Source organism: Bradyrhizobium sp. CSA207 (assembly GCF_029051685.1).
In the GTDB taxonomy this organism is placed as follows: domain Bacteria; phylum Pseudomonadota; class Alphaproteobacteria; order Rhizobiales; family Xanthobacteraceae; genus Bradyrhizobium.
Map to the genome: position 1 here is coordinate 57,101 of NZ_JAACFT010000030.1, position 50,506 is coordinate 107,606.

Below are 50,506 nucleotides of genomic sequence, written 5' to 3' on the forward strand. Positions count from 1 at the left end.
CGTCGCCTCCGCCGCGGCAAAGTCGCTGTTTTAGGATGGGATTCGCGCTAGGTCCTCGCGCAGCGTCGGCGGGCTACAAGCTCGCAGCCTTCGAGCGGACCGGCTCGACCAACACCGAGGCGATCGCAAGCGCTCGCGCCGGCGAACGAAGCCCGACCTGGTTCGTGACATCCGAGCAGACCGCCGGGCGCGGCCGGCGCCAGCGCCCCTGGATCGCGCCGCGCGGCAATCTGGCGGCCAGCGTGCTCGAGATCGTCGACGTCGCCCCTGCGGTCGCCGCCACGATCGGTTTTGCGGCGGGGCTCGCGGAAGAAGCCGCCCTTGAGAAGGTCAGCCTCGAGGCCGCGCTGCGGCTCGGTCCTGACAGGCCGAGATACGCCCTGAAATGGCCGAACGACGTTCTTGCGAACGGCAAGAAGCTGGTCGGCATCGGGCTCGAAGCCGAAGCCGTCGGCGACCGCCTTGCCGTGGTCGTCGGCATCGGCACCAATGTCGTGGCGGCGCCGGAGGGCACGCCCACGCCGGCCGTGTCTCTGGCCGCCCTGGGCGTCCAGATCAGCGCGGAAGAGCTGTTTTCAGCGCTGTCGGACGCCTGGGTGGAGCTCCGCGGCATCTGGGACAATGGCCGGGGCTTTGCGGAGATTCGCAAACTGTGGCTGGAGCGTGCCGCCGGGCTTGGCGAGCGGGTCGCGATCAATACGGGAGCGACGACGCTGGAAGGCATTTTTGACACCATCGACGACACCGGTTGCCTGATCGTCCGCACCGCTGACGGCCGACGCCTGCCGGTGGCGGCCGGCGAGGTGTTCTTCGGCTCGGCCGCCTCCGTGGGAGCTGCGTGATGGCGAAACCTGACGAACTGGTATTTGCGCCGCTCGGCGGCGTCGGCGAAATCGGCATGAACCTGTCGATCTACGGCCTCGGCAGCCGCCAGCAGCGTGCCTGGCTGGCGATCGATCTCGGCGTCTCCTTCGGCGACGAGGAGCATCTGCCGGGCATCGACCTGATCATGCCCGACATCAGCTTCCTGGAGAAGGAGCGCAAGAACCTGATGGGGCTGGTGCTGACCCATGCCCATGAGGACCATTTTGGCGCCATCATCGACCTCTGGCCGAAGCTGAAATGCCCGATCTACGCGACGCAGTTCAGCGCCGCGCTGTTCGAGGCCAAATGCGCCGCCGAGCGCAACGCGCCGAAGATCCCGGTGACGGTTGTGCCGTCGGGCGGGCGCGTCGATATCGGCCCGTTCAACGTCGAGTTCATCCCGGTCGCGCATTCGATCCCGGAATCGCACGCGCTGGCGATCCACACCGAGGTCGGCACGGTGCTGCACACCGGTGACTGGAAGATCGACCCGACCCCGATCATCGGCCGCCCGACTGACGAAAAGCGGCTGCGCGAGCTCGGCGATCAGGGCGTGCTCGCCCTGATCGGCGATTCCACCAACGCGGTCCGCGACGGCCGCTCGCCCTCGGAAGCCGAGGTCGCCAAGACCATCATCGAGCTGGTCAAGGCCGCCAAGGGCCGCGTCGCGGTCACGACCTTCGCCTCCAACGTCGCTCGCATCAAAGCCGTGGCCGATGCCGCCAAGGCCGCCGACCGCGAGGTCGTCGTGGTCGGGCGCGCCATGGAGCGCGTGTCGCAGGTCGCGCGCGAGACCGGCTATCTCGACGGCGTGCAGAATTTCCGCTCGACCGACATTTACGGCCATCTGCCGCAGGACAAGGTGCTGGCGCTCTGCACCGGCAGCCAGGGCGAGGCCCGCGCGGCACTGGCGCGCATCGCCAATGACGACCATCCGGAGATCACGCTCAACAGGGGCGACAGCGTGATCTTCTCCTCGCGCACCATTCCCGGCAACGAGAAGGCCGTCGGCTCGATCATCAACAATCTGATCCTCCAGGGCGTCGAGGTCATCACCGACCGAACCCATCTGGTCCACGTCTCCGGCCATCCGCGCCGCGACGAGTTGCGCGACATGATCGCCTGGGTGCGCCCGCAGCTCCTGATCCCGGTCCATGGCGAGGCCCTGCACCTGCATGAGCACGCAAAACTCGCGCGGGCGGCCGGTGTGCCGCGCGTGCTGGTGGTCCGCAATGGCGACCTGATCAAGCTCGGCCCCGGCGATCCCGGCATCATCGGCGAAGTGCCCTCGGGCCGCCTCTACAAGGACGGCGCGATCCTGGAGGATTCCAAATCGCGCGCGGTGGTCGAGCGGCGCCGGTTGGGATTCTCGGGCTGCGCCTTTGTCGCCATCGCCATGACCGAGCAGGGCGAGTTGGCCGACGATCCCGAGGTCGATCTCGTCGGCGTCCCCGAGAAGAACAGGGCGGGCGAGCTTTTTGACGAACTCGTCTTCGATGCCGTGATGTCGACCATCGAGGGTCTGCCAAAGGCACGCCGCCGCGATGCGGATGCGCTGGCGGAATCCGTCCGCCGCACGGTGCGGGCCGTCATCAACGAACATTGGGGCAAAAAGCCCCCCTGTCTGGTACATGTCCTGACAGTCTAATTTAGGCATGATCTTTTCGGAAAACCGCTTCACACTTTTCCGGATCATGCTCTGAGGGAGAGAAACATGCTGGGTCGGCTCAACCATGTCGCGATCGCGACCAAGGATGCCGTCAAGGCCGCAAAGATTTACGGTGCGGCGTTCGGGGCACAGATCTCGGAGGCCGTCGCGCTGCCCGAGCATGGCGTCACCACCGTGTTCGCGACGCTGCCCAACACCAAGATCGAGTTCATCGAGCCGCTCGGCGACGGCTCGCCGATCGCAAAGTTCCTGGAGCGCAATGCCGACGGCGGCATCCACCATGTCTGCTACGAGGTCATCGACATCATCGCCTCGCGCGACACGCTGGTGAAGGAGGGCGCAAGGGTGCTCGGTGACGGCGTGCCGAAGATCGGCGCGCACGGCAAGCCGGTGCTGTTCCTGCATCCGAAGGATTTTTCGGGCGCCCTCGTCGAAATCGAGCAGGCGTAGGGCCGAACCATGGCCGTCCAGATATCAACCGCGCTCGCGATCTACTTCGTCATCTGGTGGGTCGCGCTGTTCCTGACGCTGCCGTTCGGCGTGCGCAGCCAGCACGAGGACGGCGTCGGCGCGCCCGGCACCGATCCCGGCGCGCCGATCCTGACCGGCATGCGGCGCAAGTTGATCTGGACCACGATCATCTCGGCGGTCATCTACGGAATCGGCATGGCCGCCTATCAGGCCGGCTATCTCTCAGTCGAACGCTTGTCGAAATTGATGGGAATGCCGTTCTAGCTTCACCTCTCCCGAAGGGAGAGGTCGGATCGCATCGAAAGATGCGATCCGGGTGAGGGGTTCTTGTTTCGCTTTGCGCTGCGGCCCCTCACCCGGATTGCTGCGCAATCCGACCTCTCCCCGCTGGGGAGAGGTGTACCGCCTCGGCGACAGACCTTGCTTAGTCTCATCACTCGCTTAGAATTTTGCACTTGGTTTATTGCTTTTGGGGGAAAACGAATGACTTTTCAGAGGATCGTCATTGCGCTTCTGGTGCTGATCGTCGCCGGCATCGGTGCCATCGGCTACGTCGAGTGGCGAATGGCCGGGCAGGTGCGGACGCTGAAGGCGTTCGTGGAGGGCTACGTCTTCAACGAGGCGGTGATGGCCTGCGAGCAGGCGAAGAGCTCGACGCCGTTCAAATGGAACGGCGGCAAGAGCACCTCGGTGATCGGGCTGAACTCGGTCAAGCCAGATAAATACCACGTCAGCGCCAGCTACACGCTGGTGGCGGACAGCGTTTATTGTGATTACGATCCGATCAAAAGAAAGGCCGGGATCGGCTCGAGCTTCCTGGAGCGGGAGTAACGGTCCGGCCATGCCAGGCATGGGATGGGATCGTCATGGCCGAGGAGCGGGGAGACTACCGGATTCTGCATGAAGCGGCCTTGCGGGATTATCTCGCGGGCGTCCTGGGGCTGGCGGCAACGCTCGGCGGTGAGCCGCCGTCCTGGTCGATCACCGAGGTCGGCGACGGCAATCTCAACCTCGTCTTCATCGTCAAGGGCGCAAGCGGCGGCGTCGCCGTGAAGCAGGCGCTGCCCTATGTCCGTCTGGTCGGCGAGAGCTGGCCGCTGCCGCTGTCGCGCGCCCATTACGAATATCTGGCTCTGTCCAAGCAGGCCCAGCTCGCACCCGGCCTCGTGCCGGTCCTGCTGCATCACAACGAGGCGCTGGCACTGACGGTGATGGAGCTGCTCGAGCCCCACATCATCATGCGCAAGGGGCTGGTCGCGGGCACGCAATATCCGCGCTTCGCCAGTGACATCACCACCTTCATGGCGCGGACGCTATTCTTCACCTCCGATCACGCGCTCGCTGCTGCCGAGAAGAAGGACGCCATAGCCGCCTTCGCAGGCAACCATGCGCTGTGCAAGATCACCGAGGATTTGATCTTCACCGATCCCTATCGCATCGCCGAGCAGAACCGCTGGACCGCGCCGTACCTCGACGCGCTCGCCGCAAGCCTGCGCGAGGACATGGAGCTGCACGTCGCGGTCTCCCGGCTGAAGCTGAAATTCATGGCGAGTCCCGAGGCGCTGATCCATGGCGATCTCCACACCGGCTCGGTCATGGTGACGGAAAACCAGACGCGGGTGATCGATCCCGAATTCGCATTCTACGGCCCGATGGGATTCGACGTCGGCGCAGTGCTGGCCAATCTGCTGATGGCCTATTTTGCCTCCTCCGGCCACGAGCGCTCGCTGGGCGAGCGCCGCGCGTTCGAGGGCTGGGTGCTGGAGATCGTGGAAACGGTATGGAACGAGTTCGCGCGCAAGTTCCTCGATCTGTGGCGTGCTGGAGCCGCCGGTGACGCCTATCCTGCCGCGCTCTTCGCCGCCGAGAAGGGCGCCGCGCGGCTGGAGGCCGAACGCCACGCCTACATGCAGCGCCTGTTCGCCGACACCGTCGGCTTCGCCGCCGCCAAGACCATCCGCCGCATCTTCGGCCTCGCCCACAACATCGATTTCGAGCTGATCGAGGACCCGCGGAGGCGGGCGGCCTGCGAGACGCGGGCCCTGCGGCTGGCAAGGGCGATGATGGTGGAGACGGGATCGTTCCCGAATATCGCGGATGTCACCGCGGCGGCGCGAAAACTGCGCGACTGGCAGCCGGAGTTCGCGACTGGCTAGGGGGCATACGCACAATGCGCGAGCTCGCGAGCGCTACGCTCGCATACGTCACCCCATTCAAGGTGCTTGCATTCGACACACTACGAATGTTCAACTCGCTGATCGGAGCACGTCTGTATGGTCGGAGGGAACATGACGTTCAGGATGATGGCGATCGTCGCTGGTCTGGGGCTGGCACTTGCCGCCACGGCGGAGGCCCAGACGCCGCGCAAGGGCGGAACCATCCGCATGACGGCGCCTTATGGCTCGAGTTTCACCAGCCTGGACATTCATACGACCCAGCGCGCCCAGGACGAGATCTACGCCAAGGGTCTGCATCGGTCGCTCTACATTTGGGACTCCGCTGCGGGCAAGCCGGTCCTGGAGCTGGCCAAGGAGGACGCGGTTTCGGGCGGAGGTCTCGTTCACACCTTCAAGCTGCGCGACGACGCTTATTTCCACCATGGCCGCCAGATGACGGCCGACGACGTCATCTGGTCCTACAACCGCATCATGGACGGCACCAAGGCCTATCCCGGCGCGCGCTTTGTCCGCGTGATCGAGGGGGCGGCCGCGGTCGAAAAGGGCCAGGCCAAGGAAATCTCCGGCCTGAAGAAGATCGACGACTTCACGCTCGAGATGAAGCTGACCGAGAAGGTCGATCCGGGCTTCTACTTCTTCAACGCGCTGACGTCGATCTATCCCGCCGACGAGGCCGCAAAAGAGAGCTTCATCCAGAAGCCGATTGGCCTCGGACCCTTCAAATTCGTCGAGCACGTGCCGGGATCGCGCATTGTTCTGGAGCGCTGGGACCGGTTCTACAAGCCCGGCAAGCCTTACGCCGACAAGCTCATCGTGTCGGTCATGGGCGAGGCCGCGGCGCGCGATGTCGCCTTCCGCAACAAGGAAATCGACACCTCGGTGCTGGGACCGGCACAGTATGTCGCCTATCAGGCCGACGCCGACCTCAAGGGCACCATTGTCGAAGTCGCCGAGGTCTTCACGCGTTACATGGGAATGAATCCCGCCTTCAAGCCGTTCGCCGACAAGCGCGTCCGGCAGGCGATCAACTATGCCATCGATACCGACCTGATCATCAACAAATTGGTCAAGGGCAAGGCCTATCGGGCCACCAGCTGGCTGCCGCTGACCTCTCCGCTCTACGACAAGACCATGAAGCCCTATGCCTTCGATCCCGCCAAGGCCAAGCAGTTGCTCGCTGACGCCGGATATCCCACCGGCTTCGAGTTCGAATGGACCACAAGTCAGAATGAAAGCTGGGGCCTGCCGATCGTCACCGCCGTGATCCCGATGCTGGACAGGGTGGGCATCAAGGCGAAGGTCAAGCAGGTCGAGACCGCGGTGCTGGCGGAGGTGGTTCGCAGCGGCGACTACCAGGCCTTCGTCTATTCCCAGGCGACCGGCCCGGATCCCCAGGCGGCGCTGAAATGCTTCCACTCGTCGACGCCGCAATCGGCCTGCAACTACATGAACTTCAAAAATGCCGAGTTCGACAAGCTGCTCGATGAGGCCGGGCAGGCCGACGACGTCGCCAAGCGCGGCCAGCTGCTGCAAAAGGCCAATGCGCTGCTTTACGAAGAGGCGCCGGTCTGGTTCTTCAACTACAACAAGGCGGTCATGGCGGTGCAGCCGTGGCTCAAGGGGATTCAGTTGAACGCGACGGAACTGACCCACCAGAACGTCGAAAACCTCTGGGTCGACGAGACCTCGCCCGCGAAGTGACACGCGCTCTCGCGCTCCCTCCATCGCGGCAAACGATGGAGGGAGAGAGGAACGATGCCGATGCTCTCCTTCCTGATCCGTCGAATCCTGCAAACCATTCCGACCGTGCTCGCTGTCGTGCTGCTGGTGTTCGTGCTGTTCAGCATCGTTCCCGGCAGCATCGCCTCGACCATGAGCGACGACGTCGATCCGCAGGTCGAGGCGCGCATGAAGAAGCAGCTCGGCCTCGACGAACCCGTCTACGTCCGCTTCGGCGCCTACATCGCCAAGCTCGCGACCGGTGATTTCGGAACGTCATTCCGGACGCGCGAGCCGGTCACGGCGATGATCGCCAAGCGGACCTGGCCGACGCTGCAACTGATATTCGCAGCCATGGCGTTTGCGGTTGTCGTCGGCGTGCCGCTCGGCTTCATCGCTGCATTGCGGCCGGGCAGCATCGTCGATACGGCCACGATGGTCGTTGCGGTCTCGGGCCTTTCAATGGCCAAATTCTGGCTTGGACTGCTGCTGATGTACCTGTTCGCGTTGAAGCTCGGCTGGCTGCCGAGTTTTGGCTATGGGGATGGCGGAGGCAAATATCTGATCCTGCCGGCCGTGACCCTCGGCGTCTCGCCGATGGCGCTGCTGGCCCGAACGACGCGCGCCGCGGTCCTCGAGATCATGACCGCCGATTTTGTCCGCACTGCACGCTCGAAGGGCATGAGCGAGACCCGGGTCGTGCAGTGGCACGTGATGCGCAACGCGGCTGTGCTGATTCTCACGACAATCGGCCTGCAATTCGGCGCGTTGATGGGACAGGCGGTCGTCGTCGAGAAATTGTTCTCGTGGCCGGGCATCGGCTCGCTGCTCGTCGACAGTGTCCTGCAGCGCGACATTCCGGCCGTCCAGGGCTCCATTCTCGTGGTGGTGATGTTCTTTCTCGCGATCAACCTGCTGATTGACCTGCTCTACGGCGTGATCGATCCCAGGATCAGATACGCATGAAGCTGAGAGCCAATCTCATCATCGGCGGGGCCTTGTTCGCGCTTGCGATTGTCGTCGGGCTGCTCGCGCCCTGGCTGGCGCACACCGATCCCGTCCTGGACGCCAACCTGATGAATGCAGAGGAGGCCCCGAGCTGGACCTGGTGGTTCGGCACCGACGCGCAGGGCCGTGACATCTATTCCCGCGTCGTCTACGGCGCGCGCATCTCGCTGACGGTCGGCATCGTCTCGCAGCTCATCAACAGCGTCATCGGCGTAGGGTTGGGCCTGAGCGCCGGCTATTGGGGCGGCTGGTGGGACGATTTCGTGAACGGGCTGACCAATCTCATGCTCGCGATCCCCTCACTGATCTTCGCGCTCGCAATTATGGCGGTGCTTGGACCGGGCCTGACCAGCCTTCTGATCGCGCTCGGATTGACCAACTGGTCCTTCACCTGCCGGCTCGCGCGGGCATCGGCGCTGTCGCTTAGGAGCCAAGGCTATGTGCAGGCTGCAAGAGTGCTTGGCTACGGTGATTTGCGCATCATGATCACGCAGCTGCTGCCGAACATGCTCGGCCCCATTATCGTCATCGGCACGCTCGGCATGGGCAGCGCGGTCTTGTCCGAAGCGGCGCTTTCGTTCCTCGGCCTCGGCGTTCGCCCGCCTTTTCCAAGCTGGGGCAGCATGCTGTCGGAGGCGCGCGAGCAGATCACGACGGCGCCGTGGCTCTCGGTTTTTCCCGGCCTCGCCATCTTCCTGACGGTGCTCGGTCTCAATTTGCTCGGCGATGGCCTGCGCGACATTCTCGATCCACAATCGCGGAGCCGGCGTATATGACGGGCTCGCCGCTGATCGAAGTCGAGGACCTGCGCATCGACCTCAACCACGGTTCCAGCCGGGTTGCCGCCGTCGAGGGTGTTTCGTTCCGCATCGATCGCGGCGAGACATTCGGCCTGGTCGGCGAATCCGGCTGCGGCAAGAGCATTACGGCGCTCGCTTTGATAGGCCTGTTGCGGCCGCCGTTGTCGATCAGTGGCGGCACCATCCGATTTGACGGGCGGGAGATCCAGAGTCTTTCAGCCGCCAGGCAGCGGGCGCTGCGCGGCAATCGCATCGCCATGATCTTCCAGGAGCCGATGACGGCGCTGAACCCGGTTTCACCCGTGGGCCGGCAGATCGCCGAGATGTTCGTGCTGCACAAGGGAAAAAGCTGGCGGGAAGCCGACCAGCTGGCGGTCGAGGCGCTGGCGAGCGTCCGCGTCCCCGCACCGGAGCGGCGCGTCAAGGATTACCCGCATCAGCTGTCGGGCGGCATGCGTCAACGCGTGATGATTGCGATTGCACTGGCATGCGGTCCGGATCTTCTGATCGCTGACGAGCCGACGACGGCGCTCGATGTGACCGTGCAGGCCGAAATCATCGAACTGATGCGGAATTTATGCGCCGAGCGAGGAACAGCTGTTCTGATGATCAGCCACGATCTCGGCCTGGTCGCCAACGTCTGCCGCCGCGTTGCCGTGATGTATGCTGGCCGCATTGTCGAGGAGCGCGGCTCGGCCGATATCTTCCGGGCGCCCTCGCACCCCTATACGCAAGGCCTCGTCAATTCGCTGCCGCGGCTGGGGAGCAGGGCGGCACTTGGACGGACCCGGCTCACGGAGATCGCGGGCGTGGTGCCGGCGATCACGGATTTCCCGGCCGGTTGCCGGTTCAATCCGCGTTGCGCGCATGCGACCGAGATTTGCCGGACCGCCGCGCCGGAGACGACATGGCTGGGAGCCGGCGGTCTGGTCAGGTGTCATCACCATGCATGAACCCCAGAACATGCCGGGTGAGGACAGGGCGGGTAAGGGGAGGCCGGGCGACGATGTCATTCTCAGCGTCGAGGATCTCGCGGTTCATTTTCCCGTGGGTGGCAGCTTGCTGGGCCGCGGCCGGCGGCTGCTCCGTGCCGTCGACGGCGTCGATCTCGAGCTCAAGCGCGGCGAGTGCCTCGGCCTCGTCGGCGAATCCGGCTCCGGCAAGTCGACGGTCGCACTGTCGCTGCTTGGCCTGCTGACGCCGACGCGCGGCCGCATCGTGCTGGACGGGCAGGTGGTGACGAGCGGGCCATCCGGCGATCGAAAGGCATTGGCGCGCATCGTGCAGATGGTGTTTCAGGATCCCTACGCCTCGCTCAATCCACGCCAGACCGTTCGTCGCACGCTTGAAGATCCCCTGCGTGTGCATGGCGTCACCGCCGCAAGCGAGATCGAGGACCGCGTTGCGACGATGCTGCGGCACGTGGGCCTGCGGCCCGAACAGTCGGGCCGCTACCCGCATGAATTCTCGGGCGGCCAGCGCCAGCGCATCGGCATCGCGCGCGCGTTGATCCTCAATCCCAAAATCGTCATCTGCGACGAGCCGGTATCGGCGCTCGACGTGTCGATTCGCGCCCAGATCATCAATCTGCTGCTGGAATTGAAGGAAACCCTCGGCCTCTCCTACATCATGATCAGCCACGACCTCGGCGTCGTCGAACACATGAGCGACAGGGTCGCCGTCATGTATCTCGGCCGCATCGTGGAGGCCGGCCACTGGCGCGAAATCTTCGAACGGCCGGCGCACCCGTACACCCAGACCCTGATCGCCGCCATCCCCGATCCGCTGCGCCGCGCACCGCTGGCTACGACCGGGGGCGACCTTCCCAACCCGCTCAACCCGCCGAGCGGATGTGCGTTCAGCCCACGCTGTCGTTACGCCGAGGCGGTGTGTCGTCGCGAGCCGGGGCCATCGCTGGAGACGCGAGCCGATGGGCACGCGGTGAGGTGCTGGCGCGCTGATGAGATTGCGGGGCAGGCGGAGAGGGGATTGGCCTTGACGGAGGGCGGACACCTCTAGGGACGAGAGCAGAGTAGTGCATATGGCCCTTTGAGCGGTTGAGCGCGCGCCTCGCCCTTCGAGACGACCGCTTCGCGGTCTCCTCAGGATGAGGCTAAGCACTATCGGCGCCCGTTGAAACTCCCGCCGCGCACTCCATCCTCGTCCTGAGGAGCCCGCCATAGCGGGCGTCTCGAAGGATGGCCACAGATACAGCCTGCATATGCGATAGTGCCGCCTCGTCCGGGGGGGCATGACCATCGTCAATCTCACCGCCGCAGCGGGGCCATCTTGGGCGTTCCAGCTTTGGGCCTGTCTCGGTGCCGCCGTCGAACCGGCAATGTTCAACGAGGGCCCTCTCTCATCAGCCGATCGACACAGGGCGACGGAGCGGGATGGTCGGTTAGAGCGGGCAGAAGGACTTCATTGACGAAGTGGACGCTTCCACCTGGAATGCTGGAGAGCGAGGTCACCGCGACGACAAGATCAAGCTTGGGTAAAACATAGATGATTTGGCTACCCTTGCCTGCGGCGAAAAAGGCATCCAACCCCGTACTGGTGTGCGTAACCCACCAAAGATAACCGTAGGCCGCGCCAACCGGCGCGCCGCCGTCATTGTGCCTTGACGTGGAGTCGGCCACGTATTCGCTCGACACGAGCTGATCATGTCCCCAGCGGCCATGCTGGAGATAGAGCAGACCGAGTTTGGCCATGTCCCTGGCGCTGAGTGACAACGTAGATGCGCCAATCAGATGTCCTTCGGCATCGGCTTTCCAATCGAAATTCGCTATGTCGAGCGGGCCGAACAGATTTTGCTCCGCGAAGCTCTTGGAGTTCTGCCGGATCGCCCTTGCCAGAGCCACCGACAGCAGGTTGACGCTGTCATCGTCGTATTCGAACCGGGTGCCGGGCTCGTGGCGGATTGGTCGACTGAGTGTCCACTGCCACATCTCGTTCGGTGGAATGACAGCATTGGCACCGAACGGCGCCGCCGAATCGAAGCCGGAGGTCATCGTCAGAAAATCGCGAACCGTGATGTCGCGGACGTGTGCATCGAAAGTCGGGTCCAACGCTTCAGGCAAGAGCTCAGAAAGCTTTTGATCGACGCGCAGGTAGCCCTTGTCGAGTGCGATGCCGACCAGGATCGAAAGTACGCTCTTCGTGACCGAGTGCACGGGCAACAATGTCCGGGAATTCACGCCGGCCTTGTAGTACTCGAATTCCACGCAATCGCGCCGCGCGAGCACTACGCTTCGAACGGTGCGGTACTGGTCGGCGAGCAGGATCGGAAGTTTGGCCAACGCACTTTGCGCTTGTGCGAGGTTGCCAGCAGCCGCGGCTGAGAACAACAGCATTGCAGCAAGGCCGGTGCACCACTTTCTCTGCAATTGCCTCGCCCTCAGCTTGAGCCTACCGCTGACCGGATGCGCTATCGGTGCCACCGTGAAATTCTGCCCCGGTTTTGTCCGACGAGTCAAACCTGGTCGTGGCGGAGGGCTCAAGTCACTCGGCGCCAAATTCCTCAATCATTTCTACTTTGCCTTGGGGGAGTTTTCGCGGTTTTTTCTCGATGTCTCGATCCGCGCCCAGATCATCAATCTGCTGCTGGAATTGAAGGAAACCCTCGGCCTCTCCTACATCATGATCAGCCACGACCTCGGCGTCGTCGAACACATGAGCGACAGGGTGGCCGTCATGTATCTCGGCCGCATCGTGGAGGCCGGCCACTGGCGCGAAATCTTCGAACGGCCGGCGCACCCGTACACCCAGACCCTGATCGCCGCCATCCCCGATCCGCTGCGCCGCGCACCGCTGGCTACGACCGGGGGCGACCTTCCCAACCCGCTCAACCCGCCGAGCGGATGCGCGTTCAGCCCACGATGTCGTTATGCCGAAGACAGGTGTCGTCGCGAGCCGGGGCCATCGCTGGAAACGCGTCCTGACGGACATGCGGTGAGGTGCTGGCGAAGTGAGAAGATTGCGGGGCAGGTGATCTTGGCCGCGACCGGGGGCGGATAGCTACGCACCGTTTTTGGGACGTATGGTGCGATTGTCCAGCCCGCCTCTCCATCGTGTCATGATTTTTTCTTCGTAGCGCGAGCGATCAAATACGACGCGGTTGCTGTCCTCGATCCGGAAAATGTCGTCTTGGGCCGCGACAGAATCCACGAAGCGGGGCGATCGAATAGCCAGATCGACGAGGTCCCCGGCATATCTGAAAGGGTCGTGCAGATTCAAAGGAGAACATTGCCACGCAATAATTGTCAAAGGTCTCGAAATTTGAGAAGTCGGCTGCGCCGCATTCGGCCAAGGTCATGGCGGGGTAAAAGAAATCATTCCGTGGCCTCGATGTTGGCTGGGCCCATGGAGGTGGAGTTGGTTGTTGGAGAGCCCTCAGAACGCCAACTTGTTTCAACGCCCCGCCGATCCACTCCCATTGCCCCAGGCAATCGTGGTAGAAGGCCTCGCGCTGCGCGCCATTTTCATCGGGTAGGGATTGGATAAACCCGGTCGTTCGATCGTGATCCATCTTCCGATAAACCTCGAAGAGGAATTCGTAAGTGAGCGCGCCGACTGTCGCGTTTCGCATTCATTGACCTCAATCGTACCGACCCCAGGCCTTTGGCTGTTCGGCTAGGCAATAATCGCAAGTTTCCTCTGCGCCTGAGCGCGACGGAAACCTATAAAATTTGCAACGAGCGCGGGCACAAAAAAGAACAGCCCCGTGAATATCAGCGCGAAGTCCTTGTTTGTGTTGACGTGGGGCAAAGAGGGAAATCTGGCGAGCCCGATCGCGATGCAGGCCACAAAGAGCTTCGTGAATGCAAGGCAGAAGAAGGATGCCGAAAAAGGTGTTGGGACTGGACTTGGCAATCCAATTCCCGAGCCACCGGCCTGGAACCAGGACAAGGAACGTGACCACCCAGACGGCTGCAATCACACCCGAAAGCTCGAGTTCACTCATGCACGCTCCCCGCCATGAGATAACATTTTCCCGAGGGTCAACGCTGTCGGCGCAAGCGGTCTGCGCGGCTCCTCTTGTCGGGTTGCTGCGACCGCAAACCAGAGTCCGATCATGATGATCAACGTGCGGACACCTGCGACCAGGTTCCTGTTGAGCTTGAAGAAGTGGCCGGCAGCCTCGATCATGGTAGCGCCCGCGAAGGCCAGCGCGAAGGCAGAGAGCATTGCGTCCCCCAGTTGTGCGCGGGATAATGCTTTGCATGTCCTAAAGGACGCTTAGCCGGATCGATAAAAGCCAAGCGCGGCCCCGCCCGAGGCCAATGGGAACGATGGCAGCAGTCGCTAATGGCCAGACGGGAGGTCAGCGAGCTAGTCACAATCCGCCGCCCAGGATTTGGAGAAATGCGAGAGGTGACGCGGCCAGCATCGCTCCTGCGCAAAATCCGACGGTCCCGAGTGCGATGGCACCCAACCACTCGTGGTGTGCCCAACCGTAGGCGCCGCCAATGGCCGTGAAGATGCCAACGATCGAAACCGCCCATACGATTTGCACAGCGATTTTAGCCATTCTGATCATCGGTTCTTAACCTATCGCAGTACGCATCGGTCCAGTCTGAAGGCGTGCGTTTTGCGATCGCCCATTGCGTTACTGGCCTGCAATGGACAGGTAATGGGCATCGGGTTGAACGGAAGCCTATGCCACGTAACGTAAGCAATATTCCGACGGGGCGGACCTACTTGGGGTTCGCGTTGGTTTGGACCATCGTGACGTTTCTCATCTACTCGCTTTGCATTGCAGTATTTGCTGCCGGTCATTGGATAGCTGGCCTGTTTATCGTCCTTCTCACCGTTTATCTTTATGTTCGGCACAGCATTTCGATCGGCAAACGCGCGAGGCGAGGGCTTGTTCGTAGGCGGTAAGGTCAGCAATAGGCTATCGCCTTAACTCCCGACGCTGCCGACTAGATGAGGGCGGCGGTGGCTTGCGAGCGGGTTCTCGGCCGGCAGGGCGCGCAGCCATTTGCGGAAGCTGACGATTTCGGGACAATCCGCGGTGCCTTCAGGCGCAATCAGCCAATCACCCAAACCGGATCCCTCATTGATCCGGTCGCAGCGATAGCCCGGATGGTGGCCAAGACCGCGGGCTATCAGCAGGTCGACCTTGCCCTCAATCAACTCGTGCAAGCCCGCGGGCTGCAGCACCCGCAAACCGATCTCCGCATGCGCGCCGCGAAACGCCGCCAGCTCGAGGCGGCGCAGGTCGAAGCTGCCATGGACTCCCAGCTGCAGCAGCACCGCACCTGCCGGTTTCAATTGCGAGGTCGCATCCGCAATGTGGCGAAAGCCATCGGATATCCCGGGCAGATAGGCCTGACCGGCTGCGGTGAGGATGAGCTGCTTATGCAGCCGCTCGAACAGCTGCACACCGAGCCGCGCCTCCAGCGCTTTCACCTGTTGCCCTACGGCGGCGGGCGTCACGTGCAGCTCGTGCGCGGCCTGCTTGAAGCTGAGATGCCGCGCGGCCGCTTCGAATGCGCGAAGCGCGTTGAGTGGTGGAAGGGTGTAGGTCATCGCTGGCCAGTTTGTCACCGAATGGCTGCGTGCTTGCAATAGATTTTCTTGCGCTGAACCGCAGCAACTCTGCTTTGCGCCGGCGCGATGTCGCCGGATACGGTCAGCCCGCAATCCGGAGAAACCCTATGCCTCCAGCTCACATCGTCAGCCACAATCCCGCAACGGTCCACGCTCCCGCCGGCGGTTACTGCATGGGACTGGAATTGAAGCAGCATCGCCGCCTGTTGTTCATCAGCGGCCAGGTGCCGCAGACGTCCGACGGCGCCGTGCCGGAAGGTTTCGAGGCGCAATGCGAGCAGGCTTGGCGCAATGTCATGGAGGTGCTCGCCGCCGCCGGCCTTGGCGTCGAGCATCTGGTCAAGGTCACCACGTTCCTGACCGACCGGAACCAGGTCGTGACCAACCGTACCATTCGTCGCACGATGCTCGGGGAACACCAGCCCCCGCTAACGGTCATGATCGCTGAGACCGTCGACAGCAAATGGCTGTTGGAGATCGAGGCGATCGCCGCGGAGTGAGACCGGCCGACTTTGCAATGAGCCAATTATGTCAGGTGCCCAATGGCTGCGATCATCCATCCCTTTTACGAGTCGCATCGCGACGCAATGGAGGCGGCCATGCATCATCGCCTCGACCTCGCCGAAGCGATGTTGCGCGAGCGCGCGTATCTCACCGACATCGACGGGATCAGGCAGGAGGTGATGGACGAATTCGAAATCGTGCTCACCCAAATGCCCTATGTCGGAGGCACGGCAAGTCGTATGAGCGAGGTCTTCATGCGTCTGATCGGGTTTATCGCCATCAGCCGGGTGCTCCTGCGACGTGGCGTGTCGGTGCCTGTGATCGGCGACATCGAACGGGAAACCTACAAGGCGCAATTGATCGCCGTGCCCGAAGCGGAACGTCTCGCCTCGGGGCGTCAATTCATGTCGCGAGAGAGCCAGGCTCTGCTGCGCGAGCAGGCGGCAGAAAGCGTTACAGCAAGCCATCAAAAGGAGTTTCCGGAAGATTTCGTCTACGATTTCGTCGAGCCGACGCCGGCTGACGACTTTGAATTCGGCATCAACTACAAGGCCTGCGGCTTTTGCAAATTCGCGGCTCGCCATGGAGACAAGGAAATCCTGCCGAACATTTGTGGCCTCGATTTCGATGCCTATGCAACGCGAGGCATCCGCCTGGAAAGGACACAAACGTTGGCTGGCGGCGCCAGCCACTGCAATTTCCGGTTCTCGCGGCTCGCGCCCGATGCGACGTCGGAGAGTTAAGCTGCGTTCCCATATTCCGCGATAGAGGTGGCCCTGGATTGCGCCTGCCGCCGCATCGTCATTGCGAGCGCAGCGAAGCAATCCAGAATCTTTCCGCGGCTGCAGTCTGGATTGCTTCACTGCGCTCGCAATGACTGGGTTGATGCAGCATGAACGTCAGAGCATTTTGGGGGGCGCTACACACCGGCCGCCATGATGACATCGTGCTCCTGTTTTGCCCGACGGGTCAAACGTCGCTGTTGTGGGCTCGAACTTTCCGAGGCTGTGGGCTCCGAATTCCGAGCAAAATTCCTCAACGATTCCATGCGAGTTCTACTGTGCATGGGGTTGTTTTCGCGCTTTTTGTTTTGAGGCTTGTCTACTCCACCGCCTTCTCGCGCAGCCGCTGGGCGTAGACATTGATCACCAGCGCCGCCAGCAGGATCAGGCCGCGGATCAGGATCTTCAGGAAGCTGTCGATGTTGACGTGGTCGAGGCCGTTGTTGAGGACGCCCAGTACGAACAGGCCGACGATGGTGTTGCCGATGCCGCCGCGGCCGCCGAACAGGCTGGTGCCGCCGACCACGACGGCGGCGATGGAGTCGAGCAGATAGGTGTCGAACTCGTTCTGCTGCGCGCTGCCGAAATGGGCGACGCCGAGCATGCCGCCGATGCCGGAGCAGACCGCCGAAATCACCATCACCGCGCCGAGGATCAGCTTGACGTTGAGGCCGGAATACTCGGCCGCCTCGCGGTTGCCGCCGACCATGTAGACGTAGCGGCCGAAGCGCGTGTAGGTCAGCACCAGATGGCCGCCGAGCAGCATGATGGCTGCGACGATGACGATCCAGGGAATGCCACTGACTGAGCCGGAGCCGAGCGTGGTGATCACATCCGGCACCTTGTAGGCGATCTGGCCGCGCACCAGCAGCGCCGAGATGCCGGCTGCGATCTGCATCATCGCCAGCGTCATGATGAAGGAGGGGATGCCGATCACGGTCAGCCCCAGCGCATTGACGAGCCCGAGAGCTGCGCAGAGCAGGATGGCCAGCAGGATCGCAGCAGCACCGGGCAGGGGAATGTTGGGAATGTTGACGTAGGATTCCTGCAGCGTGAAGTAGGCGACGGCGATGCCGGTGACATTGGCGATGCTGGCGATCGACAGATCGATCTCGGCGCAGAGGATCACGAAGGTGAGGCCGACGGCGATGATGCCTGTCACCGACACTTGCGTGAGGATGTTGCCGAGATTGTCCAGCGTCGCGAAGGACGGGCTGGCGAACGCGAAGAAGCCGGAGAGGAAGATCAGCGTCAGGAACGGGGCGATGTTGCGCATCTGCGAACGCAGGAAGGGCGCGAGCCCCCGCGCTCGCTTCCCTGCCGCCAAAGCCGTCTCACTGCTCGCCATTGTGCTTCTCCGTCACGCCGCTTCCAGCAGGCGGTCCTTGCTGACCGGCTCATTGGCAAATTCCCGCACCAATGCGCCGCGCTTGAGCACGAGGATGCGGTCGGCCAGCGACAGCACCGTCTCCGGCTCGGTCGACAGCACGATGATGGCAAGCCCCTTGGCGCGGAGGTCGCGGACGATGTTGATGACGTCGTTCTTGGCGCCGACATCCATGCCGCGGGTCGGTTCGCACAGCACCAGGAGCTTCGGCGGGTAGGTCAGCCACTTTGCCAGCGCGACCTTCTGCTGATTGCCGCCGGAGAGCATGCCGAGGTCGAGGCCGACCACCGGCGGCCTGATCTGCAACTGCTGGACCTGCCGCTTGGCGATGTCGCGCTCCTGCGCCGGCTTGAGCAGCAGGGACGAGATGCGATCGAGAATGCTGATCGAGATGTTCTTGTAGACCGGCTCCTGGTGGAACAGCATGGCGCGCCGGCTTTCTGGCACCAGCGCCACACCGGCGCGCCGTGCGGCGGCCGTGCTGGCGAAGGTTCTGGCCTTGCCGTCGACGGCGAGCGTGCCGCCGTCCGGCCTCAGCTTGCCGAACAGGATGCGCGACAATTCCTGCTGGCCGCAGCCCATGAAGCCGTAGATGCCAAGCACCTCGCCGGCGCGCGCCTCGAAGGAGACGTCCTTTAGGCTGCGGGCCAATGAAAGCTGGTCGACTTTCAGCACCACCGAGCTGTTGCTGGGGCGCGGCAGCATCAATTCATCGTTGTAGCTGTGCTCGAGCACTTCGCCGCCGCGGCCGATCATGGCCTCGATCAGCGCGCCCTTGCTGGTTGCGGTGCTTGCTGTCTCGGCGACCTTCCGCCCGTTGCGGAACACGGTCACCGTGTCGGACACGCGCAAGATGTCCTCGATGAAATGCGAGATGAAGACGATGCCAGTGCCTTGCTCGCGCAGCCGCCGCAGCGTCGCGAACAGGCGCTCGACCTCGGGCGGGGAGAGGGCTGAGGTCGGCTCGTCCAGGATGACGATGCGCGCGCCGGAGAACAGCACGCGGGCGATCTCGATCAGCTGCTGGAGCCCGATCGGGAGATCGCCCAGCCTGCTCATCGGATCGACGTCGATGCCGAACCGGGCGAGCTGCTCGCCGGCCTCGCGCGCCATCCGCCGCCATTGCACGAGGCCAAGCTGGTTGGTCGGCTGGTTGCCCAGGAACACGTTCTCCGCGACCGTCAGGTCGGGCGCGACGCTGAGCTCCTGGTGCACCATGGCGATGCCGGCCGCGTGCGCATCGCGGGCCGAGCGGAAATGCGTCTCCGCCCCGTCGATCAGGAAGCGGCCGGAGAACTCGGTATGCACGCCGGCGATGATCTTCATCAGCGTGCTTTTCCCGGCGCCGTTCTCGCCGACGAGACCATGGATCTCGCCGGGCGAGAGCGCGAAGTCGACACCACGAAGCGCTTCGACGCCGCCAAAACTCTTCGTGATGCCCTGGAGTTCGAGGATGGGCTGTTGTCCCGCAGGCATGGAAGCTCAGATCTTGGAGGCTCAGATCAGGAAGTGATCCTGCATCCACTGCATCCCGGCGGCGTTTGCCTTGGTCACGACCGGACCGTCGGTGACGACGTTCTTCGGGATGCCCTGTCCGCTCTTCTCGCCGCCGACGACCGCGGAAACGCCCGCGATAATGGCGCCACCATGGATGCGGCAGGACGGATTGCGCACGGTCGCGAACATGCGGCCCTCGCTCACCGCCTGGATTGCCGGCGGCATGGCGTCGACGCCGCCGATCAGGATGTTGGTGCGATTGCGCGCCTTCATGATGTTGGCGGCGGCGAGCGCCATGTCGTCATTGTGGAAGAACGCCGCGTCGATCTGCGGATACTTCGTCAGATAGGTTTCCCAGAGCCGCGCGGTCTTCGACACGTCCCAATCGGCCGGCTGGGTGTCGAGCACCTCAATGTTCGGGAACTGCTTGACGACGGTGTTGAAGCCTTTTGCGCGCCCTTGCGCGCCGGTATGGCCGAGCGCGCCCTGGGTCATGATGATCTTGCCCTTGCCACCCATGGCGTTGCAAAGCGCCTGCGTCACCGAGGCGCCCATGAACTCGTTGTCAGGGGCGAGGAAGGAGTGGACGTTGATCTGGTCGAGCGGGGCGATCAGCGTGTCCATGTCGATCACGGGCGTGCCGGCGTCGATCATCTTCTGCACCGGCTGGGTGAGGGTGCCGATGCCGAAGGCCTGGATCGCGACGAAATCCCATTTCTGCGAGGCCATGTTGTCGATCGCCGCGCGCTGCTTTACGGCGTCGAGCTGCCCGTCGAACCAGGTCACCTCGACGTTGAATAGCTTGCCCCAGAATTCCGCGGCCTGCTTTCCTTGCGCGCACCAAGTTGCCTGAAGGCCCGCGTTGGAGAAAGCCGCCTTCAATGGCTTCTCCGATCGTCCGACTTCGGCTGCTAGCGCAGGGTTTATGCCTAAGCTGCCGAGGATGGCAGTCGCGGCGCCGGCGGTCGCTGCCGCCTGAAGAAGATCGCGCCTGGTCGTCGAGAAATCTTTCGTCCCGGACATCGCTCGCTCCCATGAATTTGTCGTCGGCGCGTCATTGATTGCGCGACCGATGCGAAAGTGTCTCACAATCGGAAAGCTCACGCCACCCAATCTGCAATCGCGGGACAAATCGCTGCGGCGCGGTGGTGCAGCGCAAAGCGTTACGCTGCGATGCCGGCGAATGCATCGATATCGACCAGCAGTTGATCCCATGCCCGCGCAATGTCCGGCGACCATTCGGCGCCGAGCAGGTCGCGCAGCGTATCCCTGATGATGGCGAAGAAGGCGATGAACAGCTCACGCGGCGTGCCATCGGCATCGTGCGAAGCGACTCCGCAGGCAATCAGGCGAAAATGTCTGCTGCGTGTGCCTGCGAAGTCGAGAATCGCCTCGATCGTCAGCGCCAGCATCGACCCTTCACGAGCTCGCTGCCTTGCACGCGGAAGCTCTGTTCGATCGGATGAGGGGAAGCATTTATGACCGCTTCAGCCACGCAGACAAAAAAAGAGCGGGGCCCTAGCCCCGCTCGAAAATTGTGTCGACCCTATTATCCCCGATTCTAAGATTTGCTCTTGATTGACGGGGCGACGCTGCGTTTTGCGCGCCAGGGGCTCCTCCCGAGACTTGGACCACCAGACTTCAACCTCACGGTCAAGCCTGAGCAAGGGGGATGCTAGATCAACTTTTCTCACTTGTCATCATTTTCGGCAACGAATGTTCAAAATTCGAGCAATCAACGAAATGTTCGGGCTTTTCGCCGCATAAGCATATGACAAATATAAGAAATCTGTGGGAGGGCAGGGCGATGGGACTGCCTCATTTGCCGGACTTTCCCTCAGTGAAGTGTCCGGACCACAGTTTTCCGGAAGTTTGCGCTGGCCCAAGCGGGCGGCGGAACGGACCTCGACTCGACCCTGGCGCGGTGTTTAGTTAGCAGGCGAACGAATGGCTCGGCGGATGCGCGGACGACTGCAAAAATTCCTACCCATCGTCCTGCTCGCGCTGGTGATGCAGGTGCTGGCGCCGATTGCCGCCTGCTTGGCGGCAGGCCAGGCCGTTGCCGATCCGCTCCAGACCGCTGTCATCTGCCACAGTGCGAGCGAGCAGGGCGGTCAGAGCGATCCGACCGCACATGCCGGTGCGTGCGCACTCTGTTGCCTGGCCCAGGCCAACGCGTCATTTGATTCGCCGCCGCAAGCCGCGCTTTCCATTCCTTTCCGCCATGTCGAACGTGTGGTGTGGCGCGAGGCGGAAGCCCCCGCTGTTGCCACCCCTAAGGGCTCAAGCGCCCAGGCGCGCGGGCCGCCCCATTCTTCCTGACGACCTTCAACGTCGCCGCGGCCCGTCCGTCGGCGATTGATGCTGTCAATTGGCCGGCGATGGCTGCCGGCGTCAGGAATGCCCCATGTTACGTTGTCATGCCCGCCGCGGCGTGAGTGTCGTGGCCGTTCAGGCCGCGTTGCTTGCGTCATCGGGTGGAGTTTTCGCTCAAACCAGCAGCGCGGTGCTGCCACCGGTAACGGTCGATGCCCCCGCACCGGCAAAGCCCAAGCCGGCAATCCGGCAATCGAGACCGCGCTCTGCTTCCCCGGGTCACTCGACCAAGCCCGTTGCACGGAACGCAACCCTCAATGCTCCGGCCCAAAACACGGCAGCGACAGCCGGCGCCGCGCGAGATGGTCTCAATCGGTCGCCCGCCGGTCAGACCTCGACGACCATCGATCGCAGCCAGTTCGACAACCGACCATCGTTTTCGGTCAGTGACGTGTTGCGGGACAGTCCAGGTATATCGGTCAAGCAGGGAAATGGACCGCGCGACTTCGGCATCTCGATTCGCGGATCGAACGCGCGGAACGGGTTCGGCATCCGCAATCTCCTGATTTTCGAGGACGGCTTTCCTGTAACCCAGCCAGATGGACTGTCGCGGAGCGATCTGATCGATCCTCACGCCTATGGTGCTATCGACGTGATCCGCGGTCCTTCGTCGGCGCTCTATGGCAACTACGCGACCGGCGGCGCGCTCAATTTTCGAACACGGCCGGGCGGGACGATCGACGGCGTCGAATACGGCGTTGACGGGGGCAGCTATGGCTACCTCAACAACTATCTCGCGGCCGGCAAGAAGGTCGGAAATTTCGAGGGCTCGCTATTTGCAAGCGACGCGCGGGGTGACGGCTACGTCGGCAACAGCTGGTTCAATACGCAGACTGTCAACTTCTTGGGAACGCTCCAAGCGACGCCGGACGACCGCTTCACGGTCAAGATCATCAACAACGACCTCAGCACGCGGCTGCCGATCCGCTCCTCGTTGAACCAGTACGACCAAAATCCCTTCCAGCAGGGATGTGCGACCAGCGCTACGGCAGCCCCCGGCTGCGGCACGGTGACGTTGTTCAACAACGGGTTCAACGCGGTAGCGGGGACCGACAAAGAGACGGCGGTGCAAGCTGGTCTCGGCCGCAACGACCGCCGCACGATCGCTGGCGGCCGATGGGAGCACGATTTCGACAATACGACGACTTGGCGCAACCAGTTCGTCTTCGATGACAGAAACATCAGTCAGCCGACGGGTTCGACCAGCACCATCGGGGATTTTCCGTCATACAACTACATGAGCGATCTGACTAAGCGGGGCGAGATTCTCGGCCTGGAGTCGACCACGTTCCTCGGCGCCTTCTACAACACCTTGAGCGCGTCGAGCGACACGCGCAACGTGATGCCAGGTGGCAACGCCACGCTCGGTAGGCTGTCGAGCAATCTCTATAGCGAGACCACCAACTACGGCGTGCGTGCGCGGGAGGAACTCAAACTGACGACCTCGTTGACAGCAGTCGCTGGCGTCGGTTGGGAAACCACCGTTCTGAAGGGAGTAAACACTGCGTATGCGTACGCCGGCCCCACCGGCATCACCACGACAACGCTCACGACCGCGGATCGACAGTTTCAAAATGCCGCTCCGGAGTTGGCGCTCCTCTACAATCTCAACAACGAGTGGCTGTTCCGTGGGCGGGTCGCCACCGGCTATGGCACCCCGCAGGTTTCGAATCTTTTTGTTCTTCCGACCGGGCTTTCAGGCAACAACACCCAGCTCCATACGCAGAAGAATCTCGGTTACGACCTTGGTTTCGATTGGACGCCGAACAACACGCTCAAGCTGAGCGCGACGGGCTTCTATGAGTTCTTCCGCAATGAGATCGTCAACCAGGCAACGCCGATCGTCGGTACAACTTACTCGTTCAATGCGCCGCGATCGGAGCACCGGGGCGTGGAGCTTGCGGCTGACTGGACGTTCTTCCCGGGCTGGAGATTCACGGCGGCGTACACGTATCTCGATGAGGTCTACACCGAGTACGTCGAGAACATCACCAATGGCGCGGTGTTCAGCTTCAACCGGGCCGGTAACAAGATCCCCGGCGTCTCGCCGAACGAGGTGACGGCCCGGATTGGTTACGATGAGTTTGCCGGACCGCTGACGGGTCTCGGAGGCTTCCTCGAGATCCAGTGGAAGGACTCCTTCTATATGGACAATGCGAATCTGCTGAAGGCGCCCGGTTACGAACTCGTCAACGTAAACGTTCACTACAGGACTGATCTGGTGTCCGACTCCTTCAGGTCCTTGAACCTGTTTCTCGAAGTCAGAAACGTGTTCGACCGTACCTACGTTGCCTCGGCAAACAACATCGCCAACACGGTAACGGCGGCCGGCATTCAAAATCCTGCGAGCGTGCTTGCAAACACGACGGGGTCGATCTACGCGGGCTCGCCGCGCACGTTCGTTGCGGGTATGAAGGTGGCGTTCAGATGATCCGGGCTCTCGAAGGGAGTAGGGCCATGGTCCGAACTGGCTTGCTCGGAATGGTCGCCCTCGCACTGTTGCAGAGCACCGCACTTGGGCAGATGCATGGTCAGCATGGGTCGGAGGCCGCCTGTGACGAGCCGACGCTGCGTTGTGCAACCAAGGTGACGCCTGCATTCGGTCCGGACGGGACGCTGTGGGTGGCCTGGATGGCGGGTGGGCAGGTCTCGGTCGCGAGTTCGCCGGATGCGGGGCACAGTTTCTTGCCCCCCAGCCAGGTCACGACGAAGCGGCTGAATCTTGACTGGGGGCCGGATGCCCGACCGAAGATCGTGGTCGATCGCAAGGGCGGCATCGCGCTCGCATTCTCGATCTTCAGAGATGAGGCATTCAACGGCCAGGTGCTCTATACGCGCTCGGGCGACGGCGGGAAGAGTTTTGCGGAGCTGGAGCCGATCACCGCCAGCAACGAGAGCCAGCGTTTTGAAGCGGTGGCGCTTGATCAGGATGGAACGGTCTTTGCGGCCTGGCTCGACAAGCGCAATCGCGTCCCTGCGAAGCAGGCAGGCCAGAAGTACGATGGTGCGGGGCTGTTCTTTGCCTCGTCACGCGATGGCGGCGCTATTTACGCAGAGGCCAGTCTCGCGCACGACAACACCTGCGAATGCTGTCGGTTGGGGCTGACATTTGCGGCACCGGGCCGACCGGTCGTGATCTTCAGAAATATCTTCGAAGGTGGCGTACGCGATCACGCGGTGGTGACGTTCACCGACGTCTCGACGCCAGGTGAAATCCGTCGGGTCAGCAATGACGACTGGAAGATCAACGCATGCCCGCATCACGGGCCGAGCCTGACCGTTGCGCCGAACGGAACCTATCACGTCGCCTGGTACACCAATGGGAAGACGCGGAGGGGATTGTTCTACGCCCATTCTCGCGACGAAGGCCGCACGTTCTCTGCGCCTATGGCGCTGGGCCGACCAGATCGCAACCCGACGCGCCCCTTTGTCCTCGCTGGCGCGCTGGGAACCGTGATGGTCTGGAAGGAGTTCGACGGCGAGAAGACTTCGGTCCAGATGATGATGTCCCACGACGATGGCGAGACGTGGTCGTCGCCCAGGACCATTTCGAGCACATCGGATACCTCAGACCATCCCTTGCTGGTTTCCAATGGCCGACAAATGTACCTGTCATGGATGACGAAGGCGGATGGCTATCATCTCAGAGCGATTGAGGACCAGCCATGAGACGTCGATTTGCAGGCATTCTGGGATTGAGTATCCTGATCGCGTCAGCGTCTGCGCTCGGGGCACCTGCGGCTCTCAAACCATTTGAGCGGGGCTCGTGGCAACGCGTGCTGAGGAGCCATGCGGGTCGTCCGACGCTCGTCCACTTCTGGGGTGTAACTTGCGGGCCCTGTAAGATCGAGCTGCCGTTGCTTGGGCAGTTTGTGAAGGACCATCCTGAGATTGATGTGGTCACGATCAGCGCAGATCTCGTACCCAACCTGTCGGCCGCGACGCAATCGATGCTCGACAAGGCAGGGCTTTCGTCGACCGAGAATTTCATCTTCGGTGATGGCTTTGTCGAGCGTTTGAGGTTCGAGATTGATCCTGCCTGGCAGGGCGACATCCCCAGGACAATGCTTATCTCTCGGGACGGAACCATTGCGACAATCGAAGGGTCGGCCGAAATTACCGATCTCGAAAAATGGTCGGCCGAACAAATCTCCACACACTGATACTCAGTCTGCAAAACAGGATCTCGATATGAAGGCTATGTTGAAAGATGGGCTGCTCGCGGCGTTCGCCCTCGCGCTTTGCGTCGTTCCGGTTCGCGCCAGCGACGTCAAGGCCGGCGATCTCGTGATCTCGCAGGCCTGGAGCCGCGCTACGCCGAGCGGCGCAAAGGTCGCCGGCGGCTATCTCACGATCGAGAACAAGGGAGCTGCGCCGGACAAGCTCCTCAGCGTCTCGGCGGAGATCGCGGGCAAGGCCGATCTCCACGAGATGACGACGGAGAACGGCGTGATGAAAATGCGCCCATTGGACAAGGGTCTCGCAATCGAACCGGGCAAGACTGTGAAGTTCGCGCCAGGCGGCTACCATTTGATGCTTCAGGAGCTGAAAGCGCCGCTCAAGCAGGGCGACAAGGTGCCAGTGACGCTGGAGTTCGAGAAGGCCGGGAAGGTTGCGGTGACCCTCGACGTCCAGGGCGTCGGCGCCCAGGCGCCCAGCGATGGCGGCCAAATGATGAAGAAAATGCCGGATCATTCGGGAATGAAGATGTGACGAGCATGATCTGGACTTGCGGGAGACCAAACATGGCAAAGACATCCTGGCTCATTGTTCTGGGCGCACTTGCGGCAACACCGGCGAGTGCGCACGTCTTCCTCGAGGCCAAGCAGGCCACGGTCGGAGGATCGTACAAGGCCGTCTTCGCCGTGCCGCACGGCTGCGCGGGTTCGCCCACGGTGAAGATCCGCGTGCAGATCCCGGAGGGCGTCATCGCGGTGAAGCCGATGCCGAAGGCGGGCTGGAGCGTCGATGTGGTCGAAGGTAAATATGCCGGCGAATACGACTATCACGGCAACAAGCTTTCCTCCGGCGCCAAGGAGGTGACGTGGTCCGGCGGCAAGCTGCCGGACAAGAACTATGACGAGTTCGTCATGCACACCGTCCTGACCGACACGCTCAAGCCGAACATGACCCTGTATTTTCCTGTCGTCCAGGAGTGCGAGACCGGCGTCAGCCGCTGGATCGAAATTCCGGCAGAGGGGGCGGGGCATTCGCATGAGGGCAAGTCGCCGGCACCCGGCGTGAAGCTGTTGCAAAAGCCCTGATGCGCCTTCTCGCCGCGCTCGCGACGCTGCTCCTCGTTGTCGGCTTCGCGACGACAGCGTTGGCGCACGCGGCACTGGTGTCGGTCGAGCCGGCAAGCGGCAGCTTGCTTACGACCGCGCCGATGGCGGTGGAGCTGCGCTTCAACGAGGCTGTGACGCCGGGCGCGGTCCGGTTGATCGACGGCGCGGGCAGGGCGCGGGACGATGCGCGCGTCAGAGCATCGGGCGAGACCATCTCGATTGCGATGCCGCCCGACCTGCCGCAGGGGACGACGGTTGTGAGCTACCGCGTGATCTCGCAAGACGGCCATCCCATTGCGGGATCGGTGATGTTCTCGATTGGCACGCCGACGGCGACACAACCTGACGCGACGGCGGAGCGCGGGCTGAATGCGCTGATCTGGCTTGCGCGGGTCGGTCTCTATCTCGGGCTCTTCGGCGGCGTCGGCGGCGTGTTCTTTGCGCGGTGGATTGCATGGGCGATGACGGGCACGACAGTGCCGCGCGTCGCGCTCGCGGTTGGCCTTCCCAGCGCCATTATCTCGCTCGGCGTGGTAGGTCTTGATCTCCTCGGCTTGCCGCTGAGGGCTCTCGCGACTATTGCCCCCTGGAAGGTCGCATTCGCGACCAGCGCCGGCCCCGCCTTGCTGGTCGCCATCGCCGCGATGCTGCTCGCGATGATGGCGTTGCGCGGCGCTTGGTATGCGCGCGCTCTTGCTGCGATCGCGTTTGTCGGTGTGGGCCTGTCACTCGCCATGACCGGGCATGCCGCGACGGCGCCGCCCGAGGTGCTGATGCGGCTGGCGATCTTCTTCCACGGACTCGGTGTCGCCTTCTGGATCGGCGCATTGGCGCCGCTGGTTGCGGTTGTGTCTAAACCGACAGCAGCAACATTGCCGGTCGTGAACCGCTTCTCCAGTCTGGCCGTGCCGGTCGTCGGCATGCTGGCATTGACCGGCCTTGTGCTCGCGATCGTTCAGCTCGAAAAGTTGTCCGCGCTGGTTGAGACCAGATACGGCCTCATTCTCTCGATCAAGCTGGCGCTGGTCCTTACCCTGCTGACCCTCGCTGCGATCAATCGCTTTCGCCTGACCCCGGCGCTGGCAAGGGATCGCAAGACTGCGCCCGCATTGAAGCGCGCGATCCTGTGCGAATGCGTGATCGCGCTTGGCATCCTCGCTGTGGTTGCCGGCTGGCGCTTCACGCCGCCGCCGCGAACCATCGTTCCGGAGACGCCGCTGGCGATCCATATTCACACCGACAAGGCCATGTTCCAGGTCCTGGTGTCGCCGGGCAAAGCTGGTGTGGATGATTTCGTGCTCCAACTCATGACCGGCGAGGCGATGCCGCTGGCGGCCAAGGAGGCGACGCTGACCCTCAGCCTGCCCGACCGCGGCATCGAGCCGATGGAGCGCGCCGCCGAACTCGGACCGGATGGCTACTGGCACGTCGGCAAGGTCGAGCTTCCCTTCGCCGGCCGCTGGCACATGCGCATCGATGCCCTCGTGACCGATTTCGAGAAGATCACGCTGGAGGACGAGTTCGAGGTGGCGCCGCCCTAAATCCGCCGCGCCCGGCAGCTCAAGTTGAACCTGAGGTCGACGGAAAAATGACAGGAATTTCGCTGCCTTAGCGGCTTTTCCTCAGTCCCGGTCTTGTATTTTCGCTCCCAATCCGGTTTCACTGCAAACCGTCGCTGATTCTTCGAGTATTGCCATGCGGTTGTCGCGGTTCTTTCTGCCAATCCTGAAGGAAAATCCGAAAGAGGCGGAGATCGTCTCGCATCGCCTGATGCTGCGCGCGGGCATGATCCGGCAAGAAGCCGCCGGCATCTACGCCTGGCTGCCGCTCGGCTTTCGTGTGCTCAAAAAGATCGAGCAGATCGTGCGCGAGGAGCAGGACCGCTCCGGCGCGCTGGAACTGTTGATGCCGACGCTGCAGCTCGCCGACCTCTGGCGCGAAAGCGGCCGCTACGACGCCTACGGCCCGGAGATGCTGCGCATCGCCGACCGCCACAAGCGCGAGCTGCTGTACGGGCCGACCAATGAGGAAATGATCACCGAGATCTTCCGCGCCTACGTGAAGTCCTACAAGAGCTTGCCGCTCAACCTCTATCATATTCAATGGAAATTCCGCGACGAGCAGCGTCCGCGCTTCGGCGTGATGCGCGGCCGCGAATTCCTGATGAAGGACGCCTATTCCTTCGACCTCAACGAGGCGGCGGCACGCGTCGCCTACAACAAGATGTTCGTCGCGTATTTGCGCACCTTCGCGCGGATGGGGCTGAAAGCGATCCCGATGCGCGCCGAGACCGGGCCGATCGGCGGCGATCTCAGCCACGAATTCATCGTGCTCGCCGAGACCGGTGAATCCGGCGTCTTCATCAATCGCGACGTGCTGGATCTGCCGGTGCCGGGCGAGGACGTCGACTATGATGGCGATTTGACGCCGATCATCAAGCAGTGGACGTCGGTCTATGCCGCCACCGAGGACGTCCACGACGCCGCGCGGTTCGAGCAGGAAGTCCCCGAGGACAAGCGCCTGAACACCCGCGGCATCGAGGTCGGCCAGATCTTCTACTTCGGCACCAAATATTCCGAAGCGATGAAGGCGATGGTGGCGGGCCCCGACGGCGTCGACGTGCCGATCCATGGCGGCTCTTACGGAGTTGGCGTCTCGCGCCTGCTCGGCGCCATCATCGAGGCCTGCCACGACGATGCCGGCATCAAATGGCCCGAAGCAGTTGCGCCGTTTCGCGCCGTGGTGCTGAACCTCAAGCAGGGCGATGCGGCCGTCGACGCGGCCTGCGAGAAGCTCTATGCGGAGCTTAGCGCCAAGGGCGTCGACGTGCTCTATGACGACACCGACCAGCGCGCCGGCGCCAAATTCGCCGCTGCCGACCTGATCGGCATCCCCTGGCAGATCATGATCGGGCCGAAGGGGCTCGCCGACGGCAAGATCGAGCTCAAGCGGCGCAGCGACGGCGCCCGCGAGACGATGTCGCCTTCGGACGTCGTCGCGCGCCTGGTCGGCTGAATATTGTTCATCGCGCGATGTCGAGGCCGCCAATCCGGCCACATTTGACCCCGAATCATGGGATTATCGAGCGATGGATGAGACCATGACCGAAACCGCGAAAACCGCGCCTTTTGCGCCATTCGAGTGGATGCTGTCGGCGCGTTACTTACGGGCGCGCCGCAAGGAGGGATTCATCTCGGTCATTGCCGGGTTCTCCTTTCTCGGCATCATGCTGGGCGTGGCGACGCTGATCATCGTGATGGCCGTGATGAACGGCTTCCGGAAGGAGCTACTCGACAAGATTTTGGGCCTCAACGGCCATATCCTGGTGCAGCCGCTGGAATCGCCGCTGACCGACTGGAAGGACGTGGCCGAACGGATCAGCCAGGTCGAGGGCATCCGGCTCGCAGCTCCCGTGGTCGACGGCCAGGCGCTGGCGTCCTCGCCCTGGAATGCCTCGGGCGTGCTGGTGCGCGGCATTCGCTCCGACGATCTCAACAACCTCACCTCGATCGCTAAGAACATCAAGCAGGGCTCGCTCGACGGCTTTGACGAGGGCCAGGGCGTCGCGATCGGCCGCCGTTTGGCCGACCAATTGTCGCTGCATGCCGGCGACAGCGTGACACTGGTGGCGCCGAAGGGCGCGGTCACCCCCATGGGCACGACGCCGCGCATAAAACCCTACAAGATCGTCGCGGTGTTCGAGATCGGCATGTCCGAATATGATCTCGGCTTCGTCTTCATGCCGCTTGCGGAAGCGCAGGCCTATTTCAACCGCAGCAGCGACGTCACCTCGATCGAGGTGTTCACCACCAACCCTGATCGCATCGACGCGTTCCGCAAGGCGGTGACGGATGCCGCGGGCCGACCGGTGTTCCTGGTCGACTGGCGCCAGCGCAACTCCACCTTCTTCAACGCGCTCCAGGTCGAGCGCAACGTGATGTTCCTGATCCTGACCATGATCGTTCTGGTCGCGGCGCTCAACATCGTCTCCGGCCTGATCATGCTGGTGAAGGACAAGGGCAGCGACATCGCGATCCTGCGCACGATGGGCGCCTCGCAAGGTTCGATCATGAGGATATTCCTGATCACGGGCGCCTCGATCGGCGTGGTCGGCACGCTGGTCGGCTTCTTCGTCGGGCTCGTGATCTGCCTCAACATCGAATCGATCCGGCAATTCCTGTCCTGGCTCACCAGCACCGAGCTGTTTTCGCCGGAGCTTTATTTCCTGTCGAAACTGCCCGCCGAGATCGACATCGGCGAGACCACGGCGGTCGTCATCATGGCGCTGACGCTGTCGTTCCTTGCGACGCTCTATCCGTCCTGGCGCGCCGCGCGCCTCGATCCCGTCGAAGCGCTGCGGTACGAGTGAGGGGCTGATGGAGCAGCAGGGGGCTGAAGATGTACCGGTCATTTATCTCCACGAGATAAAGCGGCAGTACTTGCAGGGCGAGGCGACGCTGACGATCCTGGACGGCGCCAAGCTCGCGCTGTGGGCCGGGCAGTCGGTCGCGCTGGTGGCGCCGTCGGGCTCGGGCAAGTCGACGCTGCTGCATATCGCAGGCCTGCTCGAAGCCCCCGATTCCGGCGAGGTCTATGTCGGGGGCCTACCGACCTCGCAGCTGCCCGACATCGAGCGCACGCAGCTGCGCCGCACCGATATCGGCTTTGTCTACCAGTCGCACCGGCTGCTGCCGGAGTTCTCGGCGCTGGAGAACGTGATGATGCCGCAGATGATCCGCGGCCTGAAGAAGTCCGAGAGCGTCAAGCGGGCCAAGGAGATCCTGGGCTATCTCGGGCTCGGGGACCGCATCACGCATCGTCCGGCCGAGCTGTCCGGCGGCGAGCAGCAACGCGTCGCGATCGCGCGCGCGGTGGCGAACGCGCCGCGGGTGCTGTTCGCGGACGAGCCGACCGGCAACCTCGATCCGCACACCGCGGACCACGTCTTCCAGGCACTGATGCAGCTCGTGAAGGCTACCCAGGTCTCGATGCTGATCGCGACCCACAACATGGAGCTCGCCGGCCGCATGGACCGGCGCGTGTCGCTGTCGGACGGCCAGGTGGTCGAGCTCGAATAAAAAGCGCGAAAACAACCCCATGCACAGTAGCCGGCCTCTGCCGGCGACGAGCGGGGTGAGGCGCTCCAGCTCTTTGATATCTCCAGCAAACCCGCTGCGGCGGCGCATCGCCGCAGCGGCCGGGAGATTACGGCCTGATCACCGTTAATTTGAACGGCCCGGCATGGGCCGCGGCATGCGCCACCGCCTCGTTGGCATGGTCGAGGTCGAAGGCCTTTGCCTCGTATTCTTCCAGCCGCAACAGCCCGGACCGCACCAGCGCGATCAGGCGCGTGGCCGCATCTGGCGGATACATCCAGACGCCGTGGATGCTGATGCAGTTGCGCATGATCCAGGGGTAGGGCAGCTCGAGGCCGGCGCCGCCGGCCATGCCGACCCCGCCCATCAGCGCGACGCGGCCATAGGGGCGCACCGTCATGATCGCGGCGCGCACCACGGTCGTGCTCACTGACGGCGGCATGATATCGAGCACGCAATCGATCGGCCCTGGCGCGGCGCGCTTCATGCTCTCGCGGTCGTCGTTCTCATTGCCGGAGAGCTTGACCGGCTTCACCCGGCCGCCGAAGCGGCGGACGAGATCGGTGAGAATTTTTTCGTTGCGGCCGGGCGCCACCACGCAGGCCGCGCCCATCGCGAGCGCGACCGATACGGCCGCGCTGCCGAAATTGCCGGTGGCGCCGCTCACCAGCACAGTCTCGCCGGGCTGAAGGTTGGCGGCGAGGAAGCCGCCATAGGGCACCAGCAGCGTTCCCAGCGCGCACCATTGCGTGGCTTCCCCGGACGTGATCGCACCGAGGGGTTTGACGTTCTCGGTCGGCACCCGCATTTGCTCGGCAAACGAGCCGTGGCGAAAATGCTTTTGCAGGAGCAAGCCGCCCGTACCGGCGGCAGTCAGTCCTTGCAGGGCGATGTCGGGCGCAACGGCGTCATCGCGCGACCGCACCGTGGGATCGCAGAACACCCAGTCGCCGATCGCGAGCTTGGTTGCGTCCGGCCCGACCGCACGCACCCGGCCGATGCCGCCCGGACCCGGGATGATCGGCAGATCGAGCGCGTAGTTGCGCACCCCGCTGAAGACCTCGTTCATGTAGGACAGCACGCGGGTCGCGACGACATCGACGATGACCTCGCCGGTGCCGAGCACCGGTTCCGGGGCATTCTCGATCACCAGCGGCGATCCAAGAGATTTCAGTACTGCGGCTTTCATGGTGTCCACCTCATGTTCGGGTGAGGCCCATATACGCGTGCTTGAACGGGCAGGAAGGCCTGGTATTATCCTAGTATTGTTCGGACCCTCCATCGCGGAAGCAAGTCATGGCCGACCCACGACGCGTCGAATTCGGCGATTTCCTCAGGTCCCGCCGCGAAAAGCTGTCGCCGAAGACTGTCGGGCTGCCCGCCGGCCAGCGGCGGCGCACCGCGGGCCTGCGCCGCGAGGAGGTGGCGCAGCTCGCCGGCATCGGCGTCGACTGGTACATCCGGCTCGAACAGGGCCGCACCGTCAGCCCGTCGGTCACCACCGTCGATGCGCTGGCCCGCGCACTGCGCCTCAGCAAGACCGAGCATGCCCATCTCAAGGCGCTGGCACGCGACGGCGACAAGCGCGCATTCACGCGCGAGACCGTGCCGCCGCCGATCCTGCGGCTGATCGAGAGCCTCAGCCATCCGGCCTACATCACGGGCCGGCGCTGGGACGTGCTGGCCTGGAACAATGCCGCGGAGGCGGTGTTTGCGTTCGGGCGGCTGCCCGAGGAGGATCGCAACACGATGCTCCTGATGATGACCAACAAGCAGACGCGCAAGGCTTACGGCGCGGGCTGGGCGGACGTGGCCAAGCGCATGGTGGCGATGTTTCGCACCACCCACGACGTCTGGGCCGGCGATCCCGCCTTCGCGGACCTGCTGGCGCGGCTGCGGCAGGGCAGTCCGGAATTCGTCAGATGGTGGGAAGCCCACGAAATCCGCAGCACCGCTTCAGGCCTCAAGACCATGTCTCATCCCACCCTCGGCGTGCTGCATTTCGAGCATACGAGCTTTCAGGCCAACGACGATCCGGCGTTGAAGCTGGTGATCTATACGCCGGTGAAGGGCGCGGGGTCCGCCACGAACGATGCCGGATCCGCGATGAAACAGCGCCCCGAAACATTAGATAGGGGCATCCGGCGATAAGCGTCGCCGCCGGCAGGGTCAGGATCCATGCGAGCACGATGTTCCCTGAGCGCGATCATGAGGGCCACACCGAGGAGGGGCAAACCGCCAAGTGCAAGCGGCTCGCCCACCCTCGACGGGCGAATGACCCGGCACGGCCGCCATGCCGCGAGCCAGCGCATCCGCAAGCGCATCGAGGAGGCATTCGGTTGGATCAGGACGATCGGCGGCCCAGAGAAGACCCACTTCCGTGGCCACGATTGCTTCGAATGGGCCTTTACCTTCGCTGCCGCCGCCCACAATCTAGTGCGGCTGCCTAAGCTGATCACGGAGACCGGCTGATGGCCAAGGTGCCCGGCTTCGCCAAGGCTTTTGCCGGCCGCTGGCGCATTGTCGAAATGGACAATTGGGACAGCGATTTCCTCGATCTTGTCGGAGAGGCGTATGTCACCTTCGAGGGCAAGTCCGAAGGTGAAATCGCCTTCGGTGCGCTGAAGGGCTTTCTCGACGTCCGCTACGGCGCGCGAGACGGATCGGCCTGCGCGGAGTTCTCTTGGGAAGGGCACGACGAGAACGACCCCGTCTGCGGTCGCGGATGGGTTACGATCGGCACAGCGGGCAGGCTCGTCGGCCACTTCTATATCCACAATGGCGACGATTCAGGCCTCGTTTGCGAACGCGGCTGATTTCTTCAACAGCTTGCTAGGTCCGAAGGTGTCGACATTGGTTGTCACGGCGCGCCACCAGTTCACGGGTTTGAGCGTTGCGGGATCGCCCTCTCTGGCGGCGCTCAGCGCTTGATCGGCGACCACGAACCAGGCGGTTTCGATTTTCCCGTGACGCAACAGTCCCGTGTACGAAACAACCCGGTCGCCCGTGACGGACGAGCCTACGGCGACAAAGCCAATACAATTGCCTTTGTGAAGCCCGAGAACCGGAACTGTTTGCCCATAAAAGCCGCTGTCTTCGAATGCGGTTTCGAAATTGCCCTCGATGCGGCCCTCTGCATCGCTTGTGATGCGCAAGATTGAGCCGAATTGATTTTGCCAATTGCCGACCCACGCCATACCGGTGCTCCCAAGGTCACTTGCTCGGCTGGACATTCAGGCGACGCAATCGGCGCAGCGCCATCGACGCGTCCTCGATCAAGTCCTGAGCCGCCTCGCGCTCCTGCCCCACGATGAATCCTGCTGCAAAAGCCTGGGCGCGCCGGTTTGCGGGAGGCGCCTCTAATGCGGCCTGGGTCGCCAACTCGCGATGAACCATGAAATCGTTCAACGATCCCAAGGCGGATTGAATCTGCTTTAGCCGGTCGGAAAGTCTGGCGACCTCGCTCTGGTCGCGATCCCGATACAGGCTTCCGAAGAAGTCGATGGCATACCGGATTTTCTTGATCCTGATGCGCAATTTGTGGCGCTGCCCTGGATCAAGATCCCGCAGCAGCTTGCCTTGCTTTCGCGCTTTCTTGATCCGCTGGTCGAGCACTGCCGCGGCGTAGACTGCGATCGTTTGATCATCAGCGCCGCGGGGGCGTTCGGATTCTATCCACTCGGTCGCATCAATCAGAAGGCGGCGGTAGCGGGCCGAATCAATAGCGTCACGGGCGCGCCGGAAGGCGGCCATCCGTTGCGCCGAGAACTTCTTGCGAATCGCGCGAAACCCACGCTTTGGGACGTTCTGCTCGGCGATCGGCTGAATACTTTCCTTCAGAAAAACGTCGATCTCTCGCGCCGGCGCAAGCTCGCCCGTGAGCCATCGGAGTTCAGTCTTGATCCGGGCCGTGCTCGCTCGTGGCAGGATATCGTCGAAAAGGGAGATGGCTGCCCGCAACCGCCGCAGGCCGACACGCATCTGATGAACGCCCTCGGAATCCATATTGCGCACCGGATCGGCATTGGCGGTGATGTGCCGAAGTGTCGAATGCGCGATCACACGGAAGGCATCTGGCGGTGAAAGGTCGTGCTTCAGCCGGATCGGCTCGGCGCGCTGCGCGCCTTCGCCCTCTCGCGCCAGGAGCTGGTAACCTCGCTCGGATTTCGAGTGCGGATCGAGCTCGGCGCCGGTCTTGCGTTCGATGTCTCGCGCCAAACGAAACAGATCTGCGATACCTCCAGTCTTCAACTCCAGTTCGAGCTCGGCGATAGGTCGCGAGCGGCGGCCGGCGCGGATCCGGCCGCGGTCGACCGCGAGCTCGATCTGGCTTCTCCGGACCCGCCGTATCTCCGCCGTCCGATGCACGTCGGTCTGAAACACCGGTTTGAGCTTGCGAGGGAGTTTTTTGGTGGCCACGCCGTCGAGCGCTGTGTTCCTCGCTCGCTTGAGGTCAGGCTTTGCGCCGCTGACCTCATGCTCCCATTCGCCACGTGTCACGCTCCCCGAGCCGCCAGCCTTCACGGTTTGGACGTAGCGGCCTTCGACCTTGCGCACCCGAAGCGTGAGGCCATTTCGTTTGAGCTTGTGCTTGCTCGTATCATAGTAATTTGACACGAGCGCCTGCTCGGATCGATCGCGCCGGCCGCTGCCGTTCCGCAGGATGGATGCCAGCTTTCGTGGCGCAACCTGGAATTTGAGTTCCGTTTCTGCGTTCATTGCGCGTGCTTCCGTCACTCGATTTCAAAAGTGGCGCGACGGGGAGAAGTTCCGAGCCGGCCAGCATTGCGGTTCGTTGGCGAAGGCCGTGAGAGGTCATGGAGACTTCGCGGAACTTGGGCGTAAGCCGTCAATTGATGCAAGCATCCGATCCATCGCAGGAGGATCTCGTCAGTAGAGCGAACATGATCGCGATCCTTGTCGGACTGAAAGCATTCCACCACCGAGCTTCTAGGCCAGTGACGATCCGGCGCTGAAACTGGTGATCTACACGCCGGTGAAGGGCTTGAGCATTTAGTCTGAGCGGACGGACGCCGAATTCTGGTGGCTACGCTGAAATGATCAATCGGAGCATCGCCGCTGCGTCCCACGGCCGACTCTCATCGGGGCAAACGCCGAACGGCTACGGTGGTGCCAATTTCAAACGACATCAGGTCCTCTCCCACCTCGAGAGGTCCCGCGTAGGTTTCCCGGGTTTGGGCGACGAGTTCCTGAATGGACGGCGGAGCGATGTCCTCGCCCGCGAGCATCACAAGGTGCGTGTAAGCTGCAAGCTTCGGCTTCGTCCTCGCAAATACAAGTCCCGCCTCCCGAGGGGTCGTGTGGTGATTGAGAATGCGCCGGATGTGTGGATCAACCGCCAATTCGGGTCGTGCCATCGCGACTTCGTGGATCAACAGATCGGCCCCGGCGCCGAATTTGACGACGTTCTCGTTGTAACGCGTATCCCCCGAGATCACGGCGGAGCGGCCGTCGTATTCGACACGATAGCCGTAGGCTGGCTTGATCGCGTCACCATGGTCGACCGTGAAGGCGATCACACGCAAGCCGCCGCTTTCGTAAACGATACCGTCTCGCGCGAACTCTTCTGTCGTGATGGCGGCGTGCGCCCTTGCAAGTTTTTCGTCCTCCACCCGAATTTCGACGTCGCGGGCGTAAGCCGCCTCCAGATGTCGCATCAGTTCGTTCGTCCCGGTCGGCCCGATCACGTGGAATGGCTTTTGCCGCGCGGCAAAATACGAGCCGAGCCAGCCGGTCAGCCACAGATCGGGAATGCCGACGGTGTGATCGGAATGAAAATGCGTGAGCAGCAGGGCGTCGATACGGCCGATCGGAACCCCGAGCTCAAACAATCGGATTGTGGCGCCGCGCCCGGCGTCGATGAGAATGGTCCGATCGCCGGCCTGGATCAGCGTAGCCGGACCAAAGCGGTCGGGACGGGGAATAGGAACCCCTGTCCCGAGCAACGTCACCCGAAACATCGAAGCCATTAAGGTGCCACCTTGATGTTGGCCTCTGTCACTACCTTCTTCCAGTGCGCAACCTGTTCGCTCACCAGACTGCCATATTCAGCGGATGTTCCACCGACCGCTTCAGCACCAAGCTTGGCAAATGCCTCGCGAACGGACGGCTTGGCGAGCGCCTTGTTGATGGCGGCGTTCAGTTGCACGACGACGGCCGGCGGCGTCCCGCGCTTCACCGCGAATCCGGTCCAGTCCTCCACGACGAGTGAGGGAAATCCTGCCTCCACGATGGTGGGAACTTCGCTCAGCGCCGCCACCCGTTTCGGTCCGGTGACGGCCAGGGCACGCAGCTTGCCCGTCTTGATGAGGTCAATGACGGGGAGCATGGTGATAAACATGAACGCGTGGGTGCCATTAAGCAGATCGCCAATGGCCTGAGGAAACTGCTGATACGGTACGTGCTGCGCCCGGACCCCGGCCTCCAGCTTGAATTGCTCGCCAATGAGATGGGCGGGCGTGCCAAATCCGCCAGAGGAAAATGTCAGCTTGTCCGGCTGGCTTTTCAGGAGGCTCACAAGTTCTGCAACCGTGTTCGCCGGCACCGACGGGTTGACCACCAGGACGTTGTAGGACACGGCCGCCTTGATCACGGGCTCGAAATCTTGCTCAAGATGATACGAGATGTTGGGAACCAGTGACGGAGCAACCGTCGATGGTAATGACATCGCCAAAAGTGAATGCCCATCTGCAGGTGCACGTTCTCACGCGGATCTCCAAGCCCAGCCTGCTGCGCATACTGCGTACACTGGCGCAATCGGGCGTGATTACGAGGCGTCTGGCCGATGGGCGCTACCGTGTCGGATCGAATCTTTTGCAACCGCCGTCCCGGCGTGAGCATCGCGATCGCATCGCCGAGGCTGCCGCTCCGATTCTCGAACGACTTTGTCAGCGCGCCTCCTGGCCCTCCGACTTAATGGTGCCCTCGGGAGATCACCTCGAGATTCGAGAGACCACCCGAACCCGGAGCCCGTTCTTGCTGGACCGGGAGCGCGTCGGTTGGCAGGTGAATTGGCTACGGAGTGGCGTCGGCAGGGCTTATCTCGCCTTCTGTCCGGCGAAGGAGCGGCAGCGGGTAATCAACTTGCTACGTTCGTCCTCCCGGCCCGAGGACGGCCTAGCGCGGGATCCGGAAAGGCTGAACGCGATTCTGGCGGAGACGCGGGCGCGCGGATACGGAACGCGGGATGCAATGCATCTCGGCGGACAATATGGTGGTCCGCCGCACGCCGATGGCCTACTGGCCATCGCGGTGCCCCTACAGGACGCCGGCCGCACCATTGGAGCCATCAACATGCTGTGGCTCCGCCCTGTCTTTACCGTCGAAGCATTTGCGGCGCGCTATTTGTCGGATCTTCAGGCCGCCGCGGCGGAAATCGTGGTCTCGTTGCGAAAGCGCTGACGTTGCCGGCTCTGTTGGCGGAAAGCGCGCGAGATCCGCAGCAGTGCCTCGTGTGGCTGGACCATGCCTCACCTTACCAATGGCGGGCTCCAAGCGCTTCCTTGCAGCGTGACGCGAAGGCCACGAGGTATTCGCCGATCTCTTCGGCAAAAGCGTCAGTGGGCTCGATATCTTGCGCGCTCATGTTGAGCGCATAAACCGGCAGGCCCTCGATCATGATCGGCGGCGTACGAGACCAGATGAACAAAGCCCGGCGCGTGTTGTCATTGTCCGACCATCTCACCCAGCAGGCCCGTGAGTTCGGCCATGGGATATGGCTTTTGCAGATAGCGCCCGCCCTCCGGCAGATCGTCGTCTCGCAATTTGACCTGACCGGACGTGGCGATGATCCTGATCGGCGGCCAACGGTAGCTGATGAGGTGGGCGAGCTTCAGACCGTCGATTGAACCGGGCATCTGAACATCGGTAAAGACCGCACGGATATCGGCTCGCTTCTCGAGGATCGAGATTGCTTCGATTGCGCTTCCGGCTTCGATAACGTCAAACCCGGCGGCCTGGAGGGCTTCAGTGGCCGTCCATCGTAGCAGAATATCGTCCTCGACAACGAGCACGAGGGGGCGACTGCAGGCGCGATGCTGCATGACGTGGCTTCCTCGGCAATATCGCAGGATGCGCCCTATGCCCGCTTTCCCGGGCAGTTGCGCTTCACCCTGTTCCTTCGTCGGATACCGGACAAAGGCGGTGTTGTAAGGCGAACGACGAATTCCGTCGTTCGTTCCGGCCAAGAGGCAAATTTATGGCCGATTTGGAATTATTTGTCTCAATCGGCGCCGCGGTGCCTGGTTGCCGGCAATGGCAGCCAGAATGGTCGGGAATCGTACATATAGAGGCCGTGGACGCAAATAGATCACACCTGCGCGCCAGAGAGTGCTATATTTTTTGGGTTATCCGTCGAGATAGCCAAGGGCAGGCCAAAGACGGGTATCGGACCGACAAGGGTTTGTGCCGATCCTAGTATCTGGCAAATTCCCGCGGAGCGCCCCCTCGGAGCGCAATCTTTCCCCTGCGGTATCATGCCCGACCGACCGGGCCGAAAGCCGTAGTTGCACGCACCTTCGCCCACTTCACTGGATAACAAGCTACTTGCGCTGTTGCCGCGCAGGGATTTCGATGCGCTCGAACCGCATCTGGTGACGAGGTCGTTGGCGCAGGGCGAAGTCATCTATGAGGCCGGCGCCGAGGTCGATCACGTTTATTTCCCTCACAACGGCATGATTTCGATGCTCGCGGTGATGCGGGACGGCAAGGCAATCGAAACTGCGACGGTCGGGCGCGAAGGCGTGGTCGGTGCAATGGCCGGACTGGGTTTGTATACGTCACTCGTTCGCGTGGTGGTCCAGTTGCCGCTTCACTGCAGCAAAATCGCTGCGGCGCCGTTCCGGAAAGCGGTTGGTGCCAGCGATGCGCTTCGCGATGTCTGCGTGCGCTACAACGAGGTCATGTTGACACAGGCTCGCATCACTGCCGCCTGCAATGCGCTGCATCAGATCGACGAGCGCTTCTGCCGCTGGCTGCTGCAATCTTCCGATCGTGCCGCGAGCGACACTGTCAGCCTGACCCAGGAACTGCTCGCAGAAATGCTCGGCGTCCGCAGGACTTCCGTGACCGAAGTCGCGCGCAAGATGCAGGACAAAGGCGTGATCACATATGCGCGCGGTGTCATCAGAATCCTGGATCGAGACGCGTTGAAGCAGCTGTCCTGCGAGTGTTACGAGACCCTCGTGGAGCAGGAGGCAACCCTCACCTAGTTCGACGGAAGTCGAAGCCTTTCGGCGGCTTCAATGCGCTGTTGGTCCCGGCCCGGCGGGCGGCGATACCGGGGGATCGGCGGCCAGTCGCCTGGTTTCGATATGTCCGCACTTGATGCACTCGAAAGTTCTGTCTTCAATACCATCGGCATCGAGGACGACGTCGGTGCTGATCATCCGCATCTGACACTTGGGGCACCGCGGACGTATCGGCAACAGCTCGGGATCGGGCTTCGGCATTGATGGCCTTAGCCTCGAGTTCCGATTTCACGGAATGCCGCCGCGACCCGCTGCATTGTCTCGGGCGTGCCGCGACGCTCGAGCCAGAGCAGCCCCATCGCCAATTGCCTCAGATCGTTTCTTGCATGCCCAACCGGCAATTTACGTGCTCTGCGGAGCGCATCCGCGGCATGTCTCATGAGCGGCGAAGGCGCGATTGCATCGGGTTTGCCGGTGGACATGGCGGTTACCTATCAGCAGATAAAAAAGGGTTCATGGCGGCCGCAGTCTCAAGCTGCCTGAATTTTTTCGCGCAGTTACTCTCGTTCAGGACCATCGGAAAGCCGAGAGGGCTGCGCCTCAAGACGCTCTTTGTGATGCGGCAATATAGCTTTCGTAAGTATGCGGTTCGGATCGGTGTTTCATGACAGCTCATTCGCGCGGACCTGGCGGCGGATGGGGCACGGAAGAAATCTAGCGCTACTGATCGTTGGACGTCTGTTCGCTACCCGACTTGTCGGCAGCATTTTCCGGTTGCGTTCAGTTGCGCGTGCGGGCGCGATGACCGCGAGGTGGGCGCGGCCCACCTAGCGCGGTGACGAGCGCGACCACAAATGTGGCGACAATGGGGAGAGCAAACAGTGCGCGCATCTCGATACTCCAATCACGCGATTGTGCGCGCGACGTTGTTACGCGCGCATCCTGCGTATGTCGTGTAGTCGGCAATGGAATGCATGAAAACTCTTGTTTCAAAGGGTTTCCAGCGCGCGCTGCTAAACGTTCGTTAATGAAGCGCGGGCCTTTGGAGCGGACTGTTGCGTCGAGGTTACAGCAATTCCGTCGATCGCTGGTAAGACGGCGCCACGGCCCGGGGGCCTACTGAAGAAACTGGAACGGGAATCAAATGAACAAGAATCTGTTGCTTGCCGCTGTGAGCCTCGTCGCGCTGAGCGCCGCTGCACCGGCGCTGGCGGCTGACCTCGCTGCGCGGCCCTACACCAAGGCGCCGGCGATGGTTGCTGCGATCTACGACTGGAGCGGCTTCTATATCGGCATCAACGGCGGCGGCGCCTCCGCGCGCAGCACCTGGGATGCGGTTGGCTTCGGTCGCGAAGGCTCCCACGATGCGACCGGCGGCACGGTTGGTGGCCAGATCGGCTATCGCTGGCAGTCCGGCCAGTGGGTGTTCGGCGTCGAAGGTCAGGGCAACTGGGCCGACTTCAGCGGCGACAACCTCAGCTCGCTGTTCGCAACCCGCAATCGCTCGAAGATCGACTCGTTCGGTCTGATCACCGGTCAGGTCGGTTATGCCTGGAACAACGTCCTGCTCTACGCCAAGGGCGGTGCCGCTGTGGTCGGCGCCAAGTACGAAGTCTTCAGCACCGCCTCCGGTGCGCTGCTGGGCTCGAACGACCAGACCCGCTGGGGTGGCACGGTTGGTGCCGGCCTCGAGTACGGCTTCGCGCCGAACTGGTCGGTTGGCGTCGAGTACAACCACATCTTCCTGCAGGACAAGGACGTCTCGTTCGCGCTGGTGCCGTCGACCGATCGCATCCGTCAGGACGTCGACATGGGCCTCGTCCGCCTGAACTACAAGTTCGGCGCCGGCCAGATGCTCGGTCGCTACTGAGATTAATCGCTCCATTCGAGCGGTTGACGAAAGCCCCGGCCTTGCGCCGGGGCTTTTTTGTTGTTCGGGTTCAGCGAGTTAACCATCGCGCTGCGAGATGGCCGAGATTGCTTGACTCCTGAGAACGAAATGAGAACAATGTTCTTCATACGTTCCAGCCAAGGGAGCAAGCCATGTTCAGGATTTTCGTGGAAGAGGCCGCCGCACTGGCGTCGATCACGCTGTTCGTCGGGATGATCGCGATCTGGGCCCAGGTGCTTCCGCAGCTCTAGGGGCGGCTCAGTGCCCGCTTGTGAGTGCCCGCTTGTGAGTGCCCCTTGTGAGTGCCCCCTTGGGGATAAGCGGGACGACGCGGCCGATCGGCCGCTCCGGCGTGGACTCTGGCGCGGCGACGCCCCACCATTGTGAGGCGAGTCGGCCGGGCGAATGCAGGATGCCCCTGGGGCCGGCGACCGCTCCATCTCATCTGCAAGAGGCCGTCACGCGACCATGCCGAGCGCCGGATTTGTCCACCTTCACGTTCATTCGGCCTATTCGCTGCTCAAGGGCTCGATCAAGATCGCCAAGCTCGCCGAGTTGGCGAAGAAAGATCACCAGCCGGCCTTAGCGCTGACCGACACCGACAACCTGTTCGGTGCGCTGGAGTTCTCCGACAAGATGGCTGGCTCCGGCATCCAGCCGATCGTCGGCTGCGAACTCGCGATCGATTTCGGCGACCAGGATCCGAATGCGCGGAACGCGCTTCTGCCGTCGCGCGTGGTGCTGCTGGCAGCGCAGGAGCGCGGCTATCGCAGCCTGATGCGGCTGAACTCGCGCGCGTTCCTTGAGACGCCCGACACCCACGCCTCCCACATCAAGTTCGACTGGCTCGAAGGCGAGACCGAAGGCCTGATCGCGCTGACGGGCGGTCCGGACGGGCCGATCTCGCTGGCGCTGCAAGGAGGCCATTCCGAGCTTGCGGCCGCACGCTGCGAGCGTCTCGCCAGCCTGTTCGGCGACCGCCTCTATGTCGAGTTGCAGCGCCATGGCCTCGACAAGGAGCGGCGCATCGAGAGCGGGCTGATCGACATCGCCTATGCGAAGGGCCTGCCGCTGGTCGCGACCAACGAGCCGTATTTCGCCGCGGCCGACGACTACGAGGCGCATGACGCGCTGCTCTGCATCGCCGGCGGGCGGCTGATCGCGGAGACCGAGCGCGAGCAGCTCACGCCCGATCACCGCTTCAAGACGCGCGCCGAGATGGCGGTGCTGTTCGCCGACATTCCGGAGGCGCTGGCTTCTACCGTCGAGATCGCCGAGCGCTGCTCCTTCCGCCCGATGACGCGCAAGCCGATCCTGCCGTTCTTCACCGTCGGTGCCGCGTCGAGCTCGGACGCCGCCGCGGTCGAGGCGGCCGAATTGAAGCGGCAGGCGGAGGAGGGGCTCGCCAACCGCCTGCGCGTGCATGGCCTGTCGCAGGGCACGACGGAGGAGGACTACAGCAAGCGTCTGGCGTTCGAGCTCGACGTCATCATGCGCATGAAGTACGCCGGCTACTTCCTGATCGTGTCCGACTTCATCAAATGGGCGAAGGGGCAGGGCATCCCGGTCGGGCCGGGCCGTGGCTCCGGCGCAGGCTCGCTGGTCGCCTGGGCGCTGACCATCACCGACCTCGACCCGATCAAGTTCGGCCTACTGTTCGAACGCTTCCTCAATCCGGAACGCGTCTCGATGCCGGACTTCGACATCGACTTCTGCCAGGACCGCCGCGGCGAGGTGATCCAGTACGTCCAGCAGCGCTATGGCCGCGACCAGGTGGCGCAGATCATCACCTTCGGTACGCTGCAGGCGCGTGGCGTGCTGCGCGACGTCGGCCGCGTGCTGCAGATGCCGTACGGCCAGGTCGACAAGCTGACCAAGCTGGTGCCGCAGAATCCGGCCGCGCCGGTGACGCTGGCCGCCGCGATCGAGAGCGAGCCGAAGCTGCAGGCGTTTCGCGATGAAGACCCGGTGGTGGCGCGCGCCTTCGATATCGCGCAGCGCCTCGAAGGCCTGACGCGGCATGCCTCGACGCACGCGGCCGGCATCGTGATCGGCGATCGCCCCCTGAGCGAACTGGTGCCGCTCTACCGCGATCCCAAATCCGACATGCCGGTGACCCAGTTCAACATGAAATGGGTCGAGCCGGCCGGCCTCGTCAAGTTCGACTTCCTCGGCCTGAAAACGCTGACCGTGCTCGATGTCGCAATCAAGCTGCTCAAGCCGCGCGATATCCACGTCGATCTCGCGACGCTGCCGATCGACGATGCCGAAAGCTACCAGATGCTGGCGCGCGGAGACGTGGTCGGCGTGTTCCAGGTTGAAAGCCAGGGCATGCGGCGGGCGCTGATCGACATGCGCCCCGACCGTTTCGAGGACATCATCGCGCTGGTCGCACTGTATCGCCCGGGTCCGATGGCGAACATCCCGACCTATTGCGCGCGCAAGCACGGCGACGAGGAGCCGGAATATCTGCATCCCGTGCTGGAGCCGATCCTGAAGGAGACCTTCGGCGTCATCATCTACCAGGAACAGGTGATGCAGATCGCGCAGGTGATGTCGGGCTATTCGCTCGGCGATGCCGACCTCTTGCGGCGCGCCATGGGCAAGAAGATCCGCTCCGAGATGGAGAAGCAGCGCGAGATCTTCGTAGCCGGCGCGGTGAAGAACGGCGTGCCGAAGGGGCAGGCCGATACCATCTTCGAGCTCTTGGCGAAGTTCGCCGACTACGGCTTCAACAAGAGCCACGCGGCGGCCTACGCGCTGGTGTCCTACCACACCGCCTACATGAAGGCGCATTACCCGGTGGAGTTCATCGCGGCGTCGATGACGCTCGATCTCAACAATACCGACAAGCTCTCGGAATTTCGCTCCGAGGCGCAGCGCCTCGGCATCAAGGTCGAGCCGCCGAATATCAACCGCTCCGGCGCGACCTTCGAGGTCGGCGACAAGACCATCTACTACGCGCTCGCCGCTTTGAAGGGCGTCGGCATTGCGGCCGTCGAGCAGATCATCGCGGAGCGGACCAAGAACGGCATGTTCACGTCGCTTGCCGATTTCGCCGCACGCGTCAATCCGCGCGCGATCAACAAGCGCATCATCGAGAGCCTGGCTGCCGCCGGGGCCTTCGACACGCTGGAGCCCAGCCGCGCGCGCGTCTTTGCCGGTGCCGATGCGGTGCTCGCCGCCTGCCAGCGTTCTCATGAAGCCGCGACCATCGGCCAGAACGACATGTTCGGCGGCGCCGCCGACGCGCCGACCATCATGCTGCCGCAGGTCGAGCCGTGGCTGCCGGCCGAGCGGCTGCGGCGCGAATACGACGCGATCGGCTTCTTCCTGTCGGGCCATCCGCTCGACGATTATGCCACCGTCCTGAAGCGGCTGCGGGTGCAGAGCTGGGCGGAGTTTTCGCGCGCGGTAAAGACCGGCGCCACCGCCGGCAAGGTCGCGGCCACCGTGGTGTCGCGCATGGAACGACGCACCAAGACCGGCAACAAGATGGGCATCATGGGCCTGTCCGATCCAACCGGCCATTTCGAGGCGGTGCTGTTCTCCGAGGGCCTCGCGCAATATCGCGACGTGCTGGAGCCGGGCGCCGCGGTGCTGCTCCAGCTCGGCGCCGAGCTGCAAGGCGAGGACGTCCGCGCCCGCGTGCTGCACGCCGAGCCGCTGGATGACGCCGCCGCCAAGACCCAGAAGGGCCTGCGCATCTTCGTGCGCGATACCAAGCCGCTGGACTCGATCGCCAAGCGTCTCGCCGGACCCGACATGGCGGCCTCGAATGGCGCCGCGGCAAAAGTCGGCAGCGCAGGCGCCGCGCCGCGCTCCAACGGCGATGGCGAGGTCTCGCTGGTGATGATGCTCGATCTCGAGACCGAGGTGGAGATGAAGCTGCCCGGCCGCTTCAAGGTCTCGCCGCAGATCGCGGGCGCCATCAAGGCGGTCGCGGGCGTCGTGGACGTGCAGCAGCTGTAACCGCATTCGCTGCCCTGTTGCAGTCGGTCCATCATTCTATGAAGTAGCCATGCCAGATCAGTTGCAACCTTCCGCTGTTTTTGGCTAGCATGCCTCCGGGGAATGATTTGGGGGCGTTTATGCTGCGACTGGGCGTGCTGTTGCTTGCCGTTGGTGCCATGCTGGCGGGCTGTGTCAGCGATCAGGTCGGAACCGACTTTGCGTCGGTGTCACGAAAGGTGGGACCTCCGCGCGCAGGGCAGTCGCGCATCGTGTTCTTGCAGGACAAGCGGAACGGCCTGAGCATGGCGTTCTGCGCCTGCGAGGTGAAGCTCGATGGGGCGCCGCTCGGAAAGGTCCTGGCCGGAAAATATGCCTATGCCGATCGTCCGGCCGGCCGTCACGACGTGCTGGTGACGGAGCTGATGTTTCCCGGCGACACCAAGCGCGAGATCATGATGGAATCCGGCCGGACGCATTTTTACCTCATCAAGAGCAGTGCCAGGCACGATGCTACGACGGGGGGAGCGATACTCGGCGGCCTGGCTGGGCTTGCCGTCGTTTCCGTCGCGACGGCTGGCGAGGCAAATCCCGGCCCGGCGGAGGTTGTGCCACTCGACGAAGCGACCGCGCGCACGAAGCTCGCCGAGTTGCAGGCCATCGAGTAGGATGCGCCGCATCATTGCCGCGACGCGGCCGTGGAGCAGGGCAGGCTAAGGTCTTGGGCCGATTTTCCGGCTTACGACGGAGGCGGTCGGTCTGATCGCGCCGGGCTGAATGACCTGGCCTGGCCTTGCAGCGACTTGCGCTCGTGAGGCTGACTTGAAGCTGACGAGGGGAGCGTCCCGGTCATGCCGCCGCCTCAATCCCAGCCTCTCGTTCAACTGCCGTTCAGCCGGCCGCGCGTTTCATGCGTGGTGGCACCTCAACAACAAACTGGGCAAGCAAGCCATGCGTGGGACTTACAAGGCCTTCCTCTGCCTCCTCTTGCCGATCCTGCTTCTTGCCGCAGGCGCGCTCGCTCCGGCCCGCGCCCAGCAGCAGGAAAAGCGCATCGCGCTCGTGGTCGGCAACGGCGCCTATGCCAAGTCCGCGCTGGCGACGATGGCGAATGATGCCGGACTGATCGCGCAGACGCTGCAGGCGGCGGGCTTCGACGTGGTCGGAGCACGCGATCTCGACGGCGACACGCTGCGCAAAAGTTTTCGCGATTTCATTCAGAAGGCTCAGGCCTCGGGCCCGGGCACCGTCGCGATGATCTATCTGGCCGGCTACGGCATCCAGCTCGCCGGCGAGAACTATTTCATCCCGGTCGATTCCAACATCGCGCGCGACACCGACGTTCCGACCGAAGGCTTGCGCGTCAGCGATTATCTCCGCCAGCTCGCCGCCCTTCCGCTCAAGGCCAACATCGTCGTGCTCGATGCGGCGCGCGCGCAGCCCTTCATCGAGGGCGGCCAGCAGATCGCGAGCGGGCTGGCTCTGGTCGAGCCCGATGCGAACATGCTGATCGCCTTCAATGCAGCGCCCGGCACCGTCGCGCCTGAAGAGCCCGGACCTTACGGCATCTACGCCCAGTCGCTGGCCGAGATGATCCGCACCGGCGGCCTATCGCTGCCGGAGGTGTTCGACCGCGTTCGCCTGCGCGTCAACGAGGCCAGCAAGGGCGCGCAGGTGCCCTGGAACGAGCAGAAGGTCACCGCGCAATTCTCATTCTTCGAGCGCGGGCCCGATGCGCCGCCGCCGCAGTCCACGCCGGACCAGGTCGCGGCGATCCGCAACAAGCCGATTCGGGATCTCGGCGCGCAGGATGCCTACGCGGCCGCGCTCGAGCGCGACACGCTGCCGGTCTACGAAGAGTTTCTCGCCGCCTATCCGAATGATCCCCTGTCGAAGCGCGTCATGGCGATTGTTGCAGCGCGGCGCGAGGCGATCACCTGGCGGCGGACCTATCGGAATGACACGCCGGAGGCCTATTGGTCGTATCTGCGCCGCTATCCGCGCGGTCCGCATGCGGCCGACGCGCGCCGGCGCCTGGCGATTCTGACCGCGCCGGTCGAGCCGCCGCCGAGCTTTGCGATGATCGATTATGACGTGCCGCCGCCGCCGCCGGAGGAGATCGTCTATGTCGACCGTCCCGTGCTTCTGTTCGGCGATCCCGTGTTCGACTTCGCACCGCCGCCGCCGCCGCCAGTCTACTATTTGCCGCCGCCGCCGCCGGACTTCGTCGTGCTGCCGCCGCCGTTGCCCGTGGACGGCCTGTTCGTGCTTCCGCAGCCGGTGTTCGTGCCGATCCCGGTGTTCGTCAGGCCACCGCTCTATGTCGCGCCGCCGCCGAACAACATCATCTATCAGAACATCCATAATACGACGGTCATCAACACGGTCATCAACCGGCCGCTGGCACAGCCGGCGGGGGCAGGCCCCGGACCGGGCAATCTCGCCCCGGCCGTTGCCGGCCGCCCCAACCCGGTAGGGCCGGCGGTGCCGCAGGCCGTCGCACAGCGTGCGGCCCTGATCCAGCAGGGCAAGGCACCGATGCCGCCGAGCGCCGCGATCAATCCGACGGCGCGGCCCGCGACGCCGGCTGCCGTTGCACCAGGCGCGCCGACGCCCGGCCCACAGAAGCTGCCGCAGGCAGGCACGCTGCCTGCGCCCGGCACGCCGGTGCGTCCGGGGGCAGGGCCGACGCCACCTTCGGGCGCAGCTCCGAATGGCAAGCCGGCCCCGACGGCAACCGCGCCTGCGGCCAATGCTCCGCCGGCGCAGGCCAATGCGCCCGCGGCAGCTCCTGCGCCAGGGCAGCCGAACGCGCACGCACTTCCGGTTCCCGGTGCCCATGGAACGCCGCCGGTGCCCGGTCGAACCGGTCCGCCGCCAGCCACGGCCCAGACGCCCGGCGGCCACGCTCCTGGTAACCAAGCTCCCGGTAGCCAAGCTCCCGCTAGCCAAGCTCCTGGCGGCAAGCCTGCGCCAAATGCGCCGGCACCGACCGCTGCCGCGCCAGCCACCGCAACGCCGCCGGCCGTTGGAAGGCCGCCTGGATCAGGCCACGCCGTCGCGCAGCCTCCAGCGTCTGCGACCGCCAAGCCGGCCGTAACCTCTGTCAAACCGGCGGCTCCTGCGCCGCCACCGCCGGTGGCCCGGCAGCAGGTGAGGCCCGAACCACCACGCGCCGCAGCTCCGCCGCCGCGTCCGCAGGTCACGGCGCGCCCCGCGCCAGCGCCGCCGCCGCCGCGGGCAGCCCCACCACCTCCGCCGCGGA

At 63.3% G+C, this 50,506-nt stretch carries 45 protein-coding genes and 4 pseudogenes (1 of these 49 only partly in view); 35 read left to right on the top strand and 14 right to left on the bottom strand.

Annotated elements, in window-relative coordinates; translation table 11 throughout:
- From nuoN to GWG65_RS29430, 12 genes are all read left to right on the top strand, one after another.
- Window positions 1–34, top strand: the final stretch of a protein-coding gene (nuoN, locus tag GWG65_RS29375) for an NADH-quinone oxidoreductase subunit NuoN (RefSeq protein ID WP_275198998.1). Its footprint begins 1,403 nt before the window's first position; only the last 34 of its 1,437 coding nucleotides appear in the window; the start codon falls outside the window, past its left edge; it ends in the stop codon at window positions 32–34.
- Between the two features lies 1 nt (window position 35).
- The gene (locus tag GWG65_RS29380; protein ID WP_275198999.1) at window positions 36–842 is read left to right on the top strand and encodes a biotin--[acetyl-CoA-carboxylase] ligase; all 807 of its coding nucleotides are present in this window, start codon (window positions 36–38) and stop codon (window positions 840–842) included.
- Entirely contained in the window at window positions 842–2,512 is a 1,671-nt protein-coding gene (locus GWG65_RS29385; RefSeq protein ID WP_275199000.1) for a ribonuclease J, read from the top strand. Before GWG65_RS29380 ends, GWG65_RS29385 begins: the two co-directional genes overlap by 1 nt.
- Window positions 2,513–2,578: 66 nt before the next feature.
- Window positions 2,579–2,983, top strand: coding sequence for a methylmalonyl-CoA epimerase (gene mce, locus GWG65_RS29390; RefSeq protein ID WP_275199001.1), 405 nt, complete (start codon window positions 2,579–2,581; stop codon window positions 2,981–2,983).
- A gap of 9 nt (window positions 2,984–2,992) precedes the next feature.
- Window positions 2,993–3,268 carry a DUF1467 family protein gene (locus GWG65_RS29395; RefSeq protein WP_275199002.1) on the top strand — a complete coding sequence of 92 codons (276 nt, stop codon included), beginning with the start codon at window positions 2,993–2,995 and terminating at the stop codon, window positions 3,266–3,268.
- Between the two features lie 219 nt (window positions 3,269–3,487).
- Window positions 3,488–3,835, top strand: coding sequence for a hypothetical protein (locus GWG65_RS29400; RefSeq protein WP_275199003.1), 348 nt, complete (start codon window positions 3,488–3,490; stop codon window positions 3,833–3,835).
- Window positions 3,836–3,870: 35 nt separating this feature from the next.
- Complete coding sequence (mtnK, locus tag GWG65_RS29405) at window positions 3,871–5,160, top strand: S-methyl-5-thioribose kinase (RefSeq protein ID WP_275199004.1); 1,290 nt, start codon at window positions 3,871–3,873, stop codon at window positions 5,158–5,160.
- A 132-nt stretch (window positions 5,161–5,292) separates the two neighbouring features.
- Window positions 5,293–6,882, top strand: a complete 1,590-nt coding sequence (locus GWG65_RS29410) for an ABC transporter substrate-binding protein (protein ID WP_275199005.1) — start codon at window positions 5,293–5,295, stop codon at window positions 6,880–6,882.
- A gap of 60 nt (window positions 6,883–6,942) precedes the next feature.
- The gene (locus GWG65_RS29415; protein ID WP_275199040.1) at window positions 6,943–7,866 is read left to right on the top strand and encodes an ABC transporter permease; all 924 of its coding nucleotides are present in this window, start codon (window positions 6,943–6,945) and stop codon (window positions 7,864–7,866) included.
- Window positions 7,863–8,684 carry an ABC transporter permease gene (locus tag GWG65_RS29420; RefSeq protein WP_275199006.1) on the top strand — a complete coding sequence of 274 codons (822 nt, stop codon included), beginning with the start codon at window positions 7,863–7,865 and terminating at the stop codon, window positions 8,682–8,684. The genes GWG65_RS29415 and GWG65_RS29420 overlap by 4 nt, the downstream gene beginning before the upstream one ends.
- On the top strand, window positions 8,681–9,661 hold the full coding sequence (locus GWG65_RS29425) for an ABC transporter ATP-binding protein (RefSeq protein ID WP_275199007.1): 981 nt from the start codon (window positions 8,681–8,683) through the stop codon (window positions 9,659–9,661). Before GWG65_RS29420 ends, GWG65_RS29425 begins: the two co-directional genes overlap by 4 nt.
- Entirely contained in the window at window positions 9,654–10,727 is a 1,074-nt protein-coding gene (locus tag GWG65_RS29430; protein ID WP_275199008.1) for an oligopeptide/dipeptide ABC transporter ATP-binding protein, read from the top strand. Before GWG65_RS29425 ends, GWG65_RS29430 begins: the two co-directional genes overlap by 8 nt.
- Window positions 10,728–11,050: 323 nt before the next feature.
- Here the strand turns inward: GWG65_RS29430 and GWG65_RS29435 are convergent, their stop codons facing one another.
- On the bottom strand, window positions 11,051–12,007 hold the full coding sequence (locus GWG65_RS29435) for a serine hydrolase (RefSeq protein ID WP_275199009.1): 957 nt from the start codon (window positions 12,005–12,007) through the stop codon (window positions 11,051–11,053).
- A 265-nt stretch (window positions 12,008–12,272) separates the two neighbouring features.
- Here GWG65_RS29435 and GWG65_RS29440 point away from each other — a divergent pair.
- Both GWG65_RS29440 and GWG65_RS29445 read left to right on the top strand, forming a co-directional pair.
- Window positions 12,273–12,725, top strand: a pseudogene (locus GWG65_RS29440) (ABC transporter ATP-binding protein); the annotation flags it as partial.
- A gap of 706 nt (window positions 12,726–13,431) precedes the next feature.
- Entirely contained in the window at window positions 13,432–13,689 is a 258-nt protein-coding gene (locus GWG65_RS29445) for a hypothetical protein (RefSeq protein ID WP_275199010.1), read from the top strand.
- A gap of 923 nt (window positions 13,690–14,612) precedes the next feature.
- On the opposite strand, the gene GWG65_RS29450 is transcribed toward GWG65_RS29445, so the two are convergent.
- Window positions 14,613–15,242, bottom strand: a complete 630-nt coding sequence (locus GWG65_RS29450; protein WP_275199011.1) for a LysR family transcriptional regulator — start codon at window positions 15,240–15,242, stop codon at window positions 14,613–14,615.
- A gap of 128 nt (window positions 15,243–15,370) precedes the next feature.
- Here GWG65_RS29450 and GWG65_RS29455 point away from each other — a divergent pair, with 128 nt between their 5' ends.
- Together GWG65_RS29455 and GWG65_RS29460 are read left to right on the top strand one after the other, a co-directional pair.
- Complete coding sequence (locus GWG65_RS29455) at window positions 15,371–15,763, top strand: RidA family protein (protein ID WP_275199012.1); 393 nt, start codon at window positions 15,371–15,373, stop codon at window positions 15,761–15,763.
- 42 nt (window positions 15,764–15,805) lie between these two features.
- Window positions 15,806–16,510, top strand: a complete 705-nt coding sequence (locus GWG65_RS29460; RefSeq protein WP_275199013.1) for an L-2-amino-thiazoline-4-carboxylic acid hydrolase — start codon at window positions 15,806–15,808, stop codon at window positions 16,508–16,510.
- A gap of 358 nt (window positions 16,511–16,868) precedes the next feature.
- Here the strand turns inward: GWG65_RS29460 and GWG65_RS29465 are convergent, their stop codons facing one another.
- The 4 genes and pseudogenes from GWG65_RS29465 to GWG65_RS29480 all read right to left on the bottom strand — a co-directional run bounded on the left by GWG65_RS29465 (window position 16,869) and on the right by GWG65_RS29480 (window position 20,928).
- The gene (locus GWG65_RS29465) at window positions 16,869–17,897 is read right to left on the bottom strand and encodes an ABC transporter permease (protein WP_275199014.1); all 1,029 of its coding nucleotides are present in this window, start codon (window positions 17,895–17,897) and stop codon (window positions 16,869–16,871) included.
- A gap of 12 nt (window positions 17,898–17,909) precedes the next feature.
- Window positions 17,910–19,412: a sugar ABC transporter ATP-binding protein gene (locus tag GWG65_RS29470; protein ID WP_275199015.1), complete on the bottom strand. Its 1,503-nt coding sequence runs from the start codon at window positions 19,410–19,412 to the stop codon at window positions 17,910–17,912.
- A 21-nt stretch (window positions 19,413–19,433) separates the two neighbouring features.
- The gene (locus GWG65_RS29475; RefSeq protein WP_275199016.1) at window positions 19,434–20,456 is read right to left on the bottom strand and encodes a sugar ABC transporter substrate-binding protein; all 1,023 of its coding nucleotides are present in this window, start codon (window positions 20,454–20,456) and stop codon (window positions 19,434–19,436) included.
- A gap of 140 nt (window positions 20,457–20,596) precedes the next feature.
- A pseudogene (locus GWG65_RS29480) lies at window positions 20,597–20,928 on the bottom strand (globin).
- A gap of 452 nt (window positions 20,929–21,380) precedes the next feature.
- Between GWG65_RS29480 and GWG65_RS29485 the strand changes: the two are divergent.
- From GWG65_RS29485 to GWG65_RS29530, 10 genes are all read left to right on the top strand, one after another.
- On the top strand, window positions 21,381–21,755 hold the full coding sequence (locus GWG65_RS29485; protein ID WP_275199017.1) for a DUF2946 family protein: 375 nt from the start codon (window positions 21,381–21,383) through the stop codon (window positions 21,753–21,755).
- An 85-nt stretch (window positions 21,756–21,840) separates the two neighbouring features.
- A complete protein-coding gene (locus tag GWG65_RS29490; RefSeq protein ID WP_275199041.1) occupies window positions 21,841–24,240 on the top strand; it encodes a TonB-dependent receptor in 2,400 nt (799 codons plus the stop codon).
- Window positions 24,241–24,266: 26 nt separating this feature from the next.
- Window positions 24,267–25,478, top strand: coding sequence for a sialidase family protein (locus tag GWG65_RS29495; RefSeq protein ID WP_275199018.1), 1,212 nt, complete (start codon window positions 24,267–24,269; stop codon window positions 25,476–25,478).
- Window positions 25,475–25,972 carry a TlpA disulfide reductase family protein gene (locus GWG65_RS29500; RefSeq protein ID WP_275199019.1) on the top strand — a complete coding sequence of 166 codons (498 nt, stop codon included), beginning with the start codon at window positions 25,475–25,477 and terminating at the stop codon, window positions 25,970–25,972. Before GWG65_RS29495 ends, GWG65_RS29500 begins: the two co-directional genes overlap by 4 nt.
- Before the next feature lie 28 nt (window positions 25,973–26,000).
- Window positions 26,001–26,522, top strand: a complete 522-nt coding sequence (locus GWG65_RS29505; protein ID WP_275199020.1) for a copper chaperone PCu(A)C — start codon at window positions 26,001–26,003, stop codon at window positions 26,520–26,522.
- A gap of 32 nt (window positions 26,523–26,554) precedes the next feature.
- Window positions 26,555–27,073 carry a YcnI family protein gene (locus tag GWG65_RS29510; protein WP_275199021.1) on the top strand — a complete coding sequence of 173 codons (519 nt, stop codon included), beginning with the start codon at window positions 26,555–26,557 and terminating at the stop codon, window positions 27,071–27,073.
- Window positions 27,073–28,635 carry a CopD family protein gene (locus GWG65_RS29515; protein ID WP_275199022.1) on the top strand — a complete coding sequence of 521 codons (1,563 nt, stop codon included), beginning with the start codon at window positions 27,073–27,075 and terminating at the stop codon, window positions 28,633–28,635. The genes GWG65_RS29510 and GWG65_RS29515 overlap by 1 nt, the downstream gene beginning before the upstream one ends.
- A 154-nt stretch (window positions 28,636–28,789) precedes the next feature.
- On the top strand, window positions 28,790–30,109 hold the full coding sequence (proS, locus tag GWG65_RS29520) for a proline--tRNA ligase (protein ID WP_275199023.1): 1,320 nt from the start codon (window positions 28,790–28,792) through the stop codon (window positions 30,107–30,109).
- A gap of 73 nt (window positions 30,110–30,182) precedes the next feature.
- The gene (locus GWG65_RS29525) at window positions 30,183–31,463 is read left to right on the top strand and encodes a lipoprotein-releasing ABC transporter permease subunit (RefSeq protein WP_275199024.1); all 1,281 of its coding nucleotides are present in this window, start codon (window positions 30,183–30,185) and stop codon (window positions 31,461–31,463) included.
- A 7-nt stretch (window positions 31,464–31,470) separates the two neighbouring features.
- Entirely contained in the window at window positions 31,471–32,172 is a 702-nt protein-coding gene (locus GWG65_RS29530) for an ABC transporter ATP-binding protein (RefSeq protein ID WP_275199025.1), read from the top strand.
- 127 nt (window positions 32,173–32,299) lie between these two features.
- Here GWG65_RS29530 and GWG65_RS29535 read toward each other — a convergent pair whose 3' ends face one another.
- Window positions 32,300–33,379: a zinc-binding alcohol dehydrogenase family protein gene (locus tag GWG65_RS29535; protein ID WP_275199026.1), complete on the bottom strand. Its 1,080-nt coding sequence runs from the start codon at window positions 33,377–33,379 to the stop codon at window positions 32,300–32,302.
- Between the two features lie 107 nt (window positions 33,380–33,486).
- Here GWG65_RS29535 and GWG65_RS29540 point away from each other — a divergent pair, with 107 nt between their 5' ends.
- From GWG65_RS29540 to GWG65_RS29550, 3 genes and pseudogenes are all read left to right on the top strand, one after another.
- Entirely contained in the window at window positions 33,487–34,341 is an 855-nt protein-coding gene (locus GWG65_RS29540) for a helix-turn-helix transcriptional regulator (RefSeq protein WP_275199027.1), read from the top strand.
- Between the two features lie 111 nt (window positions 34,342–34,452).
- A pseudogene (locus GWG65_RS29545) lies at window positions 34,453–34,662 on the top strand (IS5/IS1182 family transposase); the annotation flags it as partial.
- A complete protein-coding gene (locus tag GWG65_RS29550; protein ID WP_275199028.1) occupies window positions 34,662–35,006 on the top strand; it encodes a hypothetical protein in 345 nt (114 codons plus the stop codon). The pseudogene GWG65_RS29545 and the gene GWG65_RS29550, both read left to right, overlap by 1 nt.
- Here the strand turns inward: GWG65_RS29550 and GWG65_RS29555 are convergent.
- From GWG65_RS29555 to GWG65_RS29575, 5 genes and pseudogenes are all read right to left on the bottom strand, one after another.
- The gene (locus GWG65_RS29555) at window positions 34,980–35,387 is read right to left on the bottom strand and encodes an avidin/streptavidin family protein (protein WP_275199029.1); all 408 of its coding nucleotides are present in this window, start codon (window positions 35,385–35,387) and stop codon (window positions 34,980–34,982) included. The two genes, GWG65_RS29550 and GWG65_RS29555, sit on opposite strands and share 27 nt — an antisense overlap.
- A 16-nt stretch (window positions 35,388–35,403) precedes the next feature.
- Entirely contained in the window at window positions 35,404–36,252 is an 849-nt protein-coding gene (locus tag GWG65_RS29560) for a CHAD domain-containing protein (RefSeq protein ID WP_275199042.1), read from the bottom strand.
- A gap of 147 nt (window positions 36,253–36,399) precedes the next feature.
- Window positions 36,400–36,909 (bottom strand): annotated as a pseudogene (locus tag GWG65_RS29565) (CYTH domain-containing protein); the annotation flags it as partial.
- A 380-nt stretch (window positions 36,910–37,289) separates the two neighbouring features.
- Window positions 37,290–38,180 (bottom strand): MBL fold metallo-hydrolase, encoded by an 891-nt coding sequence (locus tag GWG65_RS29570; RefSeq protein WP_275199030.1) that lies wholly within the window; start codon window positions 38,178–38,180, stop codon window positions 37,290–37,292.
- Window positions 38,180–38,878, bottom strand: a complete 699-nt coding sequence (locus tag GWG65_RS29575; RefSeq protein ID WP_275199043.1) for a tripartite tricarboxylate transporter substrate-binding protein — start codon at window positions 38,876–38,878, stop codon at window positions 38,180–38,182. Before GWG65_RS29575 ends, GWG65_RS29570 begins: the two co-directional genes overlap by 1 nt.
- Between GWG65_RS29575 and GWG65_RS29580 the strand changes: the two genes are divergently transcribed.
- Window positions 38,866–39,612, top strand: a complete 747-nt coding sequence (locus GWG65_RS29580; RefSeq protein WP_275199031.1) for an IclR family transcriptional regulator C-terminal domain-containing protein — start codon at window positions 38,866–38,868, stop codon at window positions 39,610–39,612. The two genes, GWG65_RS29575 and GWG65_RS29580, sit on opposite strands and share 13 nt — an antisense overlap.
- Window positions 39,613–39,685: 73 nt before the next feature.
- Here GWG65_RS29580 and GWG65_RS29585 read toward each other — a convergent pair whose 3' ends face one another.
- Both GWG65_RS29585 and GWG65_RS29590 read right to left on the bottom strand, forming a co-directional pair.
- The gene (locus GWG65_RS29585; protein WP_275199032.1) at window positions 39,686–39,829 is read right to left on the bottom strand and encodes a hypothetical protein; all 144 of its coding nucleotides are present in this window, start codon (window positions 39,827–39,829) and stop codon (window positions 39,686–39,688) included.
- 46 nt (window positions 39,830–39,875) lie between these two features.
- Window positions 39,876–40,253, bottom strand: a complete 378-nt coding sequence (locus GWG65_RS29590; RefSeq protein ID WP_275199033.1) for a response regulator — start codon at window positions 40,251–40,253, stop codon at window positions 39,876–39,878.
- Between the two features lie 561 nt (window positions 40,254–40,814).
- Between GWG65_RS29590 and GWG65_RS29595 the strand changes: the two genes are divergently transcribed.
- From GWG65_RS29595 to GWG65_RS29615, 5 genes are all read left to right on the top strand, one after another.
- Window positions 40,815–41,420: a Crp/Fnr family transcriptional regulator gene (locus GWG65_RS29595; protein WP_275199044.1), complete on the top strand. Its 606-nt coding sequence runs from the start codon at window positions 40,815–40,817 to the stop codon at window positions 41,418–41,420.
- A 1,123-nt stretch (window positions 41,421–42,543) separates the two neighbouring features.
- Window positions 42,544–43,269: an outer membrane beta-barrel protein gene (locus tag GWG65_RS29600; protein ID WP_275199034.1), complete on the top strand. Its 726-nt coding sequence runs from the start codon at window positions 42,544–42,546 to the stop codon at window positions 43,267–43,269.
- 489 nt (window positions 43,270–43,758) lie between these two features.
- Window positions 43,759–47,262: a DNA polymerase III subunit alpha gene (gene dnaE / locus GWG65_RS29605; RefSeq protein WP_275199035.1), complete on the top strand. Its 3,504-nt coding sequence runs from the start codon at window positions 43,759–43,761 to the stop codon at window positions 47,260–47,262.
- Between the two features lie 119 nt (window positions 47,263–47,381).
- Complete coding sequence (locus GWG65_RS29610) at window positions 47,382–47,909, top strand: DUF2846 domain-containing protein (RefSeq protein ID WP_275199036.1); 528 nt, start codon at window positions 47,382–47,384, stop codon at window positions 47,907–47,909.
- A gap of 283 nt (window positions 47,910–48,192) precedes the next feature.
- Window positions 48,193–50,506: caspase family protein (locus tag GWG65_RS29615; protein WP_275199037.1), on the top strand; the 2,314-nt coding region annotated here is incomplete at its 3' end.

Excerpts from the sequence above, each read along its gene's own strand:
- GWG65_RS29380 (WP_275198999.1), top strand. The coding sequence starts at position 36 with ATGGGATTCGCGCTAGGTCCTCGCGCAGCGTCGGCGGGCTACAAGCTC.
- GWG65_RS29450 (WP_275199011.1), bottom strand. The coding sequence starts at position 15,242 with ATGACCTACACCCTTCCACCACTCAACGCGCTTCGCGCATTCGAAGCG.
- GWG65_RS29475 (WP_275199016.1), bottom strand. The coding sequence starts at position 20,456 with ATGTCCGGGACGAAAGATTTCTCGACGACCAGGCGCGATCTTCTTCAG.
- GWG65_RS29550 (WP_275199028.1), top strand. The coding sequence starts at position 34,662 with ATGGCCAAGGTGCCCGGCTTCGCCAAGGCTTTTGCCGGCCGCTGGCGC.
- GWG65_RS29580 (WP_275199031.1), top strand. The coding sequence starts at position 38,866 with ATGGTAATGACATCGCCAAAAGTGAATGCCCATCTGCAGGTGCACGTT.
- GWG65_RS29385 (WP_275199000.1), top strand. The coding sequence starts at position 842 with ATGGCGAAACCTGACGAACTGGTATTTGCGCCGCTCGGCGGCGTCGGC.
- GWG65_RS29500 (WP_275199019.1), top strand. The coding sequence starts at position 25,475 with ATGAGACGTCGATTTGCAGGCATTCTGGGATTGAGTATCCTGATCGCG.
- GWG65_RS29535 (WP_275199026.1), bottom strand. The coding sequence starts at position 33,379 with ATGAAAGCCGCAGTACTGAAATCTCTTGGATCGCCGCTGGTGATCGAG.
- GWG65_RS29485 (WP_275199017.1), top strand. The coding sequence starts at position 21,381 with ATGGCTCGGCGGATGCGCGGACGACTGCAAAAATTCCTACCCATCGTC.
- GWG65_RS29510 (WP_275199021.1), top strand. The coding sequence starts at position 26,555 with ATGGCAAAGACATCCTGGCTCATTGTTCTGGGCGCACTTGCGGCAACA.
- GWG65_RS29505 (WP_275199020.1), top strand. The coding sequence starts at position 26,001 with ATGAAGGCTATGTTGAAAGATGGGCTGCTCGCGGCGTTCGCCCTCGCG.
- GWG65_RS29515 (WP_275199022.1), top strand. The coding sequence starts at position 27,073 with ATGCGCCTTCTCGCCGCGCTCGCGACGCTGCTCCTCGTTGTCGGCTTC.
- GWG65_RS29525 (WP_275199024.1), top strand. The coding sequence starts at position 30,183 with ATGGATGAGACCATGACCGAAACCGCGAAAACCGCGCCTTTTGCGCCA.
- proS (WP_275199023.1), top strand. The coding sequence starts at position 28,790 with ATGCGGTTGTCGCGGTTCTTTCTGCCAATCCTGAAGGAAAATCCGAAA.
- GWG65_RS29575 (WP_275199043.1), bottom strand. The coding sequence starts at position 38,878 with ATGTCATTACCATCGACGGTTGCTCCGTCACTGGTTCCCAACATCTCG.
- GWG65_RS29455 (WP_275199012.1), top strand. The coding sequence starts at position 15,371 with ATGCCTCCAGCTCACATCGTCAGCCACAATCCCGCAACGGTCCACGCT.
- GWG65_RS29585 (WP_275199032.1), bottom strand. The coding sequence starts at position 39,829 with ATGATCGAGGGCCTGCCGGTTTATGCGCTCAACATGAGCGCGCAAGAT.
- GWG65_RS29610 (WP_275199036.1), top strand. The coding sequence starts at position 47,382 with ATGCTGCGACTGGGCGTGCTGTTGCTTGCCGTTGGTGCCATGCTGGCG.
- GWG65_RS29410 (WP_275199005.1), top strand. The coding sequence starts at position 5,293 with ATGACGTTCAGGATGATGGCGATCGTCGCTGGTCTGGGGCTGGCACTT.
- mce (WP_275199001.1), top strand. The coding sequence starts at position 2,579 with ATGCTGGGTCGGCTCAACCATGTCGCGATCGCGACCAAGGATGCCGTC.
- GWG65_RS29570 (WP_275199030.1), bottom strand. The coding sequence starts at position 38,180 with ATGGCTTCGATGTTTCGGGTGACGTTGCTCGGGACAGGGGTTCCTATT.
- GWG65_RS29460 (WP_275199013.1), top strand. The coding sequence starts at position 15,806 with ATGGCTGCGATCATCCATCCCTTTTACGAGTCGCATCGCGACGCAATG.
- GWG65_RS29465 (WP_275199014.1), bottom strand. The coding sequence starts at position 17,897 with ATGGCGAGCAGTGAGACGGCTTTGGCGGCAGGGAAGCGAGCGCGGGGG.
- GWG65_RS29555 (WP_275199029.1), bottom strand. The coding sequence starts at position 35,387 with ATGGCGTGGGTCGGCAATTGGCAAAATCAATTCGGCTCAATCTTGCGC.
- GWG65_RS29495 (WP_275199018.1), top strand. The coding sequence starts at position 24,267 with ATGGTCCGAACTGGCTTGCTCGGAATGGTCGCCCTCGCACTGTTGCAG.
- GWG65_RS29415 (WP_275199040.1), top strand. The coding sequence starts at position 6,943 with ATGCTCTCCTTCCTGATCCGTCGAATCCTGCAAACCATTCCGACCGTG.
- mtnK (WP_275199004.1), top strand. The coding sequence starts at position 3,871 with ATGGCCGAGGAGCGGGGAGACTACCGGATTCTGCATGAAGCGGCCTTG.
- GWG65_RS29420 (WP_275199006.1), top strand. The coding sequence starts at position 7,863 with ATGAAGCTGAGAGCCAATCTCATCATCGGCGGGGCCTTGTTCGCGCTT.
- GWG65_RS29470 (WP_275199015.1), bottom strand. The coding sequence starts at position 19,412 with ATGCCTGCGGGACAACAGCCCATCCTCGAACTCCAGGGCATCACGAAG.
- dnaE (WP_275199035.1), top strand. The coding sequence starts at position 43,759 with ATGCCGAGCGCCGGATTTGTCCACCTTCACGTTCATTCGGCCTATTCG.
- GWG65_RS29530 (WP_275199025.1), top strand. The coding sequence starts at position 31,471 with ATGGAGCAGCAGGGGGCTGAAGATGTACCGGTCATTTATCTCCACGAG.
- GWG65_RS29490 (WP_275199041.1), top strand. The coding sequence starts at position 21,841 with ATGTTACGTTGTCATGCCCGCCGCGGCGTGAGTGTCGTGGCCGTTCAG.
- GWG65_RS29425 (WP_275199007.1), top strand. The coding sequence starts at position 8,681 with ATGACGGGCTCGCCGCTGATCGAAGTCGAGGACCTGCGCATCGACCTC.
- GWG65_RS29600 (WP_275199034.1), top strand. The coding sequence starts at position 42,544 with ATGAACAAGAATCTGTTGCTTGCCGCTGTGAGCCTCGTCGCGCTGAGC.
- GWG65_RS29395 (WP_275199002.1), top strand. The coding sequence starts at position 2,993 with ATGGCCGTCCAGATATCAACCGCGCTCGCGATCTACTTCGTCATCTGG.
- GWG65_RS29540 (WP_275199027.1), top strand. The coding sequence starts at position 33,487 with ATGGCCGACCCACGACGCGTCGAATTCGGCGATTTCCTCAGGTCCCGC.
- GWG65_RS29430 (WP_275199008.1), top strand. The coding sequence starts at position 9,654 with ATGCATGAACCCCAGAACATGCCGGGTGAGGACAGGGCGGGTAAGGGG.
- GWG65_RS29590 (WP_275199033.1), bottom strand. The coding sequence starts at position 40,253 with ATGCAGCATCGCGCCTGCAGTCGCCCCCTCGTGCTCGTTGTCGAGGAC.
- GWG65_RS29400 (WP_275199003.1), top strand. The coding sequence starts at position 3,488 with ATGACTTTTCAGAGGATCGTCATTGCGCTTCTGGTGCTGATCGTCGCC.